The sequence below is a fragment of the Helicobacter pylori genome (assembly GCF_015904775.1).
GTDB lineage: Bacteria > Campylobacterota > Campylobacteria > Campylobacterales > Helicobacteraceae > Helicobacter > Helicobacter pylori_DM.
In genome coordinates, this window is the sequence record NZ_JADZNC010000007.1 from 1 (window position 1) to 57671 (window position 57671).

Below are 57671 nucleotides of genomic sequence, written 5' to 3' on the forward strand. Positions count from 1 at the left end.
TTTTATTTTTACTAAGCGCTAATCGCATGTTACTAACACCAAAAGAACGCATGCGTTAAATCCTTAATCCCACCATTGATTTATTTAATGGCTCAAAAAGGGGTAAGCCCCCTACTTTTAAAACGCTAAACGCATTCCAATATTCCCGGTAATGTTGATCATTTTATAATCCAATCCAAACCTAGCCCCCACCCCAGCATTCGCATAAAAGCTTTTAAACAACCTCACTTCCCCGCCTGTAGTGATGCTCGCAAAAGTGTTGTAAAGCTCGCCTTTTCTGTAACTCAAAGTGTTGTTGCCAATGAAACGCACCAATTTATCTCCCATAGATCTCACAAGCAAATCCCTACCAATGCCGCCAATCGCATAAAAATAAGAGTTTGTGTTAAAATAATGGCGGTTCTCAAAAGCAAAATCAATCGTTAAAACGGATTTTTTAGACGGATCGGCGCTCGCTTTAAACTGGTTATAGAGTGCGTTATCCATCACTCCATCTAAACCGGTCATGCCAATATAGTAATACCTTAAACCAATTTGAGGTTTTAAGATGATGCTTTTGTTTTTAAACATGAAATCATACCCGTAATTAACTCTCGCGTTCGTCGTCCATGTGCTGTATTTATAGGACTGATTGATCATAGAAAGCAGAGCGTCGTTGGAGCTGATTTGGGTTTTATTAGCCCCCCAAGTTTCATTGACGCTAAAAGTCAGCTCGCTCTTTTTAATGAGGGCTCTCGCATACAAGCCCATGTCCACATTATTCGATCGAGAACTAGTGATGCGTTCATAAAACCCGCTATACCCATAAGCCGCATACCCTCCAACAATCACACCCTTAATGAATCTGTCATAGCCCACATTGACACCATAGAGCGTTCCTGTGCCATTTTCCACAAAGCTCACGCCCCCAACGCCGGTCGCCCAAAGGTTGTTTTTTAATTTATCCCTTTGAGAGTATTTTAAAATCACATCCATCGCGTTAGGGACAGCGTCAGCAAATCTTTGGTTTTTAAGACTGCTCAAGCGTTCGTTAAAATCCGTTGAATCAAAGGAAGCGAAATTAGAAAGCTTGGCTAAACGGCTCATTTGTTGCGTGTAAGTGTTGAGCTGTAAAGCATCGGTGGAATTGTTTTTAAGATTGGGTTTAGAAAGCATGCCTAAAGCGCTGCTCACATCTTCCATTAAAGTCACAATATGTTTGGTGGGCGTGTCTTGCAAATAATAAGGAGCGAACAAGGGATTACCCCCCTTAGCCGCAAAAAGCTCATTCAGCCACAGAATGGAATTATTGCCCGCAGATTTGATCGCATTCAAACCAGTGCTGCCTTGAATGTGTTTAACATAATACTCCAAACTAGGGGCATGAATATCCATGGGTTTATCAGAGACGCTAACTTGAACTTTATCATAAAGGATAGATGAATACACCATTTGCCCCTGATTGTCTTTAAAGCTCACCACAAGACCCCCATCTTTAATATTGACCGGTTGGTTGTCATAGCTTAGTGAATCGCCCTTTAATTGCATGCGTTTGCCGTTAAAATCAATGAGGGTGTAAAGCTTGAGGTAATCGCTCAAGCTCCCTCCAAGAATCGTTTGGTTATCATAGCCATAAACCATGCGATGAGCGTCTATAAGCGTGTAAGTGCCTTGCTTTTGAGTGTTAAAATGGATTAAAGCTTGATTGTTATAAGACATGATCGTAGAATTGCCAGTCACATTAATAATCGTTTGATTGGTTTTATTGCTAAGATTAAAGATTAATGACCCTTCGCTCTTGAAATCGCCCCCCACATTCAAACCATTTTCATTCGTGCTGAGAGCCGCTCCTTTAACCACATTGAGATTACCGCTAATATCAGCCCTGTAATTAGAGTTATTGTTAAAAGCGTTATTCACGATCAAATGATTCGCTTTAAAAGTAGCGTTTGACTCTAAATCTAAAGTCCCGATCGTGGTATTTTGCAAGACTTTTGAAAAATCCACTAATCCATTAGCTTTAATGGTTCCTAAAAAAGCGAAATTATTGGCATTCACTTCTAGCGTTTCATCGGTTGGGGCTGTCGCGCTTGAAGAATGAGATTTTTTCTCGCCCATGCAATCTAAAACATTCACGCAAATTTGACCTTTTTGAACGCTAATATCGTTTCGTGGCGCGTTAAGAATTAAACCATTAGTAGCGTTTAAGGTGTCTAATGAAATATTAGAAAAATCTTTAGATACAAAAGAAAGCCTGCCCTGATATTGCGTGAAATTGATCGTGTTTTTCCCGTTAAAAATAATGGACTTGCCCGCTACAAAATTCAATTCCCCCCCTGTGGCGTTACTAAACGAGCTGTTATTAGTAAATAAATAATCTTTAGCCACAAAATTGAAATTCCCTTTTTGCCAGAGATTGTGCAAACCTTTAGGTTTGAGTAAAGAGCCCATGCCCAATTTCTTCAATTCATCTTGTAAAGATTGAGGCAGTATGGAGCCTAAACCTTGATGATAAACGCCTCCAAATCCCTTATCAGCGATGATTTTATTGATCATTTGCCCTAGGACTTGATTGCTCATGATTTTATTCACTACGCCTTCGCCTAATAAGTCATTTAACGCTTTTTCACCTATGCTAGAAATGGTGCTAGTCAGCTCTTTACTAGGGTTAGTGATGCTATTTAAAGCGATATTGACTAACACGCTCAAATCCTGCGGACCGAGCCAAGAGATGAGCTTATTGATTAAAGGGGCTTGATTGATCATTTGATTGAGAATATCCCCAAAAGTCGTTTGCTTCAAAAAGCCTTGCAATTCTTTAGAATTAGCGTTAGAGCCTATTTTATCAAGGGCTTGATTCAAGCCTCCAGGCACAAAATTATTGGCAAAAGAACTCAAACTTTGCTTGCCATACCAGTTATTGATGAAATTCTCTACATTTTCAATCCCTAAAGTTTTCACGATGAATTTTTCAAACCCTGAAGCATGGGCTTGGATTTGTTCTAAAAGCATTTGATCAATTTCTTTTCTTTTTATAGGATCTAGTGCGTTTAAAAGCCCGTTTTCGCCAAAAACATCGCCCACCGTTTTAGAATTTAAAATTTCCATGATCGCGTTTTTAAAAGCGCTCACGCCTAAAAGGCTGCTCACCTCATCAGGGCCAAGCAAGGAGCTTAAAGTTTTAGATCCAAAATCTTTAGGGATCATGTTGGCTAAATCTTTAGGGATAGCGTTATCATTCAAGCTCTCTTCATAAACCATGTTAGAAAGGATATTCCCCAAGCCCTTTTCCCCAAAAAGCTTATCAATGCCCTCTTTCCCCAAGTAAGAAAAGATTTTATCGGTCCCTTGAGCGTCAATATTGGCTTGATTAAGCACCAAATTCGTCGCGCTTTCAAAAGACACATTCGCGCTCCCTCCGCTCCCCCAAGCGTTCCCGCTGCCGATAGTTCCGGTAATGTAGATGTTTTTAGCCCTAAAATTAGCGTTAATGTAGCCCAAATAAGGCGTGCTAGAATGGAGCAACTGCCCTAAATTAGTCTGTCTAAACATCTGGCAAGTGTTATCCCCAACCGCGCATGGCTCTTTATAGCCATCGCCTCCAAACCACACCACGCTTTTAGTGTTCGTTTGCCCCTCTTTGATCGCCCCTACCACGAGATTGCCTTGAGAGAAATGATAATTAGCCGTGTTGGAAAAATTATTGATAATCTTTAATAAGCTCTTCCAATTTGCTTGAGTTAAAGTGATACCATATTTTTCAAAGATACCAAAAAGAGTTTCAAAACTATTCGGGCTATTGAGATTGAGATTGTCCAAATCCCCTGAAGCGATAAGATTAGCCATTTTAGGCAAAAATTCCTTACCCAAGCTGGCAATAACGCTTAAATCCTGCTTAGTGATAGCCTGATTGTAAATGTGTAAGGCTTGTAATGGTTGGTTTTGCGCGTTATAAGTCCCGGGTGTTTCATTGTTTTGATTAAAGCCTTTGATATTGCTACTCAAATAATAAGTGCCAGCCTTATCGCTTGTGTAATTATAGGAATTCTCGCTTTCATCATAAGGGTTTTTTTGGTAATCATACAAGCTAGGGGCGAGATTAAACATCGCATTATTAGAAACGCCGTTTTGAGAGATCTGCACTTTCAAGCGGTTGTTATGCAAGGTTTCTGTAATCGTTTCAGTCGTGTTGAGTGGGTTAGTGAAACTCCACGAATGAATGCTGTTATTGAACGAGTAGTCAGCCTTTTCAATCTGTATGCCATAAAAACGGATCTTTTCATAGCCGTTATTCCCCATTAAACCCTGAATATTTTGAGCTTGTAAAATATTATAAACTAAGGGCTTGTTTTTTGCATCAAACAAATTCACATTAGACAGATTCAAAACGCCTTGAGTTCCAAAGCTGAAATTCCCGCTTGCATTAATAGCTAGAGCGTTAGCGCCATTGCCTAAAAGGTTTAGAGTGCCATTTAAAAGAACGCTTTGAAAATTCAGGGTGCTGTTGTTTTCTAAATCAAACAAGGCATTAGAATTAAAGGTCGCTAATTTAGTGAAAGAAATTTGAGAATTATTGGCATAAAAACTCACAGGAGCGTTAAAAACGCTATTGCCATTGAAATTCAACAAGCTTGAGTTATTGAGGTTGAAATTCGTTTCCCCTTCTACGCTAAGCGTATTAAAGCTCGCTTGAGAGCCTTCAGCTAAATTCATCGTAGAGTTATTTTCAAAAATAGAAGCACCTTGGAAATTGATATGGATATTTTTAGCCCTTAAATTGAGCGTCGCTTGATTAAAATTCGTATTCCCTTTGAAATTAATCAGGCGTGCAGAGTTGCCAAAATCAGGCGTCTTACCAAATAAAGGAATGCCATAAAAGGTTACATTAGCGTTATTGAAATTCGCTTGATTGAAGCTTAATTGAGCGTTAGGGTTCAAGTTCAAATAAGACACCCCGTTAAAAGCGGTTGTGCCGTTAAAATTCGCCACGCTGTTGTTGTAAAAAGAAAGGCTTGAAGCGTTTTCTAAAGTCGTTTGGGTTTGGCTATCCCCAATATTAATAGCAGCGTTGGGCTTGACTGAAAGCCTGGAATGATTGAAAGTAACATTCCCATTCAATGATGACTGATTCACATTCTTAGACACATCAATGACTATTTGAGAATTATTGAAAATAATGTTATTAGCTTTCAAATCATAGCGAATGCCCCCACCTAAAATGGAATTAGAAAATATCAAATCCGTATTTGCAACCATATTCACATATGATGAAGCACTTTCAGTCGCTCCGTTAATATTGGTCCAGCCGCTAAAAGTGGTGTTTTCAAAAGCGATACGCCCTGAGTTAAAATTAAAGCCTCCCCATGTGAAATCCCTAAAATTAGAGTTTTTAATCTCCATAGAAAGCTTGGAATTAAAATTCGCCCATGAATGCTGGCTCGCGCTGGTTTGTAAGCCCATAGCCACGGTTTGGAAATTCGTGTAATTCAACCCGTCAGCGTTCAAGGTTTCATCAGCGTTAAAATTGATCGTCGCCCCACCGCCGGCGTTAGGGTTGCCGACATTAAAATTATTCGTTAAAAAAATATTAGTCGCGTTGAAATTGCCATGCAAATATAGCAAATTATTCTTACCAAACCAGATCGATCCGCCATTGTTATTGGCTTTTTCTTGAGCGCTCCCTAAAAGCAAAGTCCCTACCACTGTAGCCCCAAAGTTCAGCGACCACGCAAAAGCGCTAGAGCCGATGAGATCTTGATTTTTATAAGGCGCAATATAGCACACGCCAACGCACACCGGGGTTTTTCCAGGCACAAAATCAAATTGCTTCCTCACCTGACTCCAAATATCCTTAGAATCATTATCTGTGTGAAAAGATGAAGAATGGATAGTGAAATATTTATAGGTGATAGAACCCGGATTAAAAGTCTCTTCAAAAACAAATCTTTGGCCGTTGCTTTGGGTGAATTGCACAAAATAAGTGTTTTTCTCCGCCCTTAATAAAGTCCCTCTCTCACCACCATAATGGATCAAATTCCATAAATTTTGCGAGAAAACATTATCCTCCACAATTTCATTATTATATTTAATGTTATTCCCGCTTAAAAGCGTGTAAGTGGTTTTATCGGTCAGATCCCTTTCAATGTTAAAAACACTATTATTGTCAATAGCGATTGATCCTTGAAGACGGCTGAAAGGATCGCTGTTAATGAGCGTGTTTGTGCCTTTAAAAGTAATGTTTTTAGTGTCGTTAAACGAATAGCTACCGCCATTAAACGAGTTGTTATTAAAAATAAGATTTTGCACTCTGGCGTTGATATTATAAGAATTGAAGGTATTGTTTTCTAAGGTTAGGGAATTTCCGGTGCTGTTTTCGCCCCCCTTATAAATCAAAGTGCCGTTATCGCTAAAACTAACATTCTTAATCACCGCTTTCCCGTTAAGGCTAGCGTTATCCACGCCAAAATTCCCCCCTCCACTCACAGAGCCTTTATCCCAAGTGATATTATTGGCTTTAAGGTTAAAGCCTCCATGCGGGGTTTGGTTACTGAAATTTGCGTTTGTTGCATTCAAGTTGCCATTATTAACAATGAAATTCATCCATGAATTTTGCAAACCGGCTTTATCGTTATTCAAATGAGCGTTAGCGATATTCAAACGCTCTTGAGCGTTAAACACTAAAGTCGCACCCCCACCGGTTTTGGCACCATTACCGGAGCGAATGGTGCCGGTAATATCAATTTGACTCGCCCTAAAAGTGCCTTGAATATAGCCCACTAGCCCCCATTCAGCCCCTGAAGTTTTCCCAAAACCCACCACGCTATTAGAAGTGGGATTCGCTCCAGCAAGAAAAGGGGTGGTTTGGTTGAACACTAAAACGCTGTTAGCACCGCTATAATCTTGCGTGAAAACGCCTGTGCCAGCGATCTTCCAAGTCGTCATGCCGTTGAGATAGAACACGGTGTTACTGGCGTTATTATTGATATTTTTAAGATGAAATACCTCATTATGGATATTCACGCAATGCGTATAACCTAGAGTGCATAAACGAGTGAGCGTGATCCCGTTATTAAAATTTTCTTTAATGTAGTAAGTCAAGCCGTTATCAGTGAAATGGACATTATAAATTTTAGTATTGTTTGGCGTGGATTGATCCTTATTTACTAGCGTGCCGCTAGGGTTTTCCCCACTAATCCAGCGCAGCATTTGATACAAAGCGTTATTATCCTTATAATCCACGCTTTTAGCGTTAAGCAATTGATAAGTCGTGCCTACGCTTAAACTGCTCAAAAGCCCTTGCATGTTGAAAACAACGCCCTTATTGAAAGTAAAAGTTGTTTGAGCGCCATTTATTTTAAATTGGTTATTCACATTAAAAGTGTCACCAGTGAAACTGACTTTAGGGGTATTATTGAAATTAAACACGCCCCCATTGAACGAGTTATGATTAAAATCCACTTGTTTGGCGTTGAAACTAAACGATCCGCCATTAAACTTGTTTTCATTAAAGGTGTTATTTGCGCCATCAAAAGTGTAAGAAGCGTCGCTTAAAACGGATTTTTCAATGGTGGTCTTGCCCTGGAATTTGAAATTCCCTGCTAAAAAATTCGTGTTTTTAAAATTGTAAGAATTTTCAGCGCCTTGAAATTTGTAATAAGCCTTGTTGAAATTCACGCTATCAAAAACGCCATTACCGGTAAAATCATACCCCCCACCCGTCCAATCGTAAAAATCAGACTGAGAGACATTGATCTTACCGCTACTAGAGCCATTCCCTAACGCCATAAAAGTCATGTAAGAGTTTTGCGAAGTGGTTTTTAAGTTTTTAAAATCAGCCCCAGCGATATTAACTTCAGTCGCACCCACAAAATTCAAAGTCGCCCCCCCACCGGTTTGAGCGCCATTACCAGACATCATGTTACCGGTGATATAAACCCTATCGGCTGTGAAAGTGCCGGTGATATAGCCCGTTTTCCCCCAATTGACTCCCTCATACCCCCCAAAACGCACCGTGCTGTTAGATTTAGGGATACTGCCATTAGCCCAAGGGGTCGTGGCGTTAAAGACTAAAGCGCTGTTTTTCCCGCCATAAGTTTGAGTGAATTTCGCATTAGTGTAATTCCAAGTGTTCAAGCCGTTAAGATAAAAAATCGTATCGTCTCTATTGTCTTTAATGTCTTTTAAATTAAAAACATTGTCATGGATATTCACGCTATTGGTGTAATAGATATTGTTCGCGCCATAATAGACGGATTGTAAAACAATAGAATCAGGGCTAAAAATTTGTCTGAAATGATAGAGCGTGCCGCCTAAATTGTAGGTTACATAGTAAGTGTGGGTGTTGTTATTTGAGCTTGTATGATTTTTATCAGCGTCCTTTGTGGCTTGCGTGTTTTTAAGCCTGATGATATTCCATAAGTTGCTGACATCATTATAAGCGATAGAGCCATTTTTCATGCTAAAAAGCGTGTAAGCGCTCCCTATGCTAGGCGTGTAATTTTGAATATTAAAAATCGCATTAGCGTTAATATTCACCTTACCGGTCATATTGACAAAGGGTGAAGTGGGGTTATTGATCGTGGTTGTGCCTTGAAAATTAACATTAGCGTTAGTTCTATCAAAAACGAACCAACCCCCATTAAAGGTCAAATTATTAAAAGTAATATTATTTGCATTAAGAATGTAGGCATTCCCTACGGTGTTAGCGTTGCCATTAGGCATGCTCCCTAGAGTGCTGTTATTAAAGGTAACGCTATTAGCGTTAAGATTGAGCTTGTAATGATTGATATTAGAGTTAGTGAAAGTGATGCTCCCCCCAATACCATTCCCACCCTTATAAGTGAGTGCACCATTATTGTTGAAAGTTACCCCGCTAATGGTGGTTGCGCCATTGCTATCCACGTTATCAAAGCCAAAATTCCCGCCATTGACGCTCCCACCATTATAAGTAATCTTTCGCCCCATAGCATTAAAGCCTCCATTAGGGGTTTGGTTGCCAAAATCTGTGTTTGTCAAATTCACGCTATGATTGGAAATCAAATTGATCCAAGAAGTTTGTGTCCCAGCTCTATTATTTTGAAAATAAGCCCCATTAGCGTTTAATTCGTTTGAGCTTTCAAAAACCAGTATCGCGCCTCCACCGGTTTTCCACTCATTACCTGAGCCAACAGCCCCTGTGATAAAAATGTCTTTAGCCTTAAAAACCCCCGTAATAAAACCTACATAGCCCTTTTCCCCAAACCATATAGAAGAATGATTGGGCGTTGCGGAAGCGTTTTTTGTCCCTATGTATAACTGACTATTGTTATAATTTTGCGTAAAACTCCTATTCCCCCCAGCCCAAGTGCGTAAAGGGCTGATATAGTAGGATTTGTTGCTGTGATTTTCATTCACGCTATTGAGCCAATACACCGAACTATTATAATCTTCACTTTGAGCGCTCAAAGCCGAAACAAACCCAAGCCCTAAGAAGATTTTTTTATTAATGGATAGAGAAGGATTTAAATGCGTTTTTAAGGAATAAATTATCAAAGGCGAGTTTTTGATTGTGTATTTTTTAGCGATTTTCTTTTTAATGCCCTTAAAAGATCGGTTTTTACTAAAGCGTTCATTCTTTAAATCTATTTTGCTATTTCTATAAGTCATATTTTGAACCCTTTCTATTATATAATTACATTTCTTAACACTATCTACAATAAAAAGATCATTTTATCAATTAAAAGAAAACAAAACAACTCCTTTTACATGTTAGTAACCAATCTCATTATAAAACCCATCAGTCAGTTACTTTCTATAATATACCTCTCTTAAAACATATAACTATAAGCCGCATGGATAAAAACGCTCTCTAAAAAATAAGAATTTTTAAAAGAATTTCTGGTTTTTGAAAAAGGGATTTTAGCCCCAAGCTCTATGCGGTGGTAATGAGCGATCGTGCTGCCAAGCCCTACATTGATTAGCCCGTTATACCCCATAAACGAACTATTTTTCATGCCTAAATGGTTGCTTTGATAAAAATACCCTATCCCAAGCCCCCCATACACCCCAAAGCTGTATTTTTTGTAAGTGTAAAAATCGCTCAACACGTCCATATTTAAACTCAATAAAGAAGTGTTAATCGTGTGGAATGCGGTGGGTTTTATCGCCATAAGGTAGGAAAATTCACCCCTTAACGCTAGATCTTTAAAAAAAGCGAATTGATACCCCCCTTTAGCCCCCCATAAAAAAGCCGTATAAGAAGAATCACTAGCCGGTTTGGGGGTTATTTTAATAGGAGCTAAACCCACCATAGCCCCAAAATAAATATGACTTTTTTTAGGCTCAAACGCCCCTAACAAGCCCACCCATAGAGCCAAAATGAAAACAATCTTTTTCATTCTAAAGCTTTTTGGTTTTGATAAAACCGCTTGATTTTATCGTCTATGGGAGCGAGTAAACGATAAAACACCGGCACAATGAGCAAGCTTAACACCATAGAAATCATTAAGCCCCCACTCATCGCAATCCCTATAGGGGATTTCATCGCCGCTCCATCCCCACTCGCCAACGCTAAAGGTAGCATGCCACAAACCATCGCAATGGTCGTCATTAAAATCGGTCTTAGACGGGTTTTGCCGGCAAATAAAATGGCTTCTTGGATATTCAAACCTTTTTTACGCTCTTCATTCGCCACATCAATTAAAAGCGTGGCGTTTTTACCCACCATACCAATGAGCAAGATCAATCCTATCATAGAGAACATGCTCAAAGGCTGATGCACTAAACCCAGAGCAAAAAACGCCCCTGAAAAGCTTAAAGGCATGGTAACCATGATGATAAAAGGCTCTAAAATGGATTCATACAACGCCGCTAAAATCATATAAATCAACACAAACGCTGTCGCTAAAGCGACTAAAAACTCCCCATTAGTCTCTTTAGCGTTATCCGCTTCACCGGTAAATCTGTAATTCGCCCCTTCAACCAGCCATTCTTTAGTGTTTTTACTCACTTGCGTTAAAATTTCCCCTAAAGAGATACCCGCTTTAGGTTGAGCGAGCACCGTAACGCTGCGTTGGCGGTTATAACGAGAAATACTGGACGGACTTTTAGTTTCTGTGATTTCCACTAAAGCGTCTAAAAACATCAATTTATCGAATTTGTTGTGCACTTGCAAGCGTTTGATGTCTTCTACAGAAACGCGCTTGTCATCAGGCACTCTAATGATCATGTCGTATTCTTTGCCATCTTCTTTGAACACGCTCGCTTGAGAAGTCCCAGAGAAAGCAGAGCTCACCACTGAACCGATGGTTTGAGCGCTCACGCCGTATTTGTTGGCGTTTTGTCTTAAAATTTTGAGTTGCAATTGCGGTTGCGATTCGCTCGTGCTTGTATGATAGCCTTCAATCTTGCCTTTTAGCTCAGGGCTTTCCAATAAGAATTTTTTCAAATTCGCCACGCTTTTATCCACCGCTTCTTGAGAATGGGAGAATACGAAGGTTTGAAAGGGCGAACTATCCCCACCGCCCCCTATAAGAGTAACTTCAGAAAGATTAATAGTATCTAAACCTTTAGCTTCAGGCAAGCTTCTCAACTCTTTCCTTAAAGCGCTCATCAACTCAAATTGCCCCAATTGATGCTCTTTTTTGCGCTCTTTTAAAGGCTTGAGCTGCACAAAAATCTTAGCCTTAAAAGGGTTTTGCGTGGTGCCATAACCCACTTGCAGGGTGGTAAATTCCACTTCAGCATGTTTTTCAATCGCTTTTTGAAAGATCTTACTCTTTTGTGTCATGTAATCTATACTCACGCCCGGTTTAGCCTTAAGCCACACTAAAAACCTCCCCCTATCTTCTTTCAGCATGAACTCCATGCCGAGTTTAGAAGCCACAAAAAGCGAACCCACAAACACTAAAACCACTGCTATAAAGATAATAAGCTTGTGGTTTAATACCCATTGGAGCAATTTGGTATAACGAGACTCTAAAGCCTTAAAAAAAGGCTCACTCCACACATAAAAACGAGAATGCCTGGGATTGACCACGACTGAGCTTACCATAGGAATAATCGTAACGACCACCACATACGATAGAGCGATCGCTAAAGCCACTGTGATCCCAAAGCTTTGGAAAAAGCGCCCGATAATGCCTTTCATGTTCCCTATAGGCACAAACACAGAGAGCAGCATCGCCGAAATCGCCACTAGAGCAAAGCCAATTTCCCTCACCCCCTCATAGCTCGCTTTTCGTTTACTCATGCCCATTTCTAGCTTTTTATGGATGTTTTCAATCACCACGATCGCATCATCAATGATAATCCCTATCGCTAGCGTTAAAGCCACCATGGTGAGCATGTTTAATGAAAAGCCCATCCATTGGATGAGCGCAAAAGTCCCCATGATAGAAATAGGGATAGAGATCGCTGAAACAAGGGTGATCGTGCCGTTACGCAAGAACGCAAACACCACTAAAACCGCTAAAATCGCTCCTAAAATCAAGTCAAATTTCACGTCTTCAATAGAGGTGCGGATATAGCTCGTGGTGTCTAAAAAGGGTCTGATTTCATAACTAGGGCTAATGGCTTGAATGTGTTTTAACGCTTCATACACCCTATCCACGATTTCAATTTCATTCGCTCCGGCAATCTTTTGGATTTCTAAAATCACACCGGGTTTGTCTTTAAAGCTCGCAAAAGTGTTGTCTTCTTCCAAACCGATTTCAATTTTTGCAATATCGCCAAGACGCACATGATTGCCCACTTGAATCTTTTCTACATCCGCAACGCTATAACTATTCGCATTAATTAAAATAGACAATTCCCTTTGGCTATTGACAATGCGCCCCCCATCAATTTCCACATTCTCCGCTTTAAGCGTGCTGAAAAGATCCGCATAAGTGAGATTGTATTTATTCATCAAAGTGGGATCTGCATAAATCCTAATCTGGCGCTCCCTAAAGCCGTTGAGCTGCACGCCCCCTACCCCATTGATTTTTTGGAGCATGGGTTTGATGGTGTTTTTAGCGTAATCATTAAGGGTTGTAGCCGGCACGCTCGAACTGCTCACGAATAACGAAATAATGGCTTGGCTGTCGGTATCAAATTTATTGATAGAGGGTTTTTTAATGTTGGAGTCATCAAAACGCACCGAAGAAATTTTATTCACCACATCGTTTAAGGCTTCTTCATTAGGCTTTTCTAATTCAAATTCAATGACGACGATACTCACATTTTTAGAACTCGTGGAAGTAACCTTTTTGATCCCATCAATCCCCATCACCACTTCTTCAATCTTATCGGTTACCTTACTCTCTATGATTTCAGCGCTAGCCCCAGGATAAGTCGTAGTAACCACCACTGTAGGCAGATCAATTTTAGGGAAAAGCGCCACGCTCAATTTTTTAAAACCCATAGTCCCAAAAAAGACAATCGCCAAAGCAAACATCAAAGTCGTAATAGGACGATTAATCGCTGTTTTATACATCAAAATATCCTATTATTTCGTTTGGATAAACCCATCGCCAAAAAGCCCCACTGCCATAGGCTTAGACAAAAGGGCTTCAGCGCTCACTTTCCTGGTGTTTTCATCAACCGTGGGGTAAATCTTAGTGATTTTAGCTTCATGCTGATTAGAATCACCATCTATAGAATAAGTGTAAGTATCCCCCACTTTGACCGCATTAATATATTTAGAATCAAATTCAATAACCAATTTCCTAGCATGGCTGACTAGTCTCAATAACACCGTGTTATTCGCACTCACCCCTTCGCCCACTTGAATGTTTTTACTCGCTATTACGCCATCAAAAGGGGCTCTTAAAATGGTTTTATTCAATACCGCAATAGAATAAGCGTAATCAGACTCCAAGCGCCTGTAAGTGAACTCATAACCCTCTAGAGTGTTTTTATCCACAGCACCCCCAATTTTGCTGTATCGTTGGTATTGCTTTTTAGCGAAAATGAGTTGTTGCTCGGTAGAATCGCTTTGAGCCTGTTTGTCTTGATTATACAAAAGCAACAAAACATCGCCCTTTTTGACCACGCTCCCCTCAGTAACCTTAATGCTATCCACAATCCCTGTGCTATCCAGAGTGAGTTTGGAGTCTTGCACCGCTTTCACATTGAAAATCGCATACACTTTCTCGCTAGCTTCCAAACTCAAAAGACTCAAAAAAAGTCCTATTAAAATTTTTCGTATCATTTTTATCCCTTAATGCACATAGTCGTCTATTTTATGCCCGCTGTTGAAAATGTAATTGGCTTTTTGCACTTCATAATTGTTGAGCGCTAAATTGTAAGCCACTTCTGCATCAAAGCGCGTGGTTAAGCCCCTTAAATAGGTGGTGAAATCCACTAAATTAGCGTCGTATTTCCTTTTAATATTGGCAAAAGAAAGATTGGCCGCATCCAAACTAGCCTTGGAAGATTCAATCTTGGCTCTGGCAATATCAAGCGATTTTCTATAAAGCTGTTCGTCTTTTTCTTGCTCCAATTTTTTATACGCTAAATTCTTTTCATTCGCTAATTGGCCTAGCATGATGGATTGTTTTTGCAAGCTCAAGCCTATATCATCAAAAATATTCAAAGTCGCAGTAACCCCAGCCGTATTTTGCTGACCGGGGTAGAAATTCCCAAAACGCCCTGTGGCATAAGCGGGTTTTTGGATCCAAAAAAGCCATGAGTCAAACACATCTATCTTGGGGTAATAGTTGAGTTGCTTGTTTTGGTATCTGAGTGCAGAAATCTGCTCCCTTAAAGAAACCAAATCCTGCCTTTCTCTCAATTGCAAATTAGGCGCATCGATCGTAGTCTTTTTCAAATTTTTCACGCTGAGGTTAGTGAGGTATTCTAAAGTCAAGCGGTTTTGCTCCAAAGCAAATTGCATGTCCAAAATATCGTATTCGCTCAAATTCCCTTGCGCTTTTAAGCTTTGCAAATCATCAATCGTGGTCAGCCCTTTGTCATAGAGCTTGGTAACCCTTTTAATGTCCGTTTTGATTTGCTCTAATTTCTTTTGCAAAGCGATCATGCGAGCTAAATTATTAAAATACTCATAATATTGTTGCACCACTTGCAAATACACGCTTTGGCGGCTATACTCTAAATTAGCCACAGTGGATCGGTAAGTCGCAGACTTTTCTTTGACATTATTCACATTGCTAAAGCCATTAAACACATTCAATGTGACTTGAGCTTGGAGTTGTTGGGTGTTATAATGCTTATATTCTGGAGTATCCCTAGCTTCATTTTTAAAATTATAACTCGCATTCAAAGTAGGCAAAAACATCGCTTTGGCGATGGTGTGGTTCTTCATCGCTTGCTTGACACTGAGTTCTTGCGCTTGCAAACTGAGATTAGAGGTAGCCCCCTTTAGCAATTCATAAAGCCCCAAAGCGGCTTTATCGCTTTTTTCATGGTATTTAGCAATCTCTTGATTGATAGTGGTCGCTGTTTCTTTAGGCGAGGATAAAAAACTCGGTGTTGCTTCTAAAGAACTTGTCGGCGGATCAATGAGTTTTAAATTCTTGTGGCTATAATTGTTAAGGATTTGCTTGATTTCATCTGGGGTTTTAGAGGGGGCTTGGGCTAGAGTTAAAACTGCACACAAGCCCCATAAACTAGCATATCTTATAATAGTTTTCATCAATCCCCCTATCGTCTGGTTTTGGCATGCACTAATTGCACTAAATATTTGGCGTTTTCTCTGGGCAAATCCGGCAACATCCCATGCCCTAAATTAAAAATATGCCCTTGATTGCCCATGACTTTTAGAATCTTTTCAACCCCTTCTTCTAAAGCGTTTTTATCATAAAGGCGGGTGGGTTCTAAATTCCCTTGCAAAACATACTTATCGCCTAAAATCTTTTTTGCCACCTCTAAAGGCGTGCCCCAATCCACGCCAAACACATCAAATTCCCCGTCTATGCTATCCAAATAAGCGCCAATCCCTTTAGGGAAAAGGATAACCGGGATATGCGTATAGCGTTTTTTAAGCTCTTTAGAGATTTTTTTCAAATAATCCCAACTGAATTTCAAATACGCTTCTTTTTCTAAAGCGCTAGCCCATGAGTCAAAGATCATCACCGCATTGACCCCTGCTTGGATTTGAAGGCTCAAATACTCTATCAATTCAAGGCTTAATTTTTCTAAAAGCGCTTTTAAAACTTCAGGCTCGCTATAGAGCATTTTCTTGCTTTTAGCATACGATTTGCTCCCTTCGCCTTCTATCATGTAAGTCGCTAAAGTCCAAGGCGATCCGCAAAAACCGATTAACGCTTTCTCTTTAGAAAGCTTTTGGTGCGTTTGAGAAATCGTATCATAGACATAGTTTAGTTGTTTGTAAGCCCCTACTTTTAGGCTTTCTACGCTTTTTAAATCCGTAATAGTTTCTAAAAAATGCGGCCCCTTTTTGGGGATAAACTCCAAATTCAAGCCCATTTCCAAAGGCACTACTAAAATATCGCTAAACAAAATAGCCGCATCCACGCCTAAAATCTCTACTGGCTGTAAGGTAACTTCTGTGGCTAAATCGCTATTTTTACACAATTCCAAGAAGCTCCCCGCTTTTTTACGGCTCTCTTGGTATTCGCTAAGGTAACGCCCCGCTTGCCTCATCATCCAAATGGGCGTATAGGGTGTTTCTTTTCTAAAACATGCATCAATGAAAATCATCATAAATCCTTAAAAGTTTGTCTAATTATGGTTTTTATACTCTATAGTTAATTTTTAAAATGAATATTTTACCCTAAAAATCTAGTAAAATCATAAAAGATGAATGTGATACCAATAGAATAGATATTCAATCGTGGCGTGCCAAAGGCTTTAGAAAATTTGCTTTGGATAAAATAAAAAGGGATACCACCCCTTGCTTCTACACTCAAGCCAAAATTTTTAGCCGCATTGAAAAACAAGCCCACACTCCCCACCGCTGATTGGATATTGAATTGATACTTATCAATCTTAGCCCCTAAAATTTGAAGCTGATAGCCTAAGGCGATTTTAGGGATAACCCACCCCTTAAAAAGCCTCACCCCAGCCACAAACCCAGCGCTCATGAAATACGAATCGCCCATTCCTGCATCCAAATACCCCCCTAATAAAATTTTCTTCTTCAAAGTATAACCCGCTTCAAAGCCCAAAGAAGCGTCATGGTAAATTTTATCCATCAAAATAGGAGGGCGGTTTTTAGGGCGGATAGGGGATCTTTTAGTCGTTTCTGCATGCTGGTAAAGATAGCCGATTTTAAAAGAGCCAAAATATTTTTTAGTAGGCTCTAAAGGTTTAAAAAAATTCCAATCCTTTTTGGCCAGTAAAAATCCTTTTAAAAGGCTTAAAATTAAGAAAAATCTAAAAATCAAAGCTTTAATTCCAATTTTTGTTTGGAAAATTCTACAATCTTTCCATGGAATCTCGCATAAAGTTGCGCTAAAGAAATGGTGTTTTCATAAAGTGCTAAAGCGGAATTTAAATTCTCTTGAACGCCTTTTTCAAAAAAATGTTGCAATTCGTCATAATCTTCTATCTCTATGCCTAATTTTTTTAAAAAAAGATAGCTGTATTTATCCACCACCATCACTTCTTTAGCGCACACATAGCATAAAATCGCATCCGCGCTTTCTTTGCCAATGCCCTTTTGGTCTAAAAGCCACTCTCTGGTTACTTCTTGTTTAAAATTTTCAAAACTTTGAAAGTCTTTTAAAATATTCCCGCTCAAATCAATCAGTCGTTTGGCTTTTTGGTTATAAAACCCGCTAGGGCGGACACACTCTGCAAGTTTTGAAAACTCTATATAAGCGATTTTTTTAAGATTGATCTCATCATCATTTTCTAAAATGAAAGCGTTTTTTAGATTTTCTAAAGATTTCAAAACGGCTTCAAATTTAGTGTTTTGCGTCAAAACCGCTCCTAATAAAGCTTCAAATTTCAAAGCGTTAGGCCACCACCAAGCAGGGGCGTTTTTCAATAAATCCAAGCTCTTTAAAGCCTTTAAAATCTCAAAACTATCCAACACAATAACCGCCTGTAATAAAAAGGAATCAAAAAGAGTATTTTATTAAAAAAGAAGTAAAAATTAAAGCGAAAAGCCAACGCTTAAAGCGTTAGCCCCATAAACACCTTTCTTAAAACTAAGTTAAAAGCCTTAAGATATTTTGTTGAACGGTATTGGCTTGACTCATCGCATAGCTACCTGATTGTGCCAAAATATTGTTTTTATTGAAATTCGCACTCTCTTCAGCAAAATCCACATCCCTAATTTGAGATTCAGCCGCTTTAACATTCACTTGAGTGATGCTGATGTTATTCACGGTGCTAATCATTTGATTTTGCACAGAACCTAAATCAGAGCGGACTTTATCCAACATTTTCATCGCAGACTCGGCAATATCAATCACCACCATCGCGCCTCTTAAGGTTGTAACCCCAGATCCCAAGCTTTGATTGCCGCTAGCGAGCACAGCGTTATAGTTCGCGCCACTGGCTGATTTGACATTAGCGTTAAAATTCCCAGTAACATCGCGCAAATTCACCGTGGTTTCTGCCACTTGAGATTCCCCAAAACCAATCGTGCTGAAACCTAAATGCTGTGAGTCAGAAGCCGAAACCACATTGATGCTCTTAGCGTCTAATCGTGTGAGAGAAAGCCTCCCATAGTTAGTAGAACCTTTTGTTAAATCCTGACCGCCGTTAACCATCGTTAAAGCACTAGGCCCATTACTGACGCTGTCGGTTTTGATTTCAATCCCACGACCATCTATACTGCGCAAATTCAAGCGCCCTTTTTGATCCGTATAAGCTTCCACGCCGGTTTCTGAAGTAACCGCATTGATCGCTGCGACTAACCTTCCGTCTGAGTCGTTTTTCTTAATATCTGCGATATTCCCCAAATGAATCCCATTTAAGGTTAAATTACTCAAACTTCCTGACTGGACCGCCACATCGCTGGTGGTAATAACGCTCGCATAAGCCTTAACGCCTGTTCGGTTAGAATTTTTGTTAATCACTTCTGCTAACACGCCAATCCCTGTGCCTGCTGAACTAGAAACTTTTACGCTCTCTAAAGTTACATCATTCACGCCATCCACTTGTTTAAAAGTCAAGCTAATATCCCCAGAAGCCGTGATTAACGCGCCTGTAGCGATACGAACCTGACCGATTTTATCGGAAGTGGTAGAGCCGATAGAAGCCTTAATGCTTTGGTTAGAATAAGCCCCTACTTGGAATTCTTTGTTAGTGAATTGACCAGACAACAACGCTTGCCCATTATAAGTAGTCGTATTACCGATGTTGTCTAAACCTTGAATCAAACGAACGATGTCAGATTGAATCGCTTTACGAGATTCAGTAGTTTGCCCATCTTGAGCCGCTTGAGTCGCTTTAACCTTAACGGTGTCTAAGATTTTTAACTGCTCATCCATAGCCTTATCTGCAACCTGGATAATCCCCATGCCGTCATTCGTGTTGGCAATCGCTTGACCCAAACTGCTCGCTTGCGAACGCAAAGAATCCGCTACCGTCATGCCTGATGCGTCATCAGCCGCTTTATTAATCCTTAAACCTGAACTCAATCTCTCCAATGAAGTTTTAAGCGCGTTTTGAGTGAGTGCGGATTGCACATGCGCATTCATCGCATTGATATTTGTATTGACCTGAAAAGCCATTGTTGTAACTCCTTGTTATAAAAAACCCAAAGGCATCCTTGCTTTTGGTTGAAACTATTATCGGTTAAAGTTTGAAATTTTAAAGGGCTTTATTTTAAAAGCGAAATTTAAAGAGGCGCAAAATTGAGATATAATAGAGGAAATTTACACCCAATCTTATTGAATGCAAACACCAATGGATACCATAAAAAGCATTCCATTAAGGACTTTTGTTTTACTCTATAAAAGCTCACCAAAATGTGTTGTGTTGGCATCAATTACAGTGCTATTGATTGGTATTCTCCCATCAATAAATATTCTTGTTACAATAAGATTGATTGATATTGTGGTAGACCTATTGCAAAATCATACGCATTTTGAATACAGCTTGCTGTTACCAACTTTGCTACTATGGGAGCCTTGCTGTTTTTAACGCATGTGTTCTCAGGAATTTCATCAAGCTTGCAAACCATTATTGCTGAACAATTTTCTATAAACATCATCACTCAGCTTGCTAATAAACTCACAAAAGTTAAAAATCTAAATTTTTTTGAAAACAAAGATCACACTATTAAGCTTAACGCTATCCATAACGGTCTATACATCCGTCCCCTAAATTATGTCAGTAATCTATTTTTTAACTTGCAACGCATTATAGGGCTTGTGAGTCTGTTTGGGATATTATTTTCCATTAGTATTTATCTACCCTTTATAATGATTTTTGCAACAGTGCCTTGTATTTTCATCTCCAATCATATAGCAAAAAAACATAGCGCTTCCATAGATAAGCTTCAAGACCAAAAAGAAAGCATGCAAAATTACCTATACTCTGGACTAGATAACCAAAAGAACAAGGACAACCTATTATTTAACTTCATGCTAAATTTTCATCATAAATTTATTGAAAACAAAGAATTATATATCAATCATTTTGTGAAAATCGCCCAAAAAAACTTAATATTTACCATATATGCTGATGTTTTAATCACCACTCTAAGTATTGCACTATTTTTTCTAATGGTTTTTATTATCCTTTCAAAATTAATTGGTGTGGGAGCAATTGCTGGGTATATCCAAGCATTTAGCTCTACCCAACAGCAACTACAAGATTTATCATTTTATGGAAAGTGGTTTTTTGCTATCAATAAATACTTTGAAAATTATTTCTGTATTTTAGATTACAAAATACCGAAACCAGAAACACAAATCAAATTAGAAGAAAAAATCCATAGCATTACATTTGAAAATATTAGTTTCTCTTATCCTAATTCAAAACTTATTTTTGAAAACTTTAATCTCTCTTTACACTCTAATAAAATTTATGCATTAGTCGGCAAGAATGCTAGCGGAAAAACCACGCTGATTAAATTATTGCTAGGGTTTTATACCCCAAATTCAGGTCAAATTATTATCAATAACAAATACTCATTACAAGATTTAGAGCTAAACAGCTACCATCAACAAATGAGCGCTATATTCCAAGATTTTTCTCTTTATGCTGGGTATAGCATTAATGATAATCTTTTCATGCAAAACAATATCACTAAAGAGCAATTAAAGCAAAAGAGAGAAATGCTAAAATCTTTTGATGAGAATTTTCAAAATTGTCTTAATGATTACAGCAACGCATTATTTGGAACACAGTATAATGGGATAGATTTTTCTCTGGGTCAAAAGCAACGCATAGCCACTATAAGAGCCTTTTTAAAACCAAGTCATTGTGTTGTTTTAGATGAGCCAAGCAGTACTATTGACCCCATTATAGAAAAAGAGTTTTTGGATTTTATTTTTAAAAAATCGCAATCTAAGATGGCTTTAATTATTACACACCGCATGAATAGTGTCAAGCAAGCTGATGAAATTATCGTTTTAGATCAAGGCAAACTAATAGAACAGGGCAACTTTGAAACCCTTATAAAGAAACAGGGCTTATTTTACGAATTGTTTTTGAAACAACAATACTAACGAGCGGTTAAAATGTTTGGTAATTTTGGGTATAATCTCAAAAGATTCAAATTTAAATAAGGAATGCCACCATGTTTGGGAATAAGCAGTTACAGCTTCAAATCAGTCAAAAAGATTCTGAGATTGCGGAGTTAAAAAAAGAAGTCAATCTCTATCAAAGCCTTTTAAATTTGTGCTTGCATGAAGGTTTTGTAGGTATTAAAAACAATAAAGTCGTTTTTAAGAGTGGGAATCTTGCAAGCTTAAACAATTTAGAAGAACAAAGCGTTCATTTTAAAGAAAACGCAGAGAGCGTTAATTTACAAGGCGTTTCTTATTCTTTAAAAAGCCAAAATATTGATGGCGTGCAGTATTATTCGTTGGCTAAAAAAACAGGGGGTGTGGGGGAATACCATAAAAGCGATTTGTTTAAAACTTTTTGCGCGAGCTTAAAAGAGGGCTTAGAGAACGCGCAAGAAAGCATGCAGTATTTCCATCAAGAAACAGGCTTGCTCTTAAATGCGGCTAAAAATGGCGAAGAGCATTCTAATGAAGGGTTAATAACCGTTAATAAAACGGGTCAAGACATTGAATCGCTTTATGAAAAGATGCAAAACGCCACTTCGTTAGCGGACTCCCTCAACCAACGGAGCAATGAAATCACTCAAGTCATTTCTTTGATTGATGATATTGCAGAACAAACCAATCTCTTAGCCCTAAACGCCGCTATTGAGGCCGCACGAGCGGGCGAGCATGGGAGAGGGTTTGCGGTGGTGGCTGATGAGGTGAGAAAGCTCGCTGAAAAAACCCAAAAAGCCACTAAAGAAATCGCTGTCGTCGTTAAAAGCATGCAACAAGAAGCCAACGATATTCAAACCAACACCCACGATATTAATTCTATTGTAGGCTCTATTAAGGGTGATGTAGAAGAGCTTAAATCCACCGTAAAAAATAACATGATTGTCGCGCAAGCCGCAAAATACACCATCTACAATATCAATAACCGGGTGTTTTGCGGTCTAGCCAAACTCGATCATGTGGTCTTTAAAAACAATCTTTATGGCATGATTTTTGGTCTCAACTCCTTTGATATTACTAGCCATAAGAGTTGCCGCTTAGGCAAATGGTATTATGAGGGCGCGGGCAAAGAGAATTTTTCCAACACTTCAGGCTATAGAGCTTTAGAAAGCCACCATGCAAGCGTGCATGCTGAAGCTAATGATTTGGTTAAAGCCGTTCAAGAAGACCACATTACCGATTCAAAATACCTAGAGCATAAAGTGCATTTAATGGAAGATAGCGCTAAACATGTCAAAGAAAATATTGATAAGATGTTTTACGAAAAACAAGATGAACTTAATAAAATCATTGAAAAATTGAAAAAATTCAAAAAGGCGAATGATTCCATTCAATGAAGTGTTTTGATGTTTTCTAAATCTTTAGAAGCCCTACGCCATGCCAAACGCTACCGCAAAAGAGAGTTGTTTGACCCTTCATTAAAGGATTATGCTTCTAATGATTATTTGGGTTTGAGCGTTAAAAAAGATTTGCTTCAAAACGCTTTTGATAAGCTCCAATCCTTTGGTGCTCATTCCCCCAAGGCTTCCATGCTAGTGAATGGCTACCACCCTTTGCATGCAGAATTAGAAGAGCGATTAGCAAATTTGTTGGGGTTTGAAAGCGCTCTTTTAGTGGGGAGTGGTTTTTTGGGCAATCTGGCTTTAATAGACACCCTTTTAGTCAAAAACGCCCTCTTATTCATGGACGAACACTACCATGCAAGCGGGATTTTTAGCACGAAAGCGAAGTCTAATCAAGTGGTTTTTTTCTCGCACAATGACGCTAAAGATTTACAACAAAAACTCTTTAACGCTCCTAAAAATAAGCTCAAATTCATAGCCATTGAGGGGGTTTATTCTATGGATGCGAGCGTCGCTCCTTATGATTTTTATGCAATCACTCAAGAGATCCCTAACGCTTTTTTAATCGTTGATGAAGCCCATAGTTTTGGGACTATTGGTGAGAATTTATTGGGTTTTTTAGAATATTATCGCATCAAAGAAAAAGACAAAATCATTAAACTCAGCACTTTCTCTAAAGCGCTTGCGAGCTATGGGGCGTGTATTTTAGCCCCCTTACAAATCATAGAGTTTTTAACTAATCGCGCTAAAAGCGTGATTTACACCACCGCTTTAAGCCTGTTAGACACCGCTTTAACTTTAGCCCATTTAGAATACTTTATCGTGCAAAAACAAGAATTAAAAAATGAGCTTAGCAAACACCAACAGATTATTTTTGAAACTTTAGGTATTAGAACGCTCGCAGGATTTTTTACTCTAGAATTTGAAAGCAATCTTGCTCTTTTAAACGCTCATCATTTTTTGAAAGAAAAGGGGTTTTTAGTGGGAGCTATCCGCCCCCCCACGGTTTCTAAACCCCTTTTACGAGTCTCTTTATCCCTTAAAAACAGCTTACAAGACACTAAAGAGCTTGCGAACACCCTTTTAAATTATTCTAAAATACAATCTTCTTTTAAGAGTGATTAAATGCTAAAAAAGATTTTTTATGGTTTTGTCGTTTTATTTTTGATTATCGTAGGGTTGTTAGCCATTCTTATCGCTCAAGTTTGGGTAACTACAGATAAGGATATTGCTAAAATTAAAGATTATCGCCCGGGCGTCGCTTCACAGATTTTAGACAGAAAAGGGCGTTTGATCGCTAATATTTATGATAAGGAATTTCGTTTTTATGCGCGTTTTGAAGAAATCCCCCCACGATTTATTGAAAGCCTTTTAGCGGTAGAAGACACTCTCTTTTTTGAGCATGGGGGGATCAATTTAGACGCTATCATGCGCGCTATGATTAAAAACGCTAAAAGCGGTCGTTACACCGAGGGGGGTAGCACCCTAACCCAACAACTCGTTAAAAACATGGTGCTCACACGAGAAAAAACCCTAACCAGAAAACTCAAAGAAGCTATCATTTCCATACGCATTGAAAAAGTCTTAAGCAAAGAAGAAATTTTAGAGCGCTATTTGAACCAAACTTTTTTTGGGCATGGGTATTATGGCGTCAAAACCGCAAGTTTAGGGTATTTTAAAAAACCCCTTGACAAACTCACGCTTAAAGAAATCACCATGTTAGTCGCCCTGCCTAGGGCTCCAAGTTTTTATGACCCTACCAAAAATTTAGAATTTTCACTCTCTAGGGCTAATGATATTTTAAGGCGGTTGTATTCTTTAGGCTGGATTTCTTCTAACGAGCTCAAATCCGCTCTCAATGAAGTGCCAATCGTCTATAACCAAACTTCCACGCAAAATATCGCTCCCTATGTCGTGGATGAAGTGTTGAAGCAATTGGATCAATTAGACGGGCTAAAAACTCAAGGCTATACCATAAAGCTCACGATAGATTTGGATTACCAACGCTTAGCGTTAGAGTCTTTGCGTTTTGGGCATCAAAAAATCTTAGAAAAAATCGCTAAAGAAAAGCCAAAAACTAACGCATCTAATGATGAAGATGAAGACAATTTAAACGCTAGCATGATAGTTACAGAAACGAGCACCGGTAAGATTTTAGCTTTAGTGGGGGGGATTGATTATAAAAAAAGCGCTTTCAATCGCGCCACGCAAGCCAAACGGCAGTTTGGGAGCGCGATCAAGCCTTTTGTGTATCAAATCGCTTTTGATAATGGCTATTCCACCACTTCTAAAATCCCTGATACCGCACGAAACTTTGAAAATGGCAATTATAGTAAAAACAGTGCACAAAACCACGCATGGCACCCCAGCAATTATTCTCGCAAGTTTTTAGGGCTTGTAACCTTGCAAGAAGCCTTAAGCCATTCGTTAAATCTAGCCACGATCAATTTAAGCGATCAGCTTGGCTTTGAAAAAATTTATCAATCTTTAAGCGATATGGGGTTTAAAAACCTCCCTAAAGACTTGTCTATTGTGTTAGGGAGCTTTACTATCTCACCGATTGAAGCGGCCGAAAAGTATTCTTTATTTTCTAATTACGGCACCATGCTCAAACCCATGCTCATTGAAAGCATCACTAACCAACAAAACGAAGTTAAAACTTTCACACCTATGGAAACTAAGAAAATCACCTCCAAAGAACAAGCTTTTTTAACCCTTTCAGTGCTGATGAATGCGGTAGAAAACGGCACAGGGCGTTTGGCTCGCATTAAAGATTTAGAAATCGCCGGTAAAACCGGGACTTCTAACAACAATATTGACGCTTGGTTCATTGGCTTTACCCCCACCTTACAAAGCGTGATCTGGTTTGGGAGAGACGATAACACGCCTATTAGCAAAGGAGCGACAGGAGGCGGCGTTGTGAGTGCACCTGTGTATTCGTATTTCATGCGTAATATTTTAGCGATTGAACCTTCTTTAAAAAGAAAGTTTGATGTCCCCAAAGGCTTGCGTAAAGAAATCGTGGATAAAATCCCCTACTATTCAACCCCTAATTCCATCACCCCCACCCCCAAAAGAACAGACGATAGCGAAGAACCCTTATTATTCTAAGCCTACATGGCTATAGGGACTTTAACATCTCCGTAATTGACAGAATCTTTAAAGATTTCTTCCACTTTAGCCACAAGGATACTCACCGCTTGATTGTCTAAAGACATTTTACGCAACCCTTCGCTCAAAGCGTCCTTATCAAAACCACGCGCACGCACTAACGCAAACACTTCCTCATTGTTAGGATTGATATAAATCCCTAAACGATCCACATTCATCAAGCTATCATAAATGGGCTGTGTCATTTGGATAAACATTTCATTAGTGATCTTTTGCTTGATGCGGTTGGATTTGGAAAGGTAAGCCTCTTTGAGTTTATGCACAATATTTTGCGCCACTCTTATTGTCGCTCTTTTGGTAGCGATTTTTTCTATTTCTTCAGTTTTCTTACCATCTACAATGTGCGAGCTATCCACCCCTTGCGTGATATACTCACTGCGATTTTGCAACATCCAATAAGGCACATCTTGCAAGAAAGAATTCCTTTGTGAAGTGTTTGGGCAAGTGCAAGCCTGCAACATCAAAACACCCAATCCGCATAAAAACAATTGCTTGCTTTTTAAAAAAGATTTTTCTAACACGCTATCCCCTTTGATTTTGATTTCACAGAGTGTAACATAAATCTTTAAAATTTTAAACAATAATTAGGTAAAAAAATAAAAAAAAATAAAATGATTGAAACTTTATTAAAAAAATCAACACGCAGTTAAGCATTAGAATAAGCCGGGTTCTGTCAATGGATGGCCATTTATCTGGGAAATATTTTGCAATATTCCTCAAGCGAAGCGCGTATCAATTTAGACTTACCATGCGCTTCTTGCTACAAATTGGGTTTGCCAAAACAAGCTAAATCGCTTTAGCTCTGGTGGGCTCTTACCCCACCCTTTCACCCTTACCTTAAAAAGGCGGTTTGCTTTCTGTGGCACTTTCCCTTAGCTTGCGCTAGCCATCCGTTAGATGGAATTTTGTCTAATGTAGCCCGGACTTTCCTCTATTCTAAAATAGCGACCATCTTCTAATGCGTTAATATATTAGAAAAAAGTAGCTTTAAAAGAGTTTAAAAATTAAGGGTATAGAGAATATTTTTATCATTCTCATAGCTCACAAGGATAAGCTCATTACCCCTAAACCCACAAGCGCTGATATTTTTAATCTCTTTTGGTAAGCCATAAACTTCAAGAATCTCTTCTTTTGTGGGGTCTATGACTAAAAGCGTGTTAAATTCCTTACTGAACGCATAAAGTTGATTATCCTTTAAAGCCAGTGCGCTGATAACTAACTCGCCTAGTTTCCTTTTTTCTTTAAGTTTGGCATTGCCTAATTCCAGTAAAAACTCCCCATGCACCTGTTTGTCGCTATTGAGCATGGAGATGATAATCAAATCCTTATAACGCTTGTTAGGAGCGGTGATCAAATAAGTGAATTTAGCCCCTCTTCTTGCAACGCTAACATAATAGTTTTTCGCCCTAGAAGTTTTTAAGTGGCTGCGTTCCACTTCATCAAAAGAGTTAGCCCCCTCTAAAAAATAAGGGAAGTTTTTAAGCGCGTTAGCGTTTTTGTTAGGAGTGACTTCTACGCTCGTTTTATTATTACCCATGATCACAATGTTTTCATCTTCGTTAAAATCCGCCCCCACGAACGCCCCCACCGTCGCACTGTAATAACTATCCAACACCATATGGCTGTGAATGGTTTTCAAATCGTTACCCACAAGATAAAGGCCTTGGTTTTCTGTGGTAAGGATCGCCTTGTCTTCATTGAAACTCAAATCCGTGATCGCTCCATTCAGTTTTAAGGGAAGTTCTTCTTTTTTTCCAATCTTTAGAGTTTTTGTAATTTCTAAAGGCGAACGCTCATAATCATTATCTTTAGGCAAAGCGCTCAATTTCAAAGGCTCGCCCACATCCCTTCTGCCTAAAACGCTTCTTGGGAATTTCAAATGATCCCAATTCTCCATAGACCAGACCGATTCTTTCAAATTCCACGAAAAACGCACCGGATCGCTTTGCCCTATGTAAGGGAAAGGCCCGGTAGAAACAAACGCCTGTATCGCATTAGAACCCACCACCATAAAGAAAACATAAAAAGCGCTTTTTTGGAGCGTGTTTAACAAACGATCTTTAAAAGGTTGGGCATTAGGGGCAAAAAAGAGTAAAACCCCTAAAAGCGTTATCACGCTAAAAAAGACAAAAAGCGCCCAAAACTGCGTGTGCAAGCCCAAAATAGCGAGCGCGAATCCCTGCCCCACATCTTCTAAGGCATGGCCACCGGTATGATAAAAGCTCTCATACAGCCCGCTGCTAGCCATGAGTAGCAGCAAGGCAATGTATTTAGGTTTAAACCCAAAACGCACCACCAAAAGCGCCACCGCCCCTATTAAAATCATGTTGATGCGTTGCGCCCAGCAAAAAATACAAGGCGAATCTTTCAAAACATAGCCAAAATAAAAATTCGCCAAACCCACAGGAAAGATTAAAATCCCTAAAACCGCCAAAGAAAAAAGATTATAAAATCGGGTTTCTTTATTCATGCATCCCCCTTATAGATTCATGTTAGGCAAAACGCTAGAGCTATGGGCTATAAAAATAATAAGCTCCACTAACCACACCACAATCAAAATCCCAAACGCCCAATTTTCTTTTTCAGGCTTTTTAAACGCTATCAAAATAGCGGCTAGACTTAAAATCAGTCCTAAAAACTCCATGCCGTTCCTTAAAATTTTCGTAGGATTATACTCAAAAACGGATTATTTGATAAATAAAAAAATATCTAGTGGATAACTTTTGAGAGAATTATATTAAGGGAGAAAGCCCTATTTATCCATATTTGATTAAAAACAGAGCCAACTTTATCATTTCTTTTTTAACTTCCCATAGATTTTTTTAATTAGAGACAATATTTTAAACAATCTCTCTTGCTTGTTTGTCCTAAGACTTCTTTTTAATACGCCATAACTTTGTGAAGGTTTTAAAATACAAGACAGCAAAGAAACATCGTTACAAAACAAGGGCAGAGCGTTTTTATGCGTCGCGTCTGGAAGAAAATAAATTTGTTTGAATTGCTCTTGATCTTGAATACTAGGATTGTCAATAAAGAAATTCACCCATTCTATCACATCATGAATGTCTAAAGAAATTTGACTTTCTTTAAAATATGAAGCATATCCAACAGCCCCTTCTACTATTTTTTCATAAGCTTTAGAGCGGTATTTTTCACAAGATGAAACGTCTTTTTGATAAATTGGAACGCCATTTTCTACATTTAAAATAGGGTATTCAAGGCTTGTTAGCAAAAACTCCATAAAATCCCAATTATGAAAATAAACGGGTTTAGGGTGTGAAAAAGGTAAGAAACTCACGCAATCATAATTTAAAATTCTTAGGAGATCCACATAGCACCCAAAAACTTCTTTGTTTAAAGCTTTTTGGATTAACCCTTGCGAAGAATAGCCTAAAGTAATCGTATCTACAATAGCGATATTTCCTTCTAAATTTGATGAAAACAAGTATTCTCTGTAATTATTTAAACATTTTAACGCTAAATGGCGGCAATGTTCAAAATTGCTATAGAGATATACATACGCCTGTTGGTTGGTGGTGATTTGTTTCTTTTTAATTTCTTCTTCGCCTTCTAAAATACGCAAAATTTCCAAACTCTCGCCCTCTACGACTTCTAAAAATACCGCTTTTTTTAAAATTCTGGGAGCATAGACATAAGTAGTTTTATATGAATTTGGATATAAAATATTAAAAATTTTTTGCAATAAATAACCATCTCGTGCAACAAACACTAAAGTATCAATATTTCTTTTATGAATCTCTTTATAGATAAACTGGCAATAAGCAACGGCTACAATTCCTGCTTGCATCGCTCCCAAAAGAAACCAATAATCAAATTTTTCATGTTTTTGAATATAATTTTTATGAAAAACGCATAAAGATCCTAAAATAAAACTTTGCGCAACACTGGTTGGACTAAATGTTTTGTATTTAGGAAAAATTTCTTCAAATTGCTTCAATACGCTTTTTCTAAATAGTGTTGCTATGCCTAAACTTTTAGGCATAGTGCCATCTGCCCAAGAATTATCACCGATATGCAACATTTGCGTGTGAGTAATATTTTCTTGTTTTAAAACATGTTTAAACAAATCCTTTGAATGTTTAGTAAGCATTATATGGTTACTAAGATAGAAATTTGTATAACCATCAAAACCCTTAGAAATTAAAATATCTTCAAGGACTTCTAAAGGTAAATACATATCTGATACAATAATCACTCTTTTATTGTTCTCTTTAGCGAAACGATAGAGTTCTAACATCTCTAAGTTTGGAACAAGCATCTCTTTTTCAGTGGCAATTTCTACTCCCTTATATGAATGAAACTCTTTTGGGATTTGATGATAAATTTCATCTAGAGTGATGTCTTGTTCTTTGCTTAATTTTCTAGATTGCATTTCTGCCAGGATTCTTGCTTGATGAAAACCTTTAATATTATATTTAGTCTCAATATACCAAAATAAATCTGTGGGTTTAATGAAAGGTCTTAGAAGAAGGGTATCAAAAATATCAAAAGAAATCACATCATATTTTAAAATCTCACTTTTTGCCCCATCCAAAAATTTGCGCATACAAGAATCCTTTGTAAAATTTGAGCATTATATCATTTTTTTTTTTTTTTCAAAAATACAAAAAAAGGGGAAAAGCTATAGCTAAAGAAAAATAAGATAAGGAGTTACCCCCTTATTTTTTCAAAGCTTCTAAAGCATGTTTTTTGCCAATTTCAAAGGCTTTTTTGTTGGTATCAGCGACTTTTGCAGGGACTTTTTTAAGCATGGTGTCTAGCACGATATTTTCTTCTACGCATTTGGTAAGCTCCACGGTAATGGCTAACGCTACCACAGATTGCGTGATAATGTTACCCACTTCATCTTTAGCGATACTAATGATAGGGATTTTATAAAGCTGATACTTTTCTTCATCTTCTTTAGTGGGGGTTACTAGATTGGGATCAATGACAACGATACCGCCTTTTTTAATATCGCTTTTAAACTGGTTGTAGCTGATTTGAGCGACTGAAAGCATGAAATCAATCTCGCCCTCTTTAGCATAAGGGAAAATAATTTCATCTTTATCTAGCAAAATATCCACTTTAGTGGGCCCTCCACGCACTTGCGAAGTGTAGGTGGAAGTCTTAGTGCCATAGCCCCCACTCACAATCTTAGCCTCAGCTAAAATCTCTCCCGCTAACAGCACGCCTTGCCCTCCAACGCCCGTAAATCGTAATTGCGCTTCCATTATTGTTTTCCTTGTGCTTTTTCAATGATTTCTTGATACGCTTCGCAATATTCTTTCCTGTCCGTGTCATGCTTTAAAACGCCTGTAGGGAATTTATCCACCCTTTCTTCAGGACTCATGGCTTCAAATTGGCGTTTGCTCACTAACCGGCCTTCCATCCATTTTAGCATTTGAGACGCTTCGCCCATTTTATTCTTGCGCCCTAAATTGATATGGCAATTGCTATGGACATCAAAGAAGCTAAAACCCTTGTGCGAGAAACCTTCTTTAAGCACTTTTTCTAATTTTTGAGGGTCTAAAACGCTCTCTCTAGCGACAAAACTCGCCCCGGCAGCGGTGGTTAAAGCGCATGGGTCAAATTGGTTATCAATATTCCCCCATTGAGCCGTAACCGTCCACATGCCATTAGGCGTGGTGGGCGAAGTTTGGGAGTTAGTCAAACCATAAATGAAATTATTCACTAAAATAAAATTCAAATCAATGTTTCTTCTGCACGCATGCATGGTGTGATTGCCTCCAATCGCAAAGCCATCGCCATCGCCAGAAACCACGATCACATGCTTACTAGGGTTAGCCATTTTAATCCCTGTCGCATACGCTACAGCCCTGCCATGCGTGGTGTGAACGGTGTTGCAATTCACATACGAACTCATGCGCCCGCTGCAACCAATCCCGCTCACCAAGCACACATCATCCATTTTCCAACCTAAAGCGTCAATCGTGCGGATAATGGATTTCAAAATCACGCCATCGCCACAGCCCCAACACCACAAAGTGGGTATTTTATCCACACGCAAATATTCATCATAATTAAACGCCATTTTAAAGCTCCTTCAACTTTGTGATGATTTGTTTGGGCGAAATCGTGCGCCCATTGGCTTGCCCAAAGAAATGTACTTTCCTTTGCATAACCCTTTCAATTTCTTCTAAATACTGCCCTTTATTCAATTCAATCACAAGGATTTTTTCGTATTTGTCCCCTATTTCTTTCAAGCGTTTAGCCGGGCTTGGCCATAAGGTTTTAGGCCTAAAAAAGCCGACTTTTTGCTTACTTTCTTTATTGTAATCTTTCAAAGCCTCTTTAACCGCTAGAGAAACCGAACCATAAGCGATAATAACGATTTCAGCGCTCTCTAAATCCATTTCCTCATTTTCATTGATAATGTCTTGCTTGGATTCAATCTTATTAAATAATCTGTCAATCAAATCCCCACCGATTTTAGCGTCTTCAGTAGGAAAGCCAATAGGCCCATGGTGCAAGCCTGAAACATGGTAGCGATAACCTTTAAAGAAAGGGTTTAAAACAGCCGGCTCATCTTGTGCGACTCCATAAGGCTTGTAGTCTTTTTTATCGCCTACAAATTCCTTACGATTAATGATCATCTTTTGCACTTCTTCTAAATCTGGGATTTGCACCTTGCCATACATATGCCCCACGGTTTCATCCATGAGCAAGAATACAGGAGTCATGAGCATTTCAGCCAAATTGAACGCACGAACGGTCTCTGTGTAAGCTTCTTCCAAATTGGCAGGAGCGAGCGCGACGGCTTTAAAATCCCCATGTATGGGGTGTCTTAAGAAATTCACATCGCCTTGAGCCACACGAGTGGGCATTCCGGTTGATGGGCCTGAACGCATCACATCAGCGATCACTAAAGGGATTTCCGCCATGAAAGAATAACCGATTTGCTCCACTTTCAATGAAATACCAGGCCCAGAGCTCGCTGTCATAGACTTCGTCCCGCTCATGCTCGCTCCTAAAGACACGCTAATCCCGCTGATTTCATCTTCCATTTGGATAAAATGGCCGCCGCATTTGGGTAAAGCCACGCTCATCGCATGCATAATATCCGAACTTGGCGTGATAGGATAGCCCCCAAAAAACCGACACCCCACTTCAATCGCCGCTTTAGCGACTAATTCATTCCCATCAGAAATAATCTCACGCATTACTTGCCTCTCCCTTCTAAAATAGTCTCTTCTAAGAGCATGTATTTATTGGCCTTAACCTTTTCGCTTCTTTCTTGGGCTTCTTTAGAAACTTTAGCGAATTTGAAATCCTTCCTGTCAGCCACATAAATCGCAAAATCCGGGCAGTGCAACTCGCATTGCACGCAACCGATACAGCTCTCTGGGTAGGCTACTTTAGCCACTTTTCCAAGCACCCTTTCTTTTTCAATCCCCATGCCAAGAACCCCAGCAGGGCATACCGATACACAAATATCACAACCCTTACACCTGTCTTCATTCACCCAAACGGCAACCCCATCTGGAGCGCTCATTTTAGCCATTCATTCTCCTTTGTGCTAAAAGCTGCATTCTAAAGCCCTAGCAATCAAAATTTGCCTAAAATTGTAGCAAGCCTTTTTTAATAAATTCTAAAATGCTTTAATAGTAAGAACTTAAAATTAAAATGAGAAAATACTAAACACTTTTTACTCAATTTAAAAGAAAAAACGCCCCATTAACCCTAATCATAAAAATGATTATTAGAAAGATTAATGTTTTTTAAATGCTCCTTATAAGTTGCACTGAAAGCATGTTTTTTATCCGGCATTTTCACAAAATACAAAAAGTTAGTTTCTTTAGGGAATACCACTGCCCTAATCGCTTCTAGGCTCACGCTCCCTACAGGATTTTTAGGCAAGCCCTTAAATTTATAGGTGTTATAGGGGGTGTTATCGGTTTTAATGCGCTCTTTGGTTACTTTAGCGTGTGAAAATTCCTGATAATTCAAAGCCCCATCCATTTGTAAAGGCATGCCTTTTTTCAAGCGGTTAAAAATCACGCTCGCAATCAAGGGCATTTCTTCAGTATTAGCGGCTTCTTTTTGCACAATGGAAGCGAGAATGATTTTTTCAAACCACTCTTCTTTATGGTAGTATCCAAGCCATTGTTTGCTTAAAGCTTCGTGTTTTTTCATAGATTGACTGATCAAAGTTTGCATGATTTTAAAAGCGTCCTCCCCTAAAGGCAAATGATAAGTGTCTGGCCATATCACCCCATCTTCTATCACAGCGCCGTTCAATCGTGGAGCGATGCTTTCATAAGCCTGATTGAGATCGCCAACTCCTAACTGGTAAGTCTCGCTCAAAATTTGCGTGAAAAAATAGCGGGTTTCTCCAGGGATTAAAGTCGCGCTTTTTTGCGCCACTTTCGCTTTGATCAAACGGACTAAAAAATCCCCCTTCCTTAAAGCCCCATCGCCCATGTCAATATAACCTTTTTTAGGCATGCCCATCAGGCGTAACAAAAGCAAATCCAAAGCGTTCATATCCACGCCCTGATCTTTTAAAGAAAAAAACACTTTTTTGAGCGAACCTTGCGGGACAACCACCACTTTGTTAGGATAAATTGGTATACTTAAATAAAAAAGAATACTAATGAATAAAAGAAAACATGTATCCAAGAAAGTGTTTAATGTCATTATCTTGTTTGTGGCAGTATTCACTCTTTTAGTCGTCATTCACAAAACCCTTTCAAACGGCATTCACATACAAAATTTAAAAATTGGAAAGCTTGGCATTTCTGAATTATACTTAAAACTTAATAACAAGCTTTCTTTAGAAATTGAACGCATTGATCTCTCTTCTTTCTTCCATCAAAAATCCACTAAAAAGCGTTTAGAAGTTTCTGATTTGATTAAAAATATCCGTTATGGCATTTGGGCGGTGTCTTATTTTGAAAAGCTTAAAGTCAAAGAAATCATTTTAGATGATAAAAATAAAGCCAATATCTTTTTTGATGGGAATAAATACGAGTTGGAATTTCCAGGAGTCAAAGGGGAATTTTCCCTAGAAGACGATAAAAACATCAAGCTTAAGATCATCAATTTGCTTTTTAAAGACATTAAAGTCCAAGTGGATGGCAACGCCCACTATTCACCTAAAGCTAGGAAAATGGCGTTCAATTTGATTGTCAAGCCTTTAATTGAACCCAGTGCTGCAATTTATTTGCAAGGGCTAACCGATTTAAAAACCATAGAATTAAAAATTAACACTTCTCCAATGAAAAGCCTAGCGTTTTTAAAGCCTCTTTTCCAACGCCAATCGCAAAAAAATTTAAAAACATGGATTTTTGACAAGATCCAATTTGCTAGCTTTAAGATTGATAACGCTTTAATTAAAGCTAATTTCACTCCTAGCGAGTTTGTCCCATCGCTTTTGGAAAATTCTGTAGTTAAAGCCACTTTGATGAAGCCTTCAGTCGTTTTTAATGATGGCTTATCGCCCATTAAAATGGATAAAACCGAATTGGTTTTCAAAAACAAACAGCTCCTCATACAGCCCCAAAAAATCACTTATGAAACCATGGAATTAAACGGCTCTTACGCCACTTTTTCCAATTTGTTAGAAGCCCCCAAGTTGGAGGTTTTTTTAAAAACGACCCCTAATTATTATGGCGATAGCATTAAGGATTTATTGAATGCTTATAAAGTCGTTTTACCTTTGGATAAAATCAGCACGCCATCTAGCGCGGATTTGAAACTCACCTTACAATTCTTAAAAAACACCGCCCCCTTATTTAGCGTTCAAGGCAATGTTAATTTGCAAGAAGGCACCCTCTCGCTCTATAATATCCCCCTTTATACGCAAAACGCTAATATAAGCTTAGATATTACCCAAGAATACCAATACATCTACATAGAAACTACCCACACCCGCTATGAAAACATGCTGGATTTAGACGCTAAAATCGCTTTAGACTTGAATAAAAAAACCCTTTCTTTAGATTCTTTAGTCCATAAGATACGATTCAACACTAACAACAATATCAACATGCGTTCTTATGGCTTGAATAACGACCAAGATAACCCACAGCCTACTAAATTTTCTTTAGATTTAAAAAGCTTGCATTCTGTTATTCAAGAGGGTGAAAACTCAGAGGTGTTTAGACGAAAAATCATAGACACCATTAAAGCCCAAAGTGAAGATAAATTCACCAAAGATGTTTTCTACGCTACAGGAGACACTCTTAAAAACCTTTCTTTGAATTTTGATTTTTCTAACCCCAATCACATGCAATGGAGCGTGCCGCAACTTTTATTAGAGGGTGAATTTAAAGATAACGCCTATGTTTTTAGAGTCAAAGATTTGAAAAAAATCAAGCCCTATTCCCCTATTATGAAATATTTCGCCTTAGAAGATGGCTCTTTAGAAGTTTCTACGAGCGATTTTATCAATATTGATTTTTTTGCTAAGGATTTAAAAATCACTTTACCCATCTATCATAGCAACGGCAAGCAATTTAATTCCCTCTCTTTATTTGGATCTATTAATAAAGATGAAATTTCTGTCTATACTCCAAGCAAAAGCATATCTATAAAAGTTAAGGGGGATCAAAAGGATATTACCCTTAATAACATTGATTTGAGTATTGACGATTTTTTAGATAGCAAGATGCCAGCGATTGCGGGATTATTCTCAAAAGAACGAAAAGAAAAGCCTAGCTCTAAAGAAATCCAGGATGAAGATATTTTCATTAGCGCCAAACAACGCTATGAAAAAGCCCACAAAATTATCCCTATCTCTACACGCATCCATGCTAAAGATGTCGTGTTAATCTATAAAAAAATGCCTTTTCCTTTAGAAAATCTTGATATTGTCGCTCAAGATGACAGAGTGAAAATTGATGGCAATTATAAAAACGCCATGATCATGGCGGATTTAGTGCATGGGGCTTTGTATCTTAAGGCCCATAATTTTACCGGGGATTATATCAACACCATCCTCCAAAAAGATTTCGTAGAAGGAGGCTTATTCACGCTTATTGGGGCTCTTGAAGATCAGGTTTTCAACGGCGAATTGAAATTCCAAAACACAAGCTTAAAGAATTTCGCCCTCATGCAAAACATGGTCAATCTCATCAACACCATTCCCTCTCTCATTGTCTTTAGAAACCCTCATTTAGGGGCTAATGGCTATCAAATCAAAACCGGCTCCGTTGTATTTGGGATCACTAAAGAATATTTAGGGTTAGAAAAAATTGATCTTGTCGGCAAAACGCTTGATATTGCTGGCAATGGGATCATTGAATTAGACAAAAACAAATTAGATTTAAACTTAGAAGTTTCCACTATCAAGGCTTTGAGTAATGTCTTAAATAAAATCCCTATCGTGGGCTATCTCGTTTTAGGAAAAGGAGGTAAAATCACCACCAACGTGAATGTCAAAGGCACGCTGGATAAGCCTAAAACCCAAGTAACTTTAGCATCAGATATTATCCAAGCGCCTTTTAAAATCTTGCGCCGTATTTTCACACCTATTGACATCATCGTAGATGAAGTCAAAAAAAACATTGAATCAAAAAGGAAGTAAAATGACGCTCAATGAAGCCATTAAAGACAAAGTTTATGAAATCGTAGAAATCGCTAACTGCGATGAAGCCCTTAAAAAACGCTTCCTCTCTTTTGGTATCCATGAAGGGGTTCAATGCATTCTTTTGCATTATTCCATGAAAAAAGCCACGCTTTCGGTCAAAATCAACCGCATTCAAGTGGCTTTAAGATCCCATGAAGCGCAATACCTTGTCATCAAAGAAAGCGTGTGAAAATGACCTTAAAACGCGCTAAAACTTACCAAAAAGCCCAACAAATCAAAGAGCTGCTCTTAAAACATTACCCCAACCAAACCACCGAATTGCGCCATAAAAACCCCTATGAATTGTTAGTGGCTACCATTTTAAGCGCTCAATGCACGGACGCTAGAGTGAATCAAATAACGCCCAAGTTATTTGAAAAATACCCGAGCGTGAACGATTTAGCGCTCGCTTCTTTAGAAGAGATTAAAGAGATTATTAAATCCGTTTCGTATTCCAACAACAAAAGCAAGCATTTAATCAGTATGGCGCAAAAAGTGGTTAGGGATTTTAAGGGCGTTATCCCCTCTACGCAAAAAGAATTGATGAGTTTAGATGGCGTGGGGCAAAAAACCGCTAATGTGGTGCTTTCAGTGTGCTTTGATGCAAATTATATAGCCGTAGATACCCATGTGTTCCGCGCAACACACCGCTTAGGCTTAAGCAACGCTAAAACGCCCATTAAAACCGAAGAAGAACTCAGCGATCTGTTTAAAGACAACCTGTCCAAACTCCACCATGCCTTAATCTTGTTTGGCCGCTACACCTGCAAGGCTAAAAACCCCTTATGCAATGCGTGTTTTTTAAAAGAATTTTGCGTTTCTAAAGCTAGCTTTAAGGCGTAGTGGCTTTATTTGTTATAAAATTTATAGTAAAATTAAGATTTTATAATCAAAGTCAAATCATTCTTGAAAGAGTAGAGTTTTATGCTAGAAACAGAAGCTAATAAGTTAAAAATAGCCGAAAAAGAAAAAGAGAAAGCGAATAAAGAAAGAGAACTAGAGCTTTCCACTTATTTAGAAGAACTCATCTGCGATTATAAAAACCTTTTGGACATGGAGATTGTTTTTAGCGCGGAACTTGGCTCTACGCAAATCCCTTTATTGCAAATCTTGCGTTTTGAAAAAGGCTCTGTGATTGATTTGCAAAAACCCGCCGGAGAAAGCGTGGATACTTTTGTGAACGGGCGGGTTATTGGTAAGGGTGAGGTGATGGTTTTTGAAAGGAATTTAGCCATTCGTTTGAATGAAATCCTTGATTCTAACGCCATTGTGTATTATCTCGCTAAAAATTCATGAGATTGTTGTTCTTGTTACTGAGCGCTACTTTGATGTTACTGGCTGAAGAAACCACCTCTTTGAACGCTAAAACGCCCACTGATGACGCCCCCATTAAATTGGTGCATTGGCAAAATGCATTAAAAGAAGTCCAACCTGATTCAAACGCTCTAACAACGCCACCTATAAAAGCCGTGCAAACCACGCTCACTTTTGAAACGCCCTTTAACAAAACGCCTAAAATCATGGAAGTTGAAGGGCAAAAGGTGATCGTCTTAAAAAACGCTCAATTGGATTCTAAAAAAACCATGGATTTTAAAGAAGCCTCTTTGAATGCCTTAGAAATGTTTTCCTACCAAAATGACATCTACCTCTTGTCTAAAAAAGCTAAAGCAGAATTAGAAATCCAAGCTTCAAACAGCAAGGATAAAAAGCAACTCCGCTTTCTTTTTTTACCCAAAGGTTTTCATTTAGCCCCACTGCCTAGCCTGAAAGAAAAATCTCAGCATGCCAATCTCGCAAGCCAAGATGAGAAAGAGCAACCCCAAAGCCCTTTAAACACTCTAGAGTTAAAACCCCCACTGGATTTAAGCCATGCTTACAAGGTGCTAGCGGTTATTGCTGCCTTACTTTTAATATTGTATGTAATCAAAAAAAAAATTGTTCCCACACAAAGATCTTTTTCTGCAAAAGATTTTAAGTTAGAAGTTAGTGTTTTGGGTCGTGTTGGTGCGAACCATAAAATCATTTCCATAGAAACTAATAAGGAGCGTTACTTGGTCTTACTAAGCGACAAATACGGCCTGCTTTTAGACAAAATAAGCCCAAAAACATCTAAAGAAGAACTGATTAAAGAAGCTGAAAATAATATAAAGAATTCAAAATTAGGAAATTTATATGCCGGAAAATTCTAAACTACAACCTGCTAAGTTAGGGAAAAATTTTGATCCTGTGGATCATTCTAACAGGAATTTTTTCTTTTCTCTCATTCTGTCTGTATTGTTACACTGGTTGATTTATTTTTTATTTGAACACAGAGAAGATTTTTTTCCTTCAAAACCCAAGCTCGTTAAATTAAATCCTGAAAATTTATTGGTTTTAAAAAGAGGCCATTCGCAAGATCCTAGTAAAAACAACCCGGGTGCTCCTAAACCCACGCTAGCTGGCCCTCAAAAACCCCCAACACCCCCCACCCCACCCACACCCCCCACTCCGCCAACCCCACCAAAACCTATAGAAAAGCCTAAGCCTGAGCCTAAACCAAAGCCCAAACCAGAACCCAAAAAGCCCAACCACAAACATAAAGCTCTTAAAAAAGTGGAAAAAGTGGAAGAGAAAAAAGTAGTGGAAGAGAAAAAAGAAGAGAAAAAAGTAGTAGAACAAAAAGTAGAGCAGAAAAAAATAGAAGAGAAAAAACCTGTCAAAAAAGAATTTGACCCTAACCAGCTTTCTTTCTTGCCTAAAGAAGTTGCGCCACCCAGAAAAGAAAATAATAAAGGATTAGATAACCAAACCAGAAGGGATATTGATGAATTGTATGGCGAAGAATTTGGGGATTTAGGCACAGCCGAAAAAGATTTCATTAGGAATAATTTAAGAGATATTGGGCGCATCACGCAAAAATATTTAGAATACCCTCAAGTAGCGGCTTATTTAGGGCAGGACGGGACGAATGCGGTAGAGTTTTACTTGCACCCTAATGGCGATATTACCGATCTTAAAATCATCATTGGCTCTGAATACAAAATGCTTGATGACAACACCTTAAAGACCATTCAGATCGCTTATAAGGATTACCCACGCCCCAAAACCAAAACCCTCATTCGCATTAGAGTGCGCTATTACTTAGGAGGCAATTAGAAAATGGAAATCACGCTTTTTGACCCCATAGACGCCCACTTGCATGTGCGAGAAAACGCGCTTTTAAAAGCGGTGTTAAAATATTCTAGCGAGCCTTTTAGCGCTGCGGTGATCATGCCAAACCTCAGTAAGCCCTTGATTGACACTCCAACCACCCTTGAATACGAAGAAGAAATTTTAAACCATTCTTCAAACTTCAAGCCTCTAATGAGTTTGTATTTCAATGATGACTTGACTTTAGAAGAATTGCAACGCGCTCACGAAAAAGGCATTAAATTTTTAAAACTCTACCCCAAAGGCATGACCACAAACGCGCAAAACGGCACTTCGGATTTGTTGGGTGAAAAAACTTTAGAGGTTTTAGAAAACGCCCAAAAATTAGGCTTTATTTTATGCATCCATGCAGAACAAGCCGGGTTTTGTTTGGATAAAGAATTTTTATGCCATAGCGTTTTAGAAACTTTCGCCCTTTCATTCCCTAAACTCAAAATCATTATAGAGCATTTGAGCGATTGGCGCAGTATCGCTTTGATTGAAAAGCATGCCAACCTCTATGCGACTTTAACTTTACACCATATCAGCATGACTTTAGATGATTTATTGGGAGGGAGTTTGAACCCGCATTGTTTTTGCAAACCTTTAATCAAAACCAAAAAAGACCAAGAAAGGCTTTTATCCCTTGCTTTAAAAGCCCACCCTAAAATCTCTTTTGGCTCTGATAGCGCCCCGCATTTCATTTCTAAAAAGCATAGCGCTAACATCCCGGCGGGCATCTTTTCTGCCCCTATTTTGTTGCCTGCGTTGTGCGAACTTTTTGAAAAACACAACGCTTTAGAAAACTTGCAAGCCTTCATCAGCGATAATGCTAAAAAAATCTATGCACTAGACAATTTGCCTAATAAAAAAGTGCGTTTGTCTAAAAAACCCTTTATAGTCCCTACACACACGCTTTGCTTGAATGAAAAAATCGCTATCTTAAGAGGGGGCGAAACGCTATCTTGGAACCTTCAAGAAATCGCCTAAAAAACACCGCCTTTTTCATGGGGCTTTTTATCGTTTTATTTTTAATTGCAATGAAGCGCCAAACCCCCCCCTATGCTTTCACGCGCAATCAAACCCTTGTTACTCAAAACCCCCCCTATTTCATGCAACTCACTATCCCTAAACCAAATGACGCTTTAAGCGTGCATGCGAGCTCTTTAATCAATTTGCCTAACGATAACCTCTTGAGTGCTTATTTTAGCGGCACTAAAGAAGGGGCAAGAGATGTGAAAATCAGCGCGAATCTTTTTGACAGCAAGATCAATCGCTGGAGCGAAGCCTTCATTCTTTTAACCAAAGAAGAGCTTTCTCATTATTCGCATGAATACATCAAAAAACTAGGTAACCCCTTGCTTTTTTTGCATGGCGATAAAATTTTGTTGTTTGTCGTAGGGGTGAGCATGGGCGGGTGGGCCACTTCTAAAATCTATCAACTTGAAAGCGCTTTAGAGCCGATTCGTTTTAAGTTTGCGCGAAAACTCTCTTTAAGCCCTTTTTTAAATTTAAGCCATTTGATAAAAAATAAGCCTTTAAACACCACTGATGGCGGTTTTATGCTACCGCTCTATCACGAATTAGCCACCCAATACCCCTTGTTGTTGAAATTTGACCAACAAAATAACCCAAGAGAGCTTCTAAGGCCTAATGCCCTAAACCACCAGCTCCAGCCAAGCCTAACCCCCTTTAAAGATTGCGCCATCATGGCGTTTAGAAACCATTCTTTTAAAGATAGCCTCATGCTAGAAACCTGTAAAACCCCCACCGCTTGGCAAAAACCCATGCTTACGAATTTGAAAAACTTGAATGACGCTTTGAATTTGATCAATTTAAACGAAGAATTGTATTTGATCCACAACCCTAGCGATTTATCTTTGCGTCGTAAAGAACTCTGGCTTTCTAAATTAGAAAACTCAAACTCCTTTAAAACCTTAAAAATTCTAGATAAAGCCAATGAAGTGAGTTACCCAAGCTATAGCCTTAATCCTCATTTTATAGATATTGTCTATACCTACAACCGCTCTCATATCAAACACATCCGTTTCAATATGGCTTATTTAAAATCCCTTCTCAAGTGATTAACGATGCTTATACATTCTTCTTACACGCTGAGTTTTATATGGCTTTTTTTAATTTTCTTTTTTTTCAAAAATAAGGCGTTAAGTTTAAGGTTTTCGCTCTCTTTAATAAGCGTGATTTTAAGCAATATCGCTTTGAAAGACTCTCTATCGCTCAATGCATTTTTAAGCAGTTTTACAGCCCCCTTAAGCCCCTTTAGCTGTCTTTTAATCCTTGCTTATGTGATCTTTTCTTGCCATATACTCAAAAAACCCCCTTTAGAAACCTTGCAATCTTATAGCGTCATGCTGTTTTTCAATCTGTTGCTTTTGACAGATGTTTTAGGGTTCTTGCCTTTTTCAATCTACCATCATTTCATGGCTTCTCTGATTTTTAGCGCGCTTTTTTGCGGCAGTTTGTTTTTGAGTAGCCCCTTATTAGGCATGATCGCTTTAGTGGCTTTATCCAGTTCGCTTTTGATGCGTTCTAATTTTCAAATCTTAGATTCTTTATTGGATTTCCCCTTGCTTCTTTTTGTCTTTTTTAAGACTTTATCTCTTGTTAAAAAAAGGTTGTATTAACGCTTATGAAATCCCTATCTAATGCCCTTTTTTCGCTCTTTTTAAAAGGTTTTTATTTCACCTTTTTTATGAGCTTGTTGTTTGTGTTTAATCGTATCGGCTTTATCCTTTATACAGGCTATTATAAGCATGCTTTAAAAAACCCTGTTTTTGATGAAATCATCAAGACCCTATTCAATGGAGCCAGATATGATAATCGTGTGGTCTCAAGCTTAGCGATTCTTTTTATCATCATCGGGTTATTAGGGTTATTGGCCCCCAAACACCAAGTAAAAATACTTAATATTGTGGCGTGTTTTTCTATCGCTATTATTCTGTTTTTAAATATTGCGAACATTGTTTATTATGGCATTTATGGGAATGTGTTTGATGAAAATTTATTGGAATTTTTGCATGAAGACACGCTCACGATTTTAAAAATGAGTGGGGAATACCCTATTTTTTCTAGTTTTTCACTCTTTGTAATCCTTAGCGTTTTAATTTCTTTTATCTATTTCAAACTCCAAAACGCCCTTTTTAAACCCAAAAATGTGTATCAAGCCACCCACACCAAACCCCTTAAAACTTTCATTTTATTTGCGCTTTTTTCCCTCACGCAAATGTTTTACATTAACGCGCAATTGAGTTTTGTGGGCGCGTCTTTAGATCTCAGCATAGAGCCAGCTAAAGATCCTTTTTTAATGAAAATCACCCCTGGGGCGTTTCGTAACCTTTATCTTTTAGCGCGCAATTACAGACAAAGCCATAATCTTAAATTCAGCGATTTTGCTAAAGGATCGCCTTTAGAAGTAGCGAAAAATTATTTCAATCTTAAAGAAAACCCCCAAAACAACCTCTATGAGTTGCTTTCTCAAACAAGCCACAACAATTCCAATCAAACCATTCAGCATGTTTTTTATATCGTTTCAGAGTCCCTAAGCTCATGGCATTTTGATCCAAAATTTGACGCCATAGGGCTAACGAGCGCTTTACAAGATTTGGTTAAAAAAGAGCATGCTCACATGCTTTCTGCTTTTATTGAAAGCGCCCCACGGACCGTTAAAAGCCTAGATGTCCAAATCACAGGCTTGCCTTATATCAATGATAATAATTTAGTCAATTCAGGGGTGATCCTCCCTAGTTTTCCTATGGCGATTGGCAATATCACAAAAACTTTAGAGTATAAAAACAACTTTTATTATGGGGGTAGCGGGATTTGGAACAAACTCACTAGTTTCACCAAAAAACAAGGTTTTCACGCCCTTTATTTCAATAACCATCTCTTAGAATTTGCCAAAAACAAGCCCTACCCTAAACCCATAGAGAGCAACTGGGGAGTGCATGACAATATTTTATTTGACTATATTTTAGAAAACACCAACCCCAATGAAAAAACTTTCAGCATGGTGATGACTTTAAGCAACCACGCGATCAAAAACGTGAATCTCAAAGCCTTTGGCGTGCCTTTAGAAAAAATCCAACAATTTGTGGAAAAAACCCCCAAATCAGAAAATCTACCGGACGCTAATTCTTTAGGGCATATTTACTGGTATGACAAAGTAATCGTCAATTTCATCAAAAAAGCCAGCCAAAAATTCCCTAACTCGCTTTTTATCATCACAGGAGATCACTTTGACAGGAGCTATGAATACGCTAAAAACGATTTATATACGATTAAATCCGTGCCGCTTATTTTGTTCGCCCCTACTTTAAAGCCTAAAAAAATCAGTCAGGTCGGATCGCATTTAGACATCGCCCCTACGATTGTTGAATTAGTTGCTCCTGAAGGTTTTCAATTTGTGAGTTTCGGGAAGCCTTTATTTTCTAACAATACAATAAACCCCCCAAGCCACCCCAATTACGCGCTAGGTTATGAAGCGATCGCTACCAAAGATTATTTTTATAACCCGAGTTTGGGGTTAAGGTATTTGAACGAAAGCCCTAAAGAGCCAAAGGATAAACAAAACGACAAGAAACAAAACGACAAAACAGAAGCTTCTAAATTTTACCAGCAATTAGAATCTTTGAAAGCCCTTAGTTTCTACTTGCTCTATCATGGGGCTAATCTTAAAGATTGACAAACTGGGTTTTTAATCCATTAAACGCATGATTTTTGCTACAATAATAGGATTTTAATTGATAAAGGATAAATGGGCATGCCAAATAGGGGCGTTGTTTTATTAGACGGGCAAGCGTTAGCTTATGATATAGAAAAAGATTTGAAACATAAAATCCAAATAATCCATACACAAACGCATAAACGCCCCAAACTGGCCGTGATTTTAGTGGGGAAAGATCCTGCGAGTATCACTTATGTCAATATGAAGATCAAAGCATGCCAAAGGGTGGGCATGGATTTTGATTTAAAAACCCTCCAAGAAAATATTACTGAAGCCAAATTGCTGTCCTTGATTAAAGATTACAATACTGATCAAAGCATTTCAGGCGTTTTAGTCCAGCTCCCTTTGCCCAGACACATTGATACTAAAATGATTTTAGAAGCCATTGACCCAAACAAAGATGTGGATGGTTTCCACCCCCTTAATATCGGCAAACTCTGCACCCAAAAGGAATCGTTTCTGCCAGCCACCCCTATGGGCGTGATGCGTCTTTTAAAGCATTATCACATTGAAATCAAGGGCAAGGATGTGGCGATTATCGGGGCGAGCAATATCATTGGAAAGCCTTTGAGCATGCTCATGTTAAACGCTGGGGCTAGCGTGAGCGTGTGCCATATTTTGACTAAAGACATTAGTTTTTACACCCAAAACGCTGATATTGTCTGCGTGGGCGTGGGTAAGCCTGATTTGATTAAAGCGAGCATGTTAAAAAAAGGGGCTGTAGTGGTGGATATTGGGATCAATCATTTGAACGATGGGCGTATCGTGGGCGATGTGGATTTCACCAACGCGCAAAAAGTTGCCGGTTTTATCACTCCTGTGCCTAAAGGCGTGGGGCCTATGACAATCGTTTCGCTTTTAGAAAACACTTTAATCGCTTTTGAAAAACAACAAAGGAAGGGATTTTAAATGAAATTTTTGCGCTCTGTTTATGCATTTTGCTCCAGTTGGGTAGGGACGATTGTTATTGTGCTGTTGGTTATCTTTTTTGTCGCGCAAGCCTTCATCATTCCCTCTCGCTCTATGGTAGGCACGCTCTATGAGGGCGATATGCTTTTTGTCAAAAAGTTTTCTTACGGCATCCCCATTCCCAAAATCCCATGGATTGAGCTTCCCATCATGCCTGATTTTAAAAATAATGGGCATTTGATAGAGGGGGATCGCCCCAAGCGTGGCGAAGTGGTGGTGTTTATCCCTCCCCATGAAAAAAAGTCTTACTATGTCAAAAGGAATTTTGCCATTGGGGGCGATGAGGTGCTATTCACTAATGAGGGGTTTTATTTGCACCCTTTTGAGAGCGGCAACGATAAAGATTACATTGCTAAACATTACCCAGATGCTATGACTAAAGAATTTATGGGTAAAATTTTTGTTTTAAACCCTTATAAAAATAAGCATCCGGGTATCCATTACCAAAAAGATAATGAAACCTTCCATTTAATGGAGCAGTTAGCCACTCAAGGCGCAGAAGCTAATATCAGCATGCAACTCATTCAAATGGAGGGCGAAAAGGTGTTTTATAAGAAAATCAATGACGATGAATTTTTCATGATCGGCGACAACAGAGACAATTCTAGCGACTCGCGCTTTTGGGGGAGCGTGGCTTATAAAAACATCGTGGGTTCGCCTTGGTTTGTTTATTTCAGTTTGAGTTTAAAAAATAGCCTGGAAATGGATGCGGAAAATAACCCTAAAAAACGCTATCTGGTGCGTTGGGAGCGCATGTTTAAAAGCGTTGAAGGCTTAGAAAAAATCATTAAAAAAGAAAACGCAACGCGTTAAGGTTTTTTGTGCAATTTTTTGATTTCTCTTTAGAAAGTTTTATTACCACCTTAATGAAAATCCTAGCCCTTTTAATCGCTATCATAGGGCATGAGATCATGCATGGCTTGAGCGCGTTTTTATTCGGGGACAGGAGCGCTAAAGACGCTAAGCGTTTGAGTTTAAACCCTATCAGGCATTTAGACATGATGGGTTCGGTGCTTTTACCGGCTTTATTACTCATTTTTCAAGCCCCCTTTTTGTTTGGGTGGGCCAAACCTGTGCCTGTGGATATGCGCTACATTGTCTCTCAAAAAGGCTCTCTAGCATGCGTAGTGGTGAGTTTAGCCGGGGTGATCTATAATTTCACTCTGGCCGTTCTGCTCGCTTTCATCACGCATTGGAGCTTCCAAAAACTAGGGATCAACACTTTAAGCGTTGATGAATTGAATCTTTATCAGCTCGCTTTAGTAACCTTTCTCATTCAAGGCATTCTTTATAATCTTGTCTTGGGTGTTTTCAATAGCCTCCCTATCCCACCCTTAGACGGATCAAAAGCGTTAGGTTTTTTAGCGTTACATTTTAAAAGCGCGTTTTTATTGGAATGGTTTTCTAAAATGGAACGCTACGGCATGTTGGTAGTGTTTGTCTTTTTGTTTATCCCCCCTTTATCGGAGTTTTTTATCCATGCACCCACAAGATTTTTATTTTCCTTACTCCTTTCTTAATCTTTTATCAAGGAGGGCTGATGAATAAGCCTTTGAATATTGCTCAAGTTTTTATAGGAAGCGATCATGCAGGGTTGCATCTTGCAGAATTTGTTAAACATTTTTTAGAAGACAAGGATTTTAAAGTCCAAGCTTTTTTACCCACTATGAGGGTGGATTACCCTGATTACGCCAAATTAGTGTGCCAAAAGGTCTTAGAAAATGCGCAAAGCTATGGCATTTTAGTGTGTGCCACAGGGATAGGCATGAGCATGGGCGCTAATCGCTTTAAGGGTATTAGAGCCGCTTTGTGCCTTGATGCTTACATGGCTAAAATGACTCGCTTGCACAATAACGCTAATGTCTTGTGCTTGGGTGAAAAGATTAGCGGTATTGGCGTAACAGAAAGCATTTTAGAAGCGTTTTTCTCTACAGAATTTGAACAAGGCCGCCATGTGTTGCGCATCCAAAAGCTAGATGAATCGCTGAAATCATCAACCTAATGTAGTATAATTACATCGTTTCGCTAAAAGGATATTTTAATAGAATGTTTACCCAATGGTTTATCATCACTATCGCTATTGTTTTTATCCTTTATATGGGTGTGCGCACTTTCTTTTTTAAAACCGTGGCTAAACGGCAAGAACGCACTAACGCATCCATGAAGCTCACCTTACAAGAAGCTGAAATTTTGATCCAAAAACACCAGTTGCAACTCCAAAGAGCTTTGGGTAATATTGATATTCTTACCCAAGAAATGAGCTCGTTAAAAACAGAACTAAAAGCCCTTAAACAGCGCAACTCTGAATACAAAGGCGAATCGGATAAATATAAAAATCGTATTAAAGAATTGGAGCAAAAAATAGAAGCTCTCCTTTAAAAACGCTATAATAAATCAAAATTCTACAACCAATCCGTTATATTAAAGGAAATCAAAATGAATGAAACGCTCAAAGAAGAACTTTTACAAAGCATCAGAGAAGTGAAAGACTACCCTAAAAAAGGGATTTTATTCAAAGACATTACCACGCTACTCAACTACCCTAAACTCTTTAACAAGCTCATTGACGCGCTCAAAAAACGCTATCTCGCTCTCAATATAGACTTTATCGTGGGCATTGAAGCTAGGGGGTTTATTTTAGGCTCTGCTCTCGCTTATGCGCTTGGGGTGGGTTTTGTGCCTGTGAGGAAAAAGGGCAAACTCCCCGCGCACACCCTATCTCAAAGCTACAGCCTAGAATACGGGAGCGATAGCATAGAAATCCACTCTGACGCTTTTAGGGGAATTAAGGGGGTAAGGGTGGTGTTGGTTGATGATTTATTAGCCACTGGAGGCACAGCTTTAGCGAGCCTTGAGCTTATCAAAGCCCTACAAGCTGAATGCGTAGAAGCATGCTTTTTGATAGGGTTAAAAGAATTACCGGGCATCCAACTTTTAGAAGAGCGAGTGAAGACTTTTTGTTTGTTAGAGTGCTAGGATAAGGGTGAGTTTTGGAAGAATACATCATTGACTTATGGAATCAGCATGCAGCGACTTGGGGGTATCTCATTTTATTCGGGTGGAGTATTTTAGAAGGCGAGATCGGGTTGATTTTAGCAGGGATTGCCAGCTATACCGGTCATATGCATTTAGGGTTAGCCATTTTAGTCGCAGGGATTGGGGGCTTTGTGGGGGATCAGATCTATTTTTACATCGGGCGCACCAATAAAGCTTACATCCAAAAAAAGCTAGAAAAACAACGCCGAAAACTCGCCCTAGCCCACTTATTGTTGCAAAAACACGGCTGGTTTATCATTTTTATCCAACGCTACATGTATGGCATGCGCACTATCATTCCCATTAGCATAGGCCTCACGCGCTATAGCGCTTTAAAATTCGCTATCATCAATCTCATTAGCGCGATGGTGTGGGCGAGCATTACCATTATTCTAGCGTGGTGTTTGGGAGAAGAGTTATTGCATGCGTTAGAGTGGCTTAAAAAACACCCTTATGCGCTAATATTACTATTAGTATCTTTCTTGGCGTTGGTTCTATGGTATTTCCAATACTATAGCAAGAAAAACCGCTAGAGTGCAATACAATTCTTGAAAGATATGAAATTAAAAAAGGAGACTTTATGTTAAAAATCAAATTAGAAAAAACCACTTTTGAAAACGCAAAAGCTGAATGCAGTTTAGTTTTTATTATCAATAAGGATTTTGATCACGCTTGGGTCAAAAATAAAGAATTGCTAGAAACCTTTAAATACGAAGGCGAAGGTGCGTTTTTAGACCAAGAAAATAAAATCCTGTATGTGGGCGTTAAAGAAGATGATGTGCATTTATTGAGAGAGAGCGCGTGTTTAGCCGTTCGCACCCTTAAAAAACTCGCTTTTAAAAGCGTTAAAGTGGGCGTTTATACTTGCGGAACGCATTCTAAAGATAACGCGCTTTTAGAAAATTTGAAAGCGTTGTTTTTGGGCTTGAAATTAGGCTTGTATGAATACGACACTTTTAAATCCAACAAAAAAGAAAGCGTTTTAAAAGAAGCCATTGTCGCTTTAGAATTGCACAAACCATGCGAAAAAACTTGCACGAATTCTTTAGAAAAGAACGCTAAAGAAGCTTTAAAATACGCTGAAATCATGACAGAAAGCTTGAATATCGTTAAAGATCTAGTCAATACCCCCCCTATGATTGGCACCCCTGTTTATATGGCTGAAGTGGCGCAAAAAGTGGCTAAAGAAAACCATTTAGAAATCCATGTCCATGACGAAAAATTTTTAGAAGAAAAGAAAATGAACGCCTTTTTAGCGGTCAATAAAGCCTCTCTCGCTGTCAATCCCCCCCGCTTGATCCATTTAGTCTATAAACCTAAAAAAGCGAAGAAAAAAATCGCTTTAGTGGGCAAGGGCTTGACTTATGATTGCGGAGGTTTGAGCTTGAAACCGGCCGATTACATGGTTACCATGAAAGCGGATAAAGGCGGTGGCTCTGCGGTGATTGGGCTTTTAAACGCATTAGCCAAACTGGGCGTGGAAGCTGAAGTGCATGGCATTATTGGGGCTACAGAAAACATGATAGGCCCGGCTGCTTATAAACCAGATGATATTTTAATCTCCAAAGAAGGCAAAAGCATAGAGGTCCGTAATACCGACGCTGAAGGGCGTTTGGTCTTGGCGGATTGTTTGAGCTACGCTCAAGATTTAAGCCCTGATGTGATCGTGGATTTTGCGACCCTTACTGGGGCATGCGTTGTGGGCTTAGGCGAATTCACTTCAGCGATCATGGGGCATAATGAAGAATTGAAAAATCTCTTTGAAACTTCAGGGTTAGAATCCGGCGAATTGTTAGCTAAACTCCCCTTTAACCGCCATTTAAAGAAATTGATTGAATCTAAAATCGCTGATGTGTGTAATATTTCTTCCTCGCGCTATGGTGGCGCGATCACGGCGGGCTTGTTTTTAAATGAATTTATTAGAGATGAGTTTAAGGATAAGTGGCTACACATTGATATTGCAGGCCCTGCTTATGTGGAAAAAGAATGGGATGTGAATAGCTTTGGAGCGAGTGGGGCTGGCGTGAGAGCTTGCACAGCTTTTGTGGAAGAGCTTTTGAAAAAGGCTTGAAATGGGCTTGTCTGTAGGCATTGTGGGTTTGCCTAATGTGGGCAAATCCAGCACCTTTAACGCGCTCACTAAAACCCAAAACGCCCAAAGTGCGAACTACCCTTTTTGCACCATTGAACCCAATAAAGCCATCGTGAATGTGCCTGATAGACGGCTTGATGCGTTGGCTCAAATCGTAAAGCCTGAACGCATTTTGCATTCTGTGGTGGAATTTGTGGATATTGCTGGGTTGATTAAGGGAGCGAGCAAAGGGGAGGGTTTAGGCAATCAGTTTTTAGCCAATATCAAGGAATGCGAAGTGATCTTGCAAGTGGTGCGCTGTTTTGAAGATGACAATATCACGCATGTGAACGATAAAATTGATCCTTTGAATGATATAGAGACCATTGAATTGGAGTTGATTTTAGCGGATATTGCCACTTTAGACAAAAGGATCGATCGCTTGCAAAAAGCCCTAAAAAGCTCAAAAGACGCTAAAAATCTTTTAGAATGCGCTTTGAGTTTAAAAACGCATTTAGAAGAATTGAAACCGGCGAAAACTTTCCCCTTAAACACGAGCGAGGCTTTTTTGGAGCTGGACAAGGAATTGCGTTTTTTATCCCATAAAAAAATGATCTATGTCGCTAATGTGGGTGAAGAAGAATTAAACGCGCTCAATGAGCATGCTAAAAAAGTCAAAAACCATGCGAAAGAGCAAAATAGCGAGTTTGTCGCCTTGTGCGCTAAATTGGAAGAAGAAATGGTTTCTATGAGTGGAGATGAAGTCAAAGAATTTTTGCAAAGTTTGGGCGTAGAAGAAAGCGGGCTAGAAAAAACCATTCGTTTGAGTTTTAAGGAATTAGGTTTGATCAATTATTTTACCGCTGGAGTCAAGGAAGTGCGATCATGGACGATTAAAAAAGGCTCTAGTGCGCCTGTGGCTGCTGGGGTGATCCATAAGGATTTTGAAAAAGGCTTTATCAGAGCTGAAACCATCAGTTATGATGATTTTATCGCTTATAAGGGCGAAGCCGGGGCGAAAGAAAAGGGGGTGTTACGCATTGAAGGTAAGGATTATATCGTTCAAGATGGCGATGTGTTGCATTTTCGCTTCAATGTCTAGTGTCTTTTCAAACAAGCGTTACTAGTTTCTCATAAGAATTGACACCCAACAAGAAACTTTTTAAAAAAATCTATATAGAATTAAGCGATATTTGTGGGTTGCAATGCAGTTTTTGCCCTAACCCCAAAAATATCAGAGGCGTGATGCCTTTGGAATTATTTGCAAAAGTTTGTAAAGAAGTGGCCCCCTTAACCCAAATTATCACCTTGCATGTCTTGGGCGATCCTTGCAAGCTCAAAAATTTAAACCGCTATTTAAGCACCGCTAGACGCTTTTCTTTGAAAGTAGATTTGGTTACCAGTGGGGTGTATTGGCGCGATTTTGAGACGCTATTACAAGATGCAATCTATCAAATTTCTATTTCTTTAGACGCAGGGCTAGACAATCATAACAAAATCAACCAGCACCGCTATATCCAAAAAATTTTAGAATTTTGCCGCTATAAATTTGAAAAAAATAGCGAAGTGTTTTTGAATTTACGCATTCAAGACAGCACCCTTGAAAAACACCAGAATTTGATCAAGCCTTTTTTAGAAAGCTTTGAATGCGTTTCTTTAGAGGCACTAAAATCGCAAGGCCGCGCTCGTTTGTTTAAAAAAAGTTTTTTGAATATCCAAAAGACCTTTAAATGGCCGGATTTGAACGCCCCAAACCCTTTAAACCAGAAATCAAAAATCCCCTATTGTTATGGGCTTATTAAACAAGTCGCTATTTTATCTAATGGCGTTGTCGTGCCGTGCTGCATGGACACGCAAGCTCATATCAACCTTGGCGATTTAAACCATACACCCCTAAAAGATATTTTAAACAGCCAAAAAGCTATGGCTATCAAAACCCATTTTTTAAAGGGCGAAGCGTTAGAGTTTTTATGCAAAAACTGCTCCTACCCTTTGATCCGCTACAAAAAATGAAACCGCTCCCTTAAGGCTAAGTTTTACTTATCCCTTGAAAAGGCTGTTATTTTTAGCGCGTTTTGTAATCCTATTAATAGCTCGTTAGTCATTGGTTTCATAGCCGTGGTGGGGTTTAATGCGCTTTGGGCAATAAATAGCGAAGCTTTTTGCTCTTTGATATTCTTATCTTTTATGTTTGGGTTAGTGCCGTTAGAATTGTCAAAATTTTAAGGGTTAAAAGACAAGTGGCTCTTTTCTTTTGTAATAGCTTGCAGGGTCGGAAAAATCGTGGGCTTCTCTTGATGCCATTCAAAAACACTAATTGACCCCACTCTTTGATTTCTACGCTTTTTAGTTGTTTTGTGTTATTTCATTCAACATTCGCATGCTTTTTGATCGTTTTGGATAAAGTAATTTTCATACAATCGCAATAACGCAATAAAAAACGCCGTGATAGTAGGCCCTACAATGATCCCCCAAAAACCAAATTGTGAAATCCCAGCAATCATAGAAAAGAAAATCAACATTTCATTGATTTTAAGGGTGGTTTTAAAGATTCTTTTTTTAATAAAGACGATTAAAATTGGCTTGATCACGCTATCAATCAACACGCTAATCAATAAAATGGAATACAAAGCGATAAAAATAGCCTCATTCACATTCCCATGATAAAGCTCATAAATCGCTATAGGGATCCAAATCAAAGCCCCCCCAACAGCCGGCACCAAAGATGCTAGGCCATATAAAATCCCCAAAGACCAGCCGTCATGCCCAAACCATACGATCATCACCCCAAACGCCACACCCTCTAAAATAACCGTGATGAGAGAAGTTAAAAGCACGATTCGTAAAATCCCAGCCACTTCTTCAAAAATCTTTTTGCTTTGATTCATTCCAAGAGGCAAGACCCCTAAAAAATAACGATAAAATCTCTCCCCATAATAAAAAAAGAAAAACAACAGCCCCAAGATAAACAAAGCGTCTGTAATGAGTTTCAAGCTGTATCTTCCCACATAACTGCTTATTTTCAACAAATAGCCCGTGATGGAAGCGGCGCTAAAATTTTCTAAAAACTTGCTCACCCCATCATGAATGGCAGGAAAATGCGACAAATTTTCGGTGATTGTCCCCTTAAGCCATTTGATTAGGGCTGAAAATTTTTCAAAATTGATTTCAAAAATGATATTAGAACTTTTATAAACAATAAAATACAACGGCACGATCAAAACGCTCGCTAAAATTAAAACGCATAAAAACGAACTGACAACATTGAAAAAACGCTTATCTAAAAAAACTTTCACTTGAAAAAACCCCACGCACAAAAGCCCAGCGATCAGCGCATCCATTAAAAAATCTTGATACAGATAGATCATCCAATAAAAACCAATCAAAAAAAGAATCCAAAAAAAATACTGAGCTTTCATGAAATTATCCCCATTAAACTGAACCAAAAATTATCAAATGTTAGCTAAAAAACGCTCTTTTAAGGATAAAAAACCTCTTTTAACTTATAATTAAAATCAAAAAGGCTTGCATTAATGGTGTTTTACAAATATTCAGGGAGTGGGAATGATTTTTTAATCACGCAAAGTTTCAAAAAAAAAGATTTTTCCAATTTAGCCAAGCAGGTGTGCCATAGGCATGAGGGTTTTGGGGCTGATGGGCTTGTAGTCGTCTTACCGAGTAAAGATTATGACTACGAATGGGATTTTTACAATTCAGACGGATCTAAAGCTGGCATGTGCGGGAATGCGAGCCGTTGCGTGGGGTTATTTGCCTACCAACATGCTATAGCCCCTAAAGAGCATGTTTTTTTAGCCGGGAAAAGAGAGATTTCTATTCGCATAGAAGAACCCAATATCATAGAGAGCAATCTCGGTAATTATCAAATCCTAGACACCATACCCGCTTTAAGATGCAAAAAATTTTTTTCCAACGACAGCGTTTTAGAAAATATCCCTATGTTCTATCTCATAGATACAGGAGTGCCGCATTTAGTGGGATTTGTGAAAAATAAAGAGTGGTTAAATTCCCTTAACACGCTGGAATTAAGGGCTTTAAGGCATGAGTTTAACGCTAATATTAACATCGCTTTTATAGAAAATGAAGAGACGATTTTTTTACAAACTTATGAAAGAGGGGTTGAAGATTTCACGCTAGCTTGCGGGACAGGCATGGCGGCGGTTTTTATCGCCGCGTGCATTTTTTATAACACGCCTAAAAAAGCCACTCTCATCCCTAAAAGCAACGAATCTTTAGAGCTTTCTTTAAAAAATGATGGGATTTTTTATAAGGGTGCGGTGCGTTATATTGGCATGAGCGTTTTGGGCAGTGTTTTTGAAAATGGGTGTTTTTGATCGTTATTTCTTGTAATGGTAATGATTTTGTCGTAATTAAACATAATGCGCTATCATTTGCGAGTTGTTTTTAGCAATATAAAAAATATCCTAAAGGAATAAAACCATGCAAGCGTTAAAATCATTGCTTGAAGTGATTACAAAACTTCAAAATTTAGGCGGCTATTTGATGCATATAGCTATTTTCATCATTTTTATTTGGATTGGAGGGCTTAAGTTTGTGCCGTATGAAGCCGAAGGGATCGCTCCTTTTGTGGCTAATTCCCCTTTCTTTTCTTTCATGTATAAATTTGAAAAGCCCGCATACAAACAACACAAAATGTCTGAATCCCAATCCATGCAAGAAGAAATGCAAGATGACCCTAAAATCATTGAAAACAAAGAATGGCATAAAGAAAACCGCACTTATTTAGTGGCTGAAGCTTTAGGGATCACGATTATGATCCTAGGTATTTTGGTGCTTTTAGGGCTTTGGATGCCTTTAATGGGTGTAGTTGGGGGCTTGCTTGTCGCTGGAATGACGATCACTACCCTATCTTTTTTATTCACAACGCCAGAAGTGTTTGTCAATCAGCATTTCCCATGGCTTTCTGGGGCTGGAAGGCTAGTGGTTAAAGACTTGGCGTTGTTTGCTGGAGGTTTGTTTGTGGCCGGGTTTGATGCGAAACGCTATTTAGAAGGGAAAGGGTTTTGCTTGATGGATCGCTCATCGGTTGGGATTAAAACTAAATGCTCTAGCGGGTGTTGCTCTTAAAGAGCGAATACCTTAAAGTAGGCTTAAAGCCTACTAGAAGAATCATTAATAGAAAGATCTTGGTTAGCGCCTTTTTTGTAAATGATTGTTTTTAAAATGTGGCGTTTGACAAAGGAATTGACGCTTTCTACTTCTTCATCAGCTAATCGTCTTAAAACATCATGCTCGTCTTTAGAGAGATAAAAAGTAACTGAAAAATTGCGTTTCAGCTCATCTACAGCGACACGCTTGCGACCGGGTTTTATATTTTTATTTCCTAATTCCATTAAAATTTCCTTTTTTAGTTAGTATGTTGTAACATCATAACGGCTATTCTAACATGAAATAAGCGCTATTTTAATATTAAACCTAAAGAAAAATATTTTTAGATGTGCTAGAATACCCATTGGTTACAAGATAAGCTTTTTTATCAAAAATAATGATGACATAGGGGTAACAAGTGGCAATAAACACCTTTTTAAAACATCCTTTTTTAGTCTGTTTGTTAGCGGTTAATTCTTACGCTTTTGATTGGAATATTTTTAAATACAATCTGGGTTTCAATATGTTCATCATGGACCATGAAGGCTCAACGCCTTATTGGGTCAATACTAATACCAATCTTAAAACCCGTTTGACTCCAAATTTTGGGATCCAATTTTATACAAGAGGTGTGGAGCAAAGCTTGACTGTGGGGGCGTATTTCTTTCAAAACTTCCATAATTACAGCACTAATTTTCCCTATCGTTGGGGGCCTACTATGTATTATAAGGCTAGAGGGAAGCGTTTTACTTTTTATGGCGGCATCTTTCCTAGAAAAAACCTCTTAGGGAGGTATGGTTTGAATATTTTTGCCCCTTATTATTGGTTTATAGATCCCAAC

Annotated in this window: 46 protein-coding genes, 1 other RNA gene and 1 pseudogene (1 of these 48 running past the window's edge); 27 read left to right on the top strand and 21 right to left on the bottom strand. The window is 38.7% G+C overall.

What is annotated here, in order from left to right; genetic code table 11:
- Positions 1 to 117 precede the first annotated feature (117 nt).
- The 9 genes from I6852_RS04830 to I6852_RS04870 form a co-directional block, all read right to left on the bottom strand.
- The gene (locus I6852_RS04830) at positions 118 to 9624 is read right to left on the bottom strand and encodes a vacuolating cytotoxin domain-containing protein (protein ID WP_197291707.1); all 9507 of its coding nucleotides are present in this window, start codon (positions 9622 to 9624) and stop codon (positions 118 to 120) included.
- Positions 9625 to 9785: 161 nt separating this feature from the next.
- The gene (locus tag I6852_RS04835; RefSeq protein ID WP_197291708.1) at positions 9786 to 10355 is read right to left on the bottom strand and encodes an outer membrane beta-barrel protein; all 570 of its coding nucleotides are present in this window, start codon (positions 10353 to 10355) and stop codon (positions 9786 to 9788) included.
- Positions 10352 to 13432 carry an efflux RND transporter permease subunit HefC gene (gene hefC / locus I6852_RS04840; RefSeq protein WP_197291709.1) on the bottom strand — a complete coding sequence of 1027 codons (3081 nt, stop codon included), beginning with the start codon at positions 13430 to 13432 and terminating at the stop codon, positions 10352 to 10354. Before hefC ends, I6852_RS04835 begins: the two co-directional genes overlap by 4 nt.
- A 12-nt stretch (positions 13433 to 13444) precedes the next feature.
- Complete coding sequence (gene hefB, locus I6852_RS04845; protein WP_197291710.1) at positions 13445 to 14149, bottom strand: efflux RND transporter periplasmic adaptor subunit HefB; 705 nt, start codon at positions 14147 to 14149, stop codon at positions 13445 to 13447.
- A 9-nt stretch (positions 14150 to 14158) separates the two neighbouring features.
- Positions 14159 to 15592 carry an efflux RND transporter outer membrane subunit HefA gene (hefA, locus tag I6852_RS04850; RefSeq protein ID WP_197291711.1) on the bottom strand — a complete coding sequence of 478 codons (1434 nt, stop codon included), beginning with the start codon at positions 15590 to 15592 and terminating at the stop codon, positions 14159 to 14161.
- 8 nt (positions 15593 to 15600) lie between these two features.
- The gene (hemE, locus tag I6852_RS04855) at positions 15601 to 16620 is read right to left on the bottom strand and encodes a uroporphyrinogen decarboxylase (RefSeq protein ID WP_197291712.1); all 1020 of its coding nucleotides are present in this window, start codon (positions 16618 to 16620) and stop codon (positions 15601 to 15603) included.
- 68 nt (positions 16621 to 16688) lie between these two features.
- On the bottom strand, positions 16689 to 17306 hold the full coding sequence (locus I6852_RS04860; RefSeq protein ID WP_197291713.1) for a hypothetical protein: 618 nt from the start codon (positions 17304 to 17306) through the stop codon (positions 16689 to 16691).
- Positions 17303 to 17959, bottom strand: a complete 657-nt coding sequence (locus I6852_RS04865) for a 3-methyladenine DNA glycosylase (protein WP_000887173.1) — start codon at positions 17957 to 17959, stop codon at positions 17303 to 17305. The genes I6852_RS04860 and I6852_RS04865 overlap by 4 nt, the downstream gene beginning before the upstream one ends.
- A gap of 115 nt (positions 17960 to 18074) precedes the next feature.
- Entirely contained in the window at positions 18075 to 19607 is a 1533-nt protein-coding gene (locus tag I6852_RS04870) for a flagellin A (RefSeq protein WP_197291714.1), read from the bottom strand.
- Positions 19608 to 19782: 175 nt separating this feature from the next.
- Between I6852_RS04870 and I6852_RS04875 the strand changes: the two are divergent.
- From I6852_RS04875 to pbp1a, 4 genes and pseudogenes are all read left to right on the top strand, one after another.
- A pseudogene (locus I6852_RS04875) lies at positions 19783 to 21551 on the top strand (ATP-binding cassette domain-containing protein).
- Positions 21552 to 21622: 71 nt separating this feature from the next.
- Positions 21623 to 22945 carry a chemotaxis chemoreceptor TlpD gene (tlpD, locus tag I6852_RS04880; protein ID WP_197291715.1) on the top strand — a complete coding sequence of 441 codons (1323 nt, stop codon included), beginning with the start codon at positions 21623 to 21625 and terminating at the stop codon, positions 22943 to 22945.
- Between the two features lie 9 nt (positions 22946 to 22954).
- On the top strand, positions 22955 to 24076 hold the full coding sequence (locus I6852_RS04885) for an aminotransferase class I/II-fold pyridoxal phosphate-dependent enzyme (RefSeq protein WP_197291716.1): 1122 nt from the start codon (positions 22955 to 22957) through the stop codon (positions 24074 to 24076).
- Entirely contained in the window at positions 24077 to 26062 is a 1986-nt protein-coding gene (pbp1a, locus tag I6852_RS04890; RefSeq protein ID WP_197291717.1) for a penicillin-binding protein 1A, read from the top strand. It abuts the gene before it with no gap.
- Between the two features lie 2 nt (positions 26063 to 26064).
- Here pbp1a and I6852_RS04895 read toward each other — a convergent pair whose 3' ends face one another.
- From I6852_RS04895 to mltG, 10 genes are all read right to left on the bottom strand, one after another.
- Complete coding sequence (locus I6852_RS04895) at positions 26065 to 26583, bottom strand: tumor necrosis factor alpha-inducing protein (protein ID WP_231626134.1); 519 nt, start codon at positions 26581 to 26583, stop codon at positions 26065 to 26067.
- 185 nt (positions 26584 to 26768) lie between these two features.
- Positions 26769 to 27084, bottom strand: an RNA gene (rnpB, locus tag I6852_RS04900) — RNase P RNA component class A.
- Between the two features lie 35 nt (positions 27085 to 27119).
- Positions 27120 to 28592: a disulfide bond formation protein B gene (locus I6852_RS04905; protein WP_197291719.1), complete on the bottom strand. Its 1473-nt coding sequence runs from the start codon at positions 28590 to 28592 to the stop codon at positions 27120 to 27122.
- A gap of 9 nt (positions 28593 to 28601) precedes the next feature.
- The gene (locus tag I6852_RS04910; RefSeq protein ID WP_000394803.1) at positions 28602 to 28766 is read right to left on the bottom strand and encodes a hypothetical protein; all 165 of its coding nucleotides are present in this window, start codon (positions 28764 to 28766) and stop codon (positions 28602 to 28604) included.
- Positions 28767 to 28913: 147 nt separating this feature from the next.
- Positions 28914 to 30689 (bottom strand): HAD-IA family hydrolase, encoded by a 1776-nt coding sequence (locus tag I6852_RS04915; protein ID WP_197291720.1) that lies wholly within the window; start codon positions 30687 to 30689, stop codon positions 28914 to 28916.
- A gap of 112 nt (positions 30690 to 30801) precedes the next feature.
- On the bottom strand, positions 30802 to 31356 hold the full coding sequence (locus I6852_RS04920; RefSeq protein ID WP_000388017.1) for a 2-oxoacid:acceptor oxidoreductase family protein: 555 nt from the start codon (positions 31354 to 31356) through the stop codon (positions 30802 to 30804).
- A complete protein-coding gene (locus I6852_RS04925; RefSeq protein ID WP_197291721.1) occupies positions 31356 to 32177 on the bottom strand; it encodes a 2-oxoglutarate ferredoxin oxidoreductase subunit beta in 822 nt (273 codons plus the stop codon). Before I6852_RS04925 ends, I6852_RS04920 begins: the two co-directional genes overlap by 1 nt.
- Position 32178: 1 nt before the next feature.
- A complete protein-coding gene (locus I6852_RS04930; RefSeq protein WP_197291722.1) occupies positions 32179 to 33306 on the bottom strand; it encodes a 2-oxoglutarate synthase subunit alpha in 1128 nt (375 codons plus the stop codon).
- Positions 33306 to 33647: a 4Fe-4S dicluster domain-containing protein gene (locus tag I6852_RS04935; RefSeq protein ID WP_001096895.1), complete on the bottom strand. Its 342-nt coding sequence runs from the start codon at positions 33645 to 33647 to the stop codon at positions 33306 to 33308. The genes I6852_RS04930 and I6852_RS04935 overlap by 1 nt, the downstream gene beginning before the upstream one ends.
- Positions 33648 to 33826: 179 nt before the next feature.
- Positions 33827 to 34822, bottom strand: a complete 996-nt coding sequence (gene mltG, locus I6852_RS04940) for an endolytic transglycosylase MltG (protein ID WP_197291723.1) — start codon at positions 34820 to 34822, stop codon at positions 33827 to 33829.
- Here mltG and I6852_RS04945 point away from each other — a divergent pair.
- From I6852_RS04945 to I6852_RS05040, 20 genes are all read left to right on the top strand, one after another.
- A complete protein-coding gene (locus tag I6852_RS04945; RefSeq protein ID WP_197291724.1) occupies positions 34740 to 37673 on the top strand; it encodes a DUF3971 domain-containing protein in 2934 nt (977 codons plus the stop codon). The two genes, mltG and I6852_RS04945, sit on opposite strands and share 83 nt — an antisense overlap.
- 1 nt (position 37674) lies before the next feature.
- Positions 37675 to 37905 carry a FeoA family protein gene (locus I6852_RS04950; RefSeq protein WP_000174130.1) on the top strand — a complete coding sequence of 77 codons (231 nt, stop codon included), beginning with the start codon at positions 37675 to 37677 and terminating at the stop codon, positions 37903 to 37905.
- Complete coding sequence (gene nth, locus I6852_RS04955; RefSeq protein WP_197291725.1) at positions 37902 to 38558, top strand: endonuclease III; 657 nt, start codon at positions 37902 to 37904, stop codon at positions 38556 to 38558. The genes I6852_RS04950 and nth overlap by 4 nt, the downstream gene beginning before the upstream one ends.
- Positions 38559 to 38639: 81 nt before the next feature.
- Positions 38640 to 39011, top strand: a complete 372-nt coding sequence (gene fliN / locus I6852_RS04960) for a flagellar motor switch protein FliN (RefSeq protein ID WP_000894324.1) — start codon at positions 38640 to 38642, stop codon at positions 39009 to 39011.
- Positions 39008 to 39904: a hypothetical protein gene (locus tag I6852_RS04965; protein ID WP_197291726.1), complete on the top strand. Its 897-nt coding sequence runs from the start codon at positions 39008 to 39010 to the stop codon at positions 39902 to 39904. Before fliN ends, I6852_RS04965 begins: the two co-directional genes overlap by 4 nt.
- On the top strand, positions 39888 to 40850 hold the full coding sequence (locus I6852_RS04970; protein ID WP_001947644.1) for an energy transducer TonB: 963 nt from the start codon (positions 39888 to 39890) through the stop codon (positions 40848 to 40850). The genes I6852_RS04965 and I6852_RS04970 overlap by 17 nt, the downstream gene beginning before the upstream one ends.
- Positions 40851 to 40853: 3 nt before the next feature.
- Positions 40854 to 41873, top strand: coding sequence for a dihydroorotase (gene pyrC / locus I6852_RS04975; RefSeq protein WP_197291727.1), 1020 nt, complete (start codon positions 40854 to 40856; stop codon positions 41871 to 41873).
- Positions 41849 to 42967 carry a 3-deoxy-d-manno-octulosonic acid hydrolase subunit 2 gene (locus I6852_RS04980; RefSeq protein WP_147797486.1) on the top strand — a complete coding sequence of 373 codons (1119 nt, stop codon included), beginning with the start codon at positions 41849 to 41851 and terminating at the stop codon, positions 42965 to 42967. The genes pyrC and I6852_RS04980 overlap by 25 nt, the downstream gene beginning before the upstream one ends.
- Positions 42968 to 42973: 6 nt before the next feature.
- The gene (locus tag I6852_RS04985; RefSeq protein WP_079355273.1) at positions 42974 to 43528 is read left to right on the top strand and encodes a 3-deoxy-d-manno-octulosonic acid hydrolase subunit 1; all 555 of its coding nucleotides are present in this window, start codon (positions 42974 to 42976) and stop codon (positions 43526 to 43528) included.
- A gap of 5 nt (positions 43529 to 43533) precedes the next feature.
- Positions 43534 to 45585, top strand: coding sequence for an LTA synthase family protein (locus I6852_RS04990; protein WP_197291728.1), 2052 nt, complete (start codon positions 43534 to 43536; stop codon positions 45583 to 45585).
- A 78-nt stretch (positions 45586 to 45663) separates the two neighbouring features.
- The gene (gene folD / locus I6852_RS04995) at positions 45664 to 46536 is read left to right on the top strand and encodes a bifunctional methylenetetrahydrofolate dehydrogenase/methenyltetrahydrofolate cyclohydrolase FolD (protein WP_187231878.1); all 873 of its coding nucleotides are present in this window, start codon (positions 45664 to 45666) and stop codon (positions 46534 to 46536) included.
- The gene (lepB, locus tag I6852_RS05000) at positions 46537 to 47409 is read left to right on the top strand and encodes a signal peptidase I (RefSeq protein ID WP_197291729.1); all 873 of its coding nucleotides are present in this window, start codon (positions 46537 to 46539) and stop codon (positions 47407 to 47409) included. It begins immediately after the preceding gene.
- 8 nt (positions 47410 to 47417) lie between these two features.
- Entirely contained in the window at positions 47418 to 48116 is a 699-nt protein-coding gene (locus tag I6852_RS05005; RefSeq protein ID WP_197291730.1) for a site-2 protease family protein, read from the top strand.
- Positions 48117 to 48136: 20 nt separating this feature from the next.
- Positions 48137 to 48598 carry a ribose 5-phosphate isomerase B gene (gene rpiB / locus I6852_RS05010; protein WP_079355268.1) on the top strand — a complete coding sequence of 154 codons (462 nt, stop codon included), beginning with the start codon at positions 48137 to 48139 and terminating at the stop codon, positions 48596 to 48598.
- A 44-nt stretch (positions 48599 to 48642) separates the two neighbouring features.
- Positions 48643 to 48975, top strand: coding sequence for a hypothetical protein (locus I6852_RS05015; protein ID WP_000495089.1), 333 nt, complete (start codon positions 48643 to 48645; stop codon positions 48973 to 48975).
- 57 nt (positions 48976 to 49032) lie between these two features.
- Positions 49033 to 49572, top strand: a complete 540-nt coding sequence (gene apt / locus I6852_RS05020) for an adenine phosphoribosyltransferase (RefSeq protein ID WP_001006115.1) — start codon at positions 49033 to 49035, stop codon at positions 49570 to 49572.
- 14 nt (positions 49573 to 49586) lie between these two features.
- Positions 49587 to 50165 carry a DedA family protein gene (locus I6852_RS05025; RefSeq protein ID WP_000393397.1) on the top strand — a complete coding sequence of 193 codons (579 nt, stop codon included), beginning with the start codon at positions 49587 to 49589 and terminating at the stop codon, positions 50163 to 50165.
- A 47-nt stretch (positions 50166 to 50212) separates the two neighbouring features.
- Positions 50213 to 51703, top strand: coding sequence for a leucyl aminopeptidase (locus tag I6852_RS05030; protein ID WP_197291731.1), 1491 nt, complete (start codon positions 50213 to 50215; stop codon positions 51701 to 51703).
- 1 nt (position 51704) lies between these two features.
- The gene (ychF, locus tag I6852_RS05035) at positions 51705 to 52805 is read left to right on the top strand and encodes a redox-regulated ATPase YchF (RefSeq protein ID WP_197291732.1); all 1101 of its coding nucleotides are present in this window, start codon (positions 51705 to 51707) and stop codon (positions 52803 to 52805) included.
- Between the two features lie 38 nt (positions 52806 to 52843).
- Positions 52844 to 53716 carry a radical SAM/SPASM domain-containing protein gene (locus I6852_RS05040; RefSeq protein WP_197291733.1) on the top strand — a complete coding sequence of 291 codons (873 nt, stop codon included), beginning with the start codon at positions 52844 to 52846 and terminating at the stop codon, positions 53714 to 53716.
- 356 nt (positions 53717 to 54072) lie between these two features.
- On the opposite strand, the gene I6852_RS05045 is transcribed toward I6852_RS05040, so the two are convergent.
- Entirely contained in the window at positions 54073 to 55122 is a 1050-nt protein-coding gene (locus tag I6852_RS05045; protein ID WP_000647343.1) for an AI-2E family transporter, read from the bottom strand.
- A gap of 114 nt (positions 55123 to 55236) precedes the next feature.
- Here I6852_RS05045 and dapF point away from each other — a divergent pair, with 114 nt between their 5' ends.
- Together dapF and I6852_RS05055 are read left to right on the top strand one after the other, a co-directional pair.
- Positions 55237 to 56055: a diaminopimelate epimerase gene (gene dapF / locus I6852_RS05050; protein WP_079360508.1), complete on the top strand. Its 819-nt coding sequence runs from the start codon at positions 55237 to 55239 to the stop codon at positions 56053 to 56055.
- A gap of 106 nt (positions 56056 to 56161) precedes the next feature.
- The gene (locus I6852_RS05055) at positions 56162 to 56809 is read left to right on the top strand and encodes a YkgB family protein (protein WP_021174062.1); all 648 of its coding nucleotides are present in this window, start codon (positions 56162 to 56164) and stop codon (positions 56807 to 56809) included.
- A 23-nt stretch (positions 56810 to 56832) separates the two neighbouring features.
- On the opposite strand, the gene I6852_RS05060 is transcribed toward I6852_RS05055, so the two are convergent.
- The gene (locus I6852_RS05060; protein ID WP_000418857.1) at positions 56833 to 57075 is read right to left on the bottom strand and encodes a ribbon-helix-helix domain-containing protein; all 243 of its coding nucleotides are present in this window, start codon (positions 57073 to 57075) and stop codon (positions 56833 to 56835) included.
- 173 nt (positions 57076 to 57248) lie between these two features.
- Between I6852_RS05060 and I6852_RS05065 the strand changes: the two genes are divergently transcribed.
- Positions 57249 to 57671: the beginning of a hypothetical protein gene (locus tag I6852_RS05065; protein WP_197291734.1), read on the top strand. It continues 828 nt past the right edge of the window; only the first 423 of its 1251 coding nucleotides appear in the window; the start codon lies at positions 57249 to 57251; the stop codon falls past the right edge of the window.

Coding starts and splice junctions, on each gene's coding strand:
- I6852_RS04830 (WP_197291707.1), bottom strand. CDS start 9,624: ATGACTTATAGAAATAGCAAAATAGATTTAAAGAATGAACGCTTTAGT.
- I6852_RS04835 (WP_197291708.1), bottom strand. CDS start 10,355: ATGAAAAAGATTGTTTTCATTTTGGCTCTATGGGTGGGCTTGTTAGGG.
- hefC (WP_197291709.1), bottom strand. CDS start 13,432: ATGTATAAAACAGCGATTAATCGTCCTATTACGACTTTGATGTTTGCT.
- hefB (WP_197291710.1), bottom strand. CDS start 14,149: ATGATACGAAAAATTTTAATAGGACTTTTTTTGAGTCTTTTGAGTTTG.
- hefA (WP_197291711.1), bottom strand. CDS start 15,592: ATGAAAACTATTATAAGATATGCTAGTTTATGGGGCTTGTGTGCAGTT.
- hemE (WP_197291712.1), bottom strand. CDS start 16,620: ATGATTTTCATTGATGCATGTTTTAGAAAAGAAACACCCTATACGCCC.
- I6852_RS04870 (WP_197291714.1), bottom strand. CDS start 19,607: ATGGCTTTTCAGGTCAATACAAATATCAATGCGATGAATGCGCATGTG.
- tlpD (WP_197291715.1), top strand. CDS start 21,623: ATGTTTGGGAATAAGCAGTTACAGCTTCAAATCAGTCAAAAAGATTCT.
- I6852_RS04885 (WP_197291716.1), top strand. CDS start 22,955: ATGTTTTCTAAATCTTTAGAAGCCCTACGCCATGCCAAACGCTACCGC.
- pbp1a (WP_197291717.1), top strand. CDS start 24,077: ATGCTAAAAAAGATTTTTTATGGTTTTGTCGTTTTATTTTTGATTATC.
- I6852_RS04895 (WP_231626134.1), bottom strand. CDS start 26,583: ATGTTGCAGGCTTGCACTTGCCCAAACACTTCACAAAGGAATTCTTTC.
- I6852_RS04905 (WP_197291719.1), bottom strand. CDS start 28,592: ATGAATAAAGAAACCCGATTTTATAATCTTTTTTCTTTGGCGGTTTTA.
- I6852_RS04910 (WP_000394803.1), bottom strand. CDS start 28,766: ATGGAGTTTTTAGGACTGATTTTAAGTCTAGCCGCTATTTTGATAGCG.
- I6852_RS04915 (WP_197291720.1), bottom strand. CDS start 30,689: ATGCGCAAATTTTTGGATGGGGCAAAAAGTGAGATTTTAAAATATGAT.
- I6852_RS04920 (WP_000388017.1), bottom strand. CDS start 31,356: ATGGAAGCGCAATTACGATTTACGGGCGTTGGAGGGCAAGGCGTGCTG.
- I6852_RS04925 (WP_197291721.1), bottom strand. CDS start 32,177: ATGGCGTTTAATTATGATGAATATTTGCGTGTGGATAAAATACCCACT.
- I6852_RS04930 (WP_197291722.1), bottom strand. CDS start 33,306: ATGCGTGAGATTATTTCTGATGGGAATGAATTAGTCGCTAAAGCGGCG.
- I6852_RS04935 (WP_001096895.1), bottom strand. CDS start 33,647: ATGGCTAAAATGAGCGCTCCAGATGGGGTTGCCGTTTGGGTGAATGAA.
- I6852_RS04945 (WP_197291724.1), top strand. CDS start 34,740: ATGAATAAAAGAAAACATGTATCCAAGAAAGTGTTTAATGTCATTATC.
- mltG (WP_197291723.1), bottom strand. CDS start 34,822: ATGACGACTAAAAGAGTGAATACTGCCACAAACAAGATAATGACATTA.
- I6852_RS04950 (WP_000174130.1), top strand. CDS start 37,675: ATGACGCTCAATGAAGCCATTAAAGACAAAGTTTATGAAATCGTAGAA.
- fliN (WP_000894324.1), top strand. CDS start 38,640: ATGCTAGAAACAGAAGCTAATAAGTTAAAAATAGCCGAAAAAGAAAAA.
- I6852_RS04965 (WP_197291726.1), top strand. CDS start 39,008: ATGAGATTGTTGTTCTTGTTACTGAGCGCTACTTTGATGTTACTGGCT.
- I6852_RS04970 (WP_001947644.1), top strand. CDS start 39,888: ATGCCGGAAAATTCTAAACTACAACCTGCTAAGTTAGGGAAAAATTTT.
- pyrC (WP_197291727.1), top strand. CDS start 40,854: ATGGAAATCACGCTTTTTGACCCCATAGACGCCCACTTGCATGTGCGA.
- I6852_RS04985 (WP_079355273.1), top strand. CDS start 42,974: ATGCTTATACATTCTTCTTACACGCTGAGTTTTATATGGCTTTTTTTA.
- I6852_RS04990 (WP_197291728.1), top strand. CDS start 43,534: ATGAAATCCCTATCTAATGCCCTTTTTTCGCTCTTTTTAAAAGGTTTT.
- folD (WP_187231878.1), top strand. CDS start 45,664: ATGCCAAATAGGGGCGTTGTTTTATTAGACGGGCAAGCGTTAGCTTAT.
- lepB (WP_197291729.1), top strand. CDS start 46,537: ATGAAATTTTTGCGCTCTGTTTATGCATTTTGCTCCAGTTGGGTAGGG.
- rpiB (WP_079355268.1), top strand. CDS start 48,137: ATGAATAAGCCTTTGAATATTGCTCAAGTTTTTATAGGAAGCGATCAT.
- I6852_RS05015 (WP_000495089.1), top strand. CDS start 48,643: ATGTTTACCCAATGGTTTATCATCACTATCGCTATTGTTTTTATCCTT.
- apt (WP_001006115.1), top strand. CDS start 49,033: ATGAATGAAACGCTCAAAGAAGAACTTTTACAAAGCATCAGAGAAGTG.
- I6852_RS05030 (WP_197291731.1), top strand. CDS start 50,213: ATGTTAAAAATCAAATTAGAAAAAACCACTTTTGAAAACGCAAAAGCT.
- ychF (WP_197291732.1), top strand. CDS start 51,705: ATGGGCTTGTCTGTAGGCATTGTGGGTTTGCCTAATGTGGGCAAATCC.
- I6852_RS05045 (WP_000647343.1), bottom strand. CDS start 55,122: ATGAAAGCTCAGTATTTTTTTTGGATTCTTTTTTTGATTGGTTTTTAT.
- dapF (WP_079360508.1), top strand. CDS start 55,237: ATGGTGTTTTACAAATATTCAGGGAGTGGGAATGATTTTTTAATCACG.
- I6852_RS05055 (WP_021174062.1), top strand. CDS start 56,162: ATGCAAGCGTTAAAATCATTGCTTGAAGTGATTACAAAACTTCAAAAT.
- I6852_RS05060 (WP_000418857.1), bottom strand. CDS start 57,075: ATGGAATTAGGAAATAAAAATATAAAACCCGGTCGCAAGCGTGTCGCT.